Origin of the sequence: Candidatus Merdisoma sp. JLR.KK011, from assembly GCF_036941125.1 — a bacterium.
GTDB lineage: Bacteria > Bacillota > Clostridia > Lachnospirales > Lachnospiraceae > Laedolimicola.
In genome coordinates this window covers 1,034,180-1,091,850 of record NZ_JAYWSZ010000004.1, presented here as the reverse complement: position 1 = coordinate 1,091,850, position 57,671 = coordinate 1,034,180, and the positions used below count along the sequence as shown (strand labels likewise).

Annotated in this window: 54 protein-coding genes, 1 tRNA gene, 1 other RNA gene and 1 riboswitch (1 of these 57 cut by a window edge); of the genes, 14 read left to right on the top strand and 42 right to left on the bottom strand. The window is 47.1% G+C overall.

The window, feature by feature from the left end; all coding sequences use genetic code 11:
• Positions 1-110 precede the first annotated feature (110 nt).
• The 26 genes from VV089_RS19125 to VV089_RS19000 form a co-directional block, all read right to left on the bottom strand.
• A complete protein-coding gene (locus VV089_RS19125; RefSeq protein ID WP_334337037.1) occupies positions 111-1,064 on the bottom strand; it encodes an alpha/beta fold hydrolase in 954 nt (317 codons plus the stop codon).
• 283 nt (positions 1,065-1,347) lie between these two features.
• Positions 1,348-1,983, bottom strand: a complete 636-nt coding sequence (locus VV089_RS19120) for a cytidylate kinase-like family protein (protein ID WP_172541503.1) — start codon at positions 1,981-1,983, stop codon at positions 1,348-1,350.
• A gap of 377 nt (positions 1,984-2,360) precedes the next feature.
• Entirely contained in the window at positions 2,361-4,430 is a 2,070-nt protein-coding gene (locus tag VV089_RS19115; RefSeq protein ID WP_334337036.1) for a hypothetical protein, read from the bottom strand.
• A 105-nt stretch (positions 4,431-4,535) separates the two neighbouring features.
• Positions 4,536-4,609 (bottom strand) — tRNA-Pro (locus VV089_RS19110).
• A gap of 97 nt (positions 4,610-4,706) precedes the next feature.
• Positions 4,707-6,206 carry a cell wall hydrolase gene (locus tag VV089_RS19105; protein ID WP_334337035.1) on the bottom strand — a complete coding sequence of 500 codons (1,500 nt, stop codon included), beginning with the start codon at positions 6,204-6,206 and terminating at the stop codon, positions 4,707-4,709.
• Between the two features lie 28 nt (positions 6,207-6,234).
• Positions 6,235-6,762, bottom strand: coding sequence for a tRNA (uridine(34)/cytosine(34)/5-carboxymethylaminomethyluridine(34)-2'-O)-methyltransferase TrmL (gene trmL / locus VV089_RS19100; protein ID WP_334337034.1), 528 nt, complete (start codon positions 6,760-6,762; stop codon positions 6,235-6,237).
• A gap of 6 nt (positions 6,763-6,768) precedes the next feature.
• The gene (locus VV089_RS19095; protein ID WP_334337033.1) at positions 6,769-7,947 is read right to left on the bottom strand and encodes an aminotransferase class I/II-fold pyridoxal phosphate-dependent enzyme; all 1,179 of its coding nucleotides are present in this window, start codon (positions 7,945-7,947) and stop codon (positions 6,769-6,771) included.
• Positions 7,944-8,426 carry an Lrp/AsnC family transcriptional regulator gene (locus VV089_RS19090; RefSeq protein WP_172541498.1) on the bottom strand — a complete coding sequence of 161 codons (483 nt, stop codon included), beginning with the start codon at positions 8,424-8,426 and terminating at the stop codon, positions 7,944-7,946. Before VV089_RS19090 ends, VV089_RS19095 begins: the two co-directional genes overlap by 4 nt.
• Positions 8,427-8,555: 129 nt before the next feature.
• Positions 8,556-9,542 carry an AIR synthase family protein gene (locus VV089_RS19085; protein ID WP_334337032.1) on the bottom strand — a complete coding sequence of 329 codons (987 nt, stop codon included), beginning with the start codon at positions 9,540-9,542 and terminating at the stop codon, positions 8,556-8,558.
• Between the two features lie 35 nt (positions 9,543-9,577).
• Complete coding sequence (locus tag VV089_RS19080; RefSeq protein WP_334337031.1) at positions 9,578-11,020, bottom strand: VanW family protein; 1,443 nt, start codon at positions 11,018-11,020, stop codon at positions 9,578-9,580.
• Between the two features lie 177 nt (positions 11,021-11,197).
• Entirely contained in the window at positions 11,198-11,911 is a 714-nt protein-coding gene (locus tag VV089_RS19075; RefSeq protein WP_334337030.1) for a 3'-5' exonuclease, read from the bottom strand.
• 1 nt (position 11,912) lies between these two features.
• Positions 11,913-13,634, bottom strand: coding sequence for a B12-binding domain-containing radical SAM protein (locus VV089_RS19070; RefSeq protein ID WP_334337029.1), 1,722 nt, complete (start codon positions 13,632-13,634; stop codon positions 11,913-11,915).
• A gap of 140 nt (positions 13,635-13,774) precedes the next feature.
• Positions 13,775-14,038: signal recognition particle sRNA large type (gene ffs, locus VV089_RS19065), an RNA gene on the bottom strand.
• A gap of 71 nt (positions 14,039-14,109) precedes the next feature.
• A complete protein-coding gene (locus VV089_RS19060; protein ID WP_334337028.1) occupies positions 14,110-14,790 on the bottom strand; it encodes a D-lyxose/D-mannose family sugar isomerase in 681 nt (226 codons plus the stop codon).
• Between the two features lie 66 nt (positions 14,791-14,856).
• The gene (locus tag VV089_RS19055; protein WP_334337027.1) at positions 14,857-15,915 is read right to left on the bottom strand and encodes an aldose 1-epimerase family protein; all 1,059 of its coding nucleotides are present in this window, start codon (positions 15,913-15,915) and stop codon (positions 14,857-14,859) included.
• Positions 15,916-15,945: 30 nt separating this feature from the next.
• Entirely contained in the window at positions 15,946-16,518 is a 573-nt protein-coding gene (hxlB, locus tag VV089_RS19050) for a 6-phospho-3-hexuloisomerase (RefSeq protein ID WP_334337026.1), read from the bottom strand.
• Positions 16,519-16,691: 173 nt separating this feature from the next.
• On the bottom strand, positions 16,692-17,387 hold the full coding sequence (locus VV089_RS19045; protein ID WP_334337025.1) for a ribulose-phosphate 3-epimerase: 696 nt from the start codon (positions 17,385-17,387) through the stop codon (positions 16,692-16,694).
• A 22-nt stretch (positions 17,388-17,409) separates the two neighbouring features.
• Positions 17,410-18,342 (bottom strand): carbohydrate kinase family protein, encoded by a 933-nt coding sequence (locus tag VV089_RS19040; protein WP_334337024.1) that lies wholly within the window; start codon positions 18,340-18,342, stop codon positions 17,410-17,412.
• 37 nt (positions 18,343-18,379) lie between these two features.
• Positions 18,380-19,018 (bottom strand): zeta toxin family protein, encoded by a 639-nt coding sequence (locus VV089_RS19035; protein ID WP_334337023.1) that lies wholly within the window; start codon positions 19,016-19,018, stop codon positions 18,380-18,382.
• A gap of 152 nt (positions 19,019-19,170) precedes the next feature.
• Positions 19,171-20,109: a carbohydrate kinase family protein gene (locus VV089_RS19030; RefSeq protein WP_334337022.1), complete on the bottom strand. Its 939-nt coding sequence runs from the start codon at positions 20,107-20,109 to the stop codon at positions 19,171-19,173.
• A 9-nt stretch (positions 20,110-20,118) separates the two neighbouring features.
• The gene (locus VV089_RS19025; RefSeq protein WP_334337021.1) at positions 20,119-20,517 is read right to left on the bottom strand and encodes a VOC family protein; all 399 of its coding nucleotides are present in this window, start codon (positions 20,515-20,517) and stop codon (positions 20,119-20,121) included.
• 55 nt (positions 20,518-20,572) lie between these two features.
• Positions 20,573-21,445: a class II fructose-bisphosphate aldolase gene (locus tag VV089_RS19020; RefSeq protein ID WP_334337020.1), complete on the bottom strand. Its 873-nt coding sequence runs from the start codon at positions 21,443-21,445 to the stop codon at positions 20,573-20,575.
• Positions 21,446-21,582: 137 nt separating this feature from the next.
• Entirely contained in the window at positions 21,583-22,566 is a 984-nt protein-coding gene (locus tag VV089_RS19015) for an ROK family protein (RefSeq protein WP_334337019.1), read from the bottom strand.
• Positions 22,567-22,591: 25 nt separating this feature from the next.
• Positions 22,592-23,578 carry an ABC transporter permease gene (locus tag VV089_RS19010; protein ID WP_334337018.1) on the bottom strand — a complete coding sequence of 329 codons (987 nt, stop codon included), beginning with the start codon at positions 23,576-23,578 and terminating at the stop codon, positions 22,592-22,594.
• 32 nt (positions 23,579-23,610) lie between these two features.
• On the bottom strand, positions 23,611-25,113 hold the full coding sequence (locus VV089_RS19005; protein ID WP_334337017.1) for a sugar ABC transporter ATP-binding protein: 1,503 nt from the start codon (positions 25,111-25,113) through the stop codon (positions 23,611-23,613).
• A 180-nt stretch (positions 25,114-25,293) separates the two neighbouring features.
• Positions 25,294-26,328, bottom strand: coding sequence for a substrate-binding domain-containing protein (locus VV089_RS19000; protein WP_334337016.1), 1,035 nt, complete (start codon positions 26,326-26,328; stop codon positions 25,294-25,296).
• A 378-nt stretch (positions 26,329-26,706) separates the two neighbouring features.
• Here VV089_RS19000 and VV089_RS18995 point away from each other — a divergent pair, with 378 nt between their 5' ends.
• The gene (locus VV089_RS18995; protein ID WP_334337015.1) at positions 26,707-27,957 is read left to right on the top strand and encodes an ROK family transcriptional regulator; all 1,251 of its coding nucleotides are present in this window, start codon (positions 26,707-26,709) and stop codon (positions 27,955-27,957) included.
• A gap of 66 nt (positions 27,958-28,023) precedes the next feature.
• Here the strand turns inward: VV089_RS18995 and VV089_RS18990 are convergent, their stop codons facing one another.
• The 16 genes from VV089_RS18990 to dnaA form a co-directional block, all read right to left on the bottom strand.
• Positions 28,024-29,202 (bottom strand): phosphoribosylaminoimidazolecarboxamide formyltransferase, encoded by a 1,179-nt coding sequence (locus tag VV089_RS18990; protein ID WP_334337014.1) that lies wholly within the window; start codon positions 29,200-29,202, stop codon positions 28,024-28,026.
• A gap of 116 nt (positions 29,203-29,318) precedes the next feature.
• Entirely contained in the window at positions 29,319-30,032 is a 714-nt protein-coding gene (locus tag VV089_RS18985) for an IMP cyclohydrolase (RefSeq protein ID WP_334337013.1), read from the bottom strand.
• A gap of 65 nt (positions 30,033-30,097) precedes the next feature.
• A riboswitch (ZMP/ZTP riboswitch) is annotated at positions 30,098-30,177 on the bottom strand.
• A gap of 43 nt (positions 30,178-30,220) precedes the next feature.
• Positions 30,221-30,934 (bottom strand): lysophospholipid acyltransferase family protein, encoded by a 714-nt coding sequence (locus VV089_RS18980; RefSeq protein ID WP_334337012.1) that lies wholly within the window; start codon positions 30,932-30,934, stop codon positions 30,221-30,223.
• Entirely contained in the window at positions 30,931-32,487 is a 1,557-nt protein-coding gene (locus VV089_RS18975; RefSeq protein WP_334337011.1) for a hypothetical protein, read from the bottom strand. The genes VV089_RS18980 and VV089_RS18975 overlap by 4 nt, the downstream gene beginning before the upstream one ends.
• On the bottom strand, positions 32,484-33,209 hold the full coding sequence (locus tag VV089_RS18970) for a glycosyltransferase family 2 protein (protein ID WP_334337010.1): 726 nt from the start codon (positions 33,207-33,209) through the stop codon (positions 32,484-32,486). The genes VV089_RS18975 and VV089_RS18970 overlap by 4 nt, the downstream gene beginning before the upstream one ends.
• The gene (locus VV089_RS18965) at positions 33,206-33,610 is read right to left on the bottom strand and encodes a capsular biosynthesis protein (RefSeq protein ID WP_334337009.1); all 405 of its coding nucleotides are present in this window, start codon (positions 33,608-33,610) and stop codon (positions 33,206-33,208) included. The genes VV089_RS18970 and VV089_RS18965 overlap by 4 nt, the downstream gene beginning before the upstream one ends.
• On the bottom strand, positions 33,595-35,046 hold the full coding sequence (locus VV089_RS18960) for a hypothetical protein (RefSeq protein ID WP_334337008.1): 1,452 nt from the start codon (positions 35,044-35,046) through the stop codon (positions 33,595-33,597). Before VV089_RS18960 ends, VV089_RS18965 begins: the two co-directional genes overlap by 16 nt.
• Positions 35,043-35,798 carry a lysylphosphatidylglycerol synthase domain-containing protein gene (locus VV089_RS18955; RefSeq protein ID WP_334337007.1) on the bottom strand — a complete coding sequence of 252 codons (756 nt, stop codon included), beginning with the start codon at positions 35,796-35,798 and terminating at the stop codon, positions 35,043-35,045. Before VV089_RS18955 ends, VV089_RS18960 begins: the two co-directional genes overlap by 4 nt.
• A gap of 10 nt (positions 35,799-35,808) precedes the next feature.
• Entirely contained in the window at positions 35,809-36,606 is a 798-nt protein-coding gene (locus VV089_RS18950) for a glycosyltransferase family 2 protein (protein ID WP_334337006.1), read from the bottom strand.
• A 279-nt stretch (positions 36,607-36,885) separates the two neighbouring features.
• On the bottom strand, positions 36,886-37,125 hold the full coding sequence (locus tag VV089_RS18945; RefSeq protein WP_334337005.1) for a helix-turn-helix domain-containing protein: 240 nt from the start codon (positions 37,123-37,125) through the stop codon (positions 36,886-36,888).
• A 115-nt stretch (positions 37,126-37,240) separates the two neighbouring features.
• Positions 37,241-39,760, bottom strand: coding sequence for a DNA gyrase subunit A (gyrA, locus tag VV089_RS18940; protein WP_334337004.1), 2,520 nt, complete (start codon positions 39,758-39,760; stop codon positions 37,241-37,243).
• A gap of 87 nt (positions 39,761-39,847) precedes the next feature.
• On the bottom strand, positions 39,848-41,764 hold the full coding sequence (gyrB, locus tag VV089_RS18935; RefSeq protein WP_334337003.1) for a DNA topoisomerase (ATP-hydrolyzing) subunit B: 1,917 nt from the start codon (positions 41,762-41,764) through the stop codon (positions 39,848-39,850).
• Between the two features lie 20 nt (positions 41,765-41,784).
• Entirely contained in the window at positions 41,785-42,870 is a 1,086-nt protein-coding gene (recF, locus tag VV089_RS18930) for a DNA replication/repair protein RecF (RefSeq protein ID WP_334337002.1), read from the bottom strand.
• Entirely contained in the window at positions 42,867-43,073 is a 207-nt protein-coding gene (locus VV089_RS18925) for an RNA-binding S4 domain-containing protein (RefSeq protein ID WP_334337001.1), read from the bottom strand. Before VV089_RS18925 ends, recF begins: the two co-directional genes overlap by 4 nt.
• 15 nt (positions 43,074-43,088) lie before the next feature.
• Complete coding sequence (dnaN, locus tag VV089_RS18920) at positions 43,089-44,201, bottom strand: DNA polymerase III subunit beta (protein WP_334337000.1); 1,113 nt, start codon at positions 44,199-44,201, stop codon at positions 43,089-43,091.
• Between the two features lie 243 nt (positions 44,202-44,444).
• Positions 44,445-45,815, bottom strand: a complete 1,371-nt coding sequence (dnaA, locus tag VV089_RS18915) for a chromosomal replication initiator protein DnaA (RefSeq protein WP_334336999.1) — start codon at positions 45,813-45,815, stop codon at positions 44,445-44,447.
• 273 nt (positions 45,816-46,088) lie between these two features.
• On the opposite strand from dnaA, the gene rpmH reads away from it, so the two are divergent.
• The 13 genes from rpmH to serS all read left to right on the top strand — a co-directional run.
• On the top strand, positions 46,089-46,223 hold the full coding sequence (gene rpmH / locus VV089_RS18910) for a 50S ribosomal protein L34 (protein ID WP_334336998.1): 135 nt from the start codon (positions 46,089-46,091) through the stop codon (positions 46,221-46,223).
• A gap of 101 nt (positions 46,224-46,324) precedes the next feature.
• On the top strand, positions 46,325-46,672 hold the full coding sequence (rnpA, locus tag VV089_RS18905; protein ID WP_334336997.1) for a ribonuclease P protein component: 348 nt from the start codon (positions 46,325-46,327) through the stop codon (positions 46,670-46,672).
• Positions 46,669-46,878: a membrane protein insertion efficiency factor YidD gene (gene yidD / locus VV089_RS18900; protein WP_334336996.1), complete on the top strand. Its 210-nt coding sequence runs from the start codon at positions 46,669-46,671 to the stop codon at positions 46,876-46,878. The genes rnpA and yidD overlap by 4 nt, the downstream gene beginning before the upstream one ends.
• Before the next feature lie 64 nt (positions 46,879-46,942).
• Complete coding sequence (locus VV089_RS18895) at positions 46,943-48,214, top strand: YidC/Oxa1 family membrane protein insertase (protein WP_334336995.1); 1,272 nt, start codon at positions 46,943-46,945, stop codon at positions 48,212-48,214.
• 17 nt (positions 48,215-48,231) lie between these two features.
• The gene (gene jag, locus VV089_RS18890; protein ID WP_334336994.1) at positions 48,232-49,170 is read left to right on the top strand and encodes an RNA-binding cell elongation regulator Jag/EloR; all 939 of its coding nucleotides are present in this window, start codon (positions 48,232-48,234) and stop codon (positions 49,168-49,170) included.
• Positions 49,171-49,290: 120 nt separating this feature from the next.
• The gene (gene mnmE, locus VV089_RS18885) at positions 49,291-50,667 is read left to right on the top strand and encodes a tRNA uridine-5-carboxymethylaminomethyl(34) synthesis GTPase MnmE (protein WP_334336993.1); all 1,377 of its coding nucleotides are present in this window, start codon (positions 49,291-49,293) and stop codon (positions 50,665-50,667) included.
• Between the two features lie 12 nt (positions 50,668-50,679).
• Positions 50,680-52,590 carry a tRNA uridine-5-carboxymethylaminomethyl(34) synthesis enzyme MnmG gene (gene mnmG, locus VV089_RS18880; protein ID WP_334336992.1) on the top strand — a complete coding sequence of 637 codons (1,911 nt, stop codon included), beginning with the start codon at positions 50,680-50,682 and terminating at the stop codon, positions 52,588-52,590.
• 17 nt (positions 52,591-52,607) lie between these two features.
• Entirely contained in the window at positions 52,608-53,324 is a 717-nt protein-coding gene (rsmG, locus tag VV089_RS18875) for a 16S rRNA (guanine(527)-N(7))-methyltransferase RsmG (protein WP_334336991.1), read from the top strand.
• A gap of 468 nt (positions 53,325-53,792) precedes the next feature.
• Positions 53,793-53,963, top strand: coding sequence for a hypothetical protein (locus VV089_RS18870; RefSeq protein WP_334336990.1), 171 nt, complete (start codon positions 53,793-53,795; stop codon positions 53,961-53,963).
• 515 nt (positions 53,964-54,478) lie between these two features.
• The gene (locus tag VV089_RS18865; protein WP_172540545.1) at positions 54,479-55,246 is read left to right on the top strand and encodes a ParA family protein; all 768 of its coding nucleotides are present in this window, start codon (positions 54,479-54,481) and stop codon (positions 55,244-55,246) included.
• A 1-nt stretch (position 55,247) separates the two neighbouring features.
• A complete protein-coding gene (locus VV089_RS18860) occupies positions 55,248-56,159 on the top strand; it encodes a ParB/RepB/Spo0J family partition protein (protein ID WP_172540544.1) in 912 nt (303 codons plus the stop codon).
• A 191-nt stretch (positions 56,160-56,350) separates the two neighbouring features.
• A complete protein-coding gene (locus tag VV089_RS18855; RefSeq protein WP_172540543.1) occupies positions 56,351-56,872 on the top strand; it encodes a DUF4446 family protein in 522 nt (173 codons plus the stop codon).
• Positions 56,873-56,931: 59 nt separating this feature from the next.
• A protein-coding gene (serS, locus tag VV089_RS18850; RefSeq protein WP_334336989.1) for a serine--tRNA ligase crosses the window boundary here: on the top strand, positions 56,932-57,671 show its 5' portion. The gene runs 538 nt beyond the window's last position; only the first 740 of its 1,278 coding nucleotides appear in the window; the start codon lies at positions 56,932-56,934; its stop codon lies beyond the right edge, outside the window.

Below are 57,671 nucleotides of genomic sequence, written 5' to 3'. Positions count from 1 at the left end.
TCTCATAAAAGTTCCTCTCGTGCGCCTTTGCGGCTTTACTGTCCAGCAAAATTTATTTTTCAAAACACCTGACATTTCTTAGCTGGACTATTACAGTCCCGTAATATCTTCTATTCCTTCCTGCGTGGGTGTTCTGCTTCTTTGCTCAGCCAGTTATACAGATCTTCATATACGGTGCTTCGATCCGTTTCATTCAGAATCTCATGCCGGTCTGTTTCGTAAAGCTTTGTTGTAACCTTTACCATCCCCGCTTCCCGGAACCGCTTCTCAACCAGCTCCACTCCTGCTCCAAAATCACCTACCGGATCCTCTTTTCCTGCTACAAACAGCACGGGCAGATCTACCGGCATTCTCTTCAGACTGCTCTTGTTCCATGCCGTCTCCATGCTGTAAAACAGATTATAGTATCCGTTCAAGGTAAACCGGAAGGTGCAGCGCTCGTCTGCCAGATATCGGTCTACAACCGCCTCGTCCTTGGTGAGCCAGTCTGCCGTTGTCCTTCCCGGTTTGAAATGTTTATTATAGCCTCCGAAGGCCATTCTGTCAACAAGAAGGCTCCGGTGGCGCCATCCAAATATTGCCGCCAGCCCGCGGCAGATCCCTCTGCCGGCCTTCAAAAGAGGCACAGGCTTTGTTCCGGTTCCCATGATGATTGCGCCGTCAAGCTCCCCGCCGCGCAGGCAGAGATACTGGCGCACAAGAAAGGAACCCATACTGTGGCCCAGCATATAGTAAGGCAGATCCCCATAGGTCTTTTCCGTCAGCTTTTTCAGATGATGAATGTCCTTAAGCACGGCGGCATTCCCGTTCTTTTCACGGAAAAAGCCGTAATCCTCCTTGGTGCCAATGGACGCTCCATGTCCAAGGTGATCATGTCCCACTACTGCAAAGCCTCGCTTTGTCAAGTACTGCGCAAACTCCTCATAGCGGCCGATAAATTCCACCATTCCGTGGACAATCTGAAGAACCGCCGATACCTCTCCCTGCTCAGGCTTCCACTCCACTGCATGGATATTCGTTTTTCCGTCAGCGGACAGATAAGTAAATTCTCGTTTTTCTGCCATGGCTGTCATCCTTTCCGCATTGTTCTATCCTGTTTTCATGTCCATTTAGGACGGACTTCCTCCATCAAAATATACCTGTTGAGTATAACATATAGTATAACATGAAACCCCAGGAATGTATGAAGTTTTTATTAAAATTTCATTACCTTGTAATAAAGTCCCGCAAAAAACCGGAAGGCCCCTGTCTGGAAAAGCCTTCCGGTCGTTCTTTCTTCTTATTCGCTTATATTTCTTTTATCCCCGTCTTGGCGTGCTCTCAGATACAGCTCTCCATAAACCGGTTTTATTTGTTTTTCTTACTCTCCAACAGGGTAAACGCAAAATCCTTGATGGCCTTCGCCGCCTGCTCATACGTCATATCCGTGGTGTTGATACACAAATCATAATTGCGCATGCTCTCCCACTCCTGCCCGGTAAAATAACGGTAATAATCCCGGCGGTAGCGGTCGGTCTTGGTGATGAATTTGTCTGCCTTCTTCCAGTCAATCTTCTGACGGTTCATCTCCTTCTGGATACACTTCTCCCTGGAAGCATAGATGAAGACCCTCACTAAATTGGTCCGGTCATTCAGTACATAGTCTGCGGCCCTTCCGATGACCACATAGGAGGACATCTCCGCCAGCTCCCGAAGCACCTTGGCCTGGTAGTTGAAAAGATTGTTGTTGGAGGTAAAGTCTTCCTTCTCCGGAGGAATCAGCCCCCCGGTATACACCTTCTGGGATGCCCGGAACAAAAGACTCTTCTTCTGATCCTCGTCGGCCCTGGCGAACAGCTCCTGGCTGATTCCGCTTTCATCGGAAGCAAGCCGGAGAAGATTGCGGTCGTAAAGCTCCACTCCCAGATCCTTCGCCAGAATTCTTCCGATGGAGGTTGCACCGCTTCCACAGGTTCTTGTGATAGAAATTACGAAATTATCCATATTCCACACCCCTTACCCGGCGCTGCAATGAGCAGCCCGAAATTCACTTTTCTTTCCACTTTAAAAACAACATCTGCACCTGTTTTTGTATGTTTATTATAACAATCCGCAAGCAGGGTGTAAAGCCCTTATTCCATATTATAACCTTAACAGCCTGTACGTGGTTACTGTTCACTCCGTGCCCAGTAACACGCTTCGCGATGCACAGAAATCGCAAAAAGATGCGATTTCGCGCTGAAAAACTCGGGATTTCCGCACAAAATGTGCGGAAACACCTCGCGGAACAGTTGCGTGTGAACAGTAACTGTACGTGAACCGTACAAACACAGATATGGAAAAGCCTGTCTGTCCGATTTGCTGCACGGCTGAACAACTGCTTATAACCGAAACATTTTTGCTACGCTCAAATAAAAATCAGGATTGGCCTGCCGGATGGCGTTGGTCTCGTTGGAAAAGATTGTCAGCCACCCCCGGCTCACAGTGAGCAGCAAAAGCCCCAGAGTAATCACATACAGGATACGGGAAGAACGAGTACCCTCAAAATGAATATGCCCCAGAATCAGCAGGAACGCCATAAGGCTGACGGCCAGGCTCAGATCGCAGACATAGCGTATGTGAATCCCTCCCAGAAGGAAATCCAGATATCCCAGCCCCAGAATGCTCACGAGGAGCAGCCAGCAGATCCGCCTCTTTAGGGAGTCCTTTTTTTCCCTCCCGCCAAGCGTCAGTCCTGCCAGAAAAACCCCCAGGTTCAGAGGCATCTGAAAAAGTCCGGCGCTGTACTCCTGGTAAAGATAATTCCCAAAATCTACGCATTTCTCCGTTGTAAACCGCAGAAACGGGAAAAACTCCGTATAGACAAAGGATTCTCCAAAATAGTGATACAGCATAGACAAAAAGTGGTGCAGGCTTAAGACAAGCCCGTTATACCGAATATCACTCTCTGTAAGCTGGAAGGCCGTTCCAAACTCAAACACAGATCCAAACCGAATCTGATTATAGTACATCACGCCAATCCCTCCCAGCAGAACGGGAGCCAGGAAGGGCAGCGCACACCGAAGCTTATCTCCCGGCCGCATCGCCTTGTCAAAAAGAACGCCCAGGAACAGCGGCGCCCCAAAAGCCGCTGCCAGAATCACCATATTCGGGCGTGAAAGCACAAGCATCACTACAGAAATCCCTGCCAGGAAAAAAAGCAGCATACGCTTCATTCCGTTTTCTCTTAGACAGGCAAAGGAGGAAAATCCAGCAAAGGCCGCAAGCCATCCCACGCCGCTGATCAGAGGAAGATAGTAAAAGCTCAGCGATGCCTGCATCAGATACAGAAAGCTTCCAAACACCACGGCTGCCTCCCCCAGCAAAAACAGGACAAGATTTGCCCTGGGCCGGAAGATTTGGTAAAGTCCCTGAATGGCCCCAAAGACAGCCAGAATCGCAAAAACGGACAAAAGCGTCCCTGCCAGAAGCTCTGTAGGAAGCATTCCCGTCAGCCAGTAGACCGGATAATACACCATAAACAAAGGCGCAAGACCAAAATAGGAATAGTACTGCCCATTATAATAAGCCCGATCCCAGTGATAGGCGATCTCCTTTTTATCCCTCTCCCCCTTATCATAGGGATTCTCCAGCTCCAGAAGCGCCGGATTTACATCGAGATCCAGGGCTGCCTGCCCCTTTTCAAAAGCATCCAGCTGCTGCATATAAGCATCCACCACCATCTTTGGGGAACGAAGCTCTTCCAGAGAAGGATAAGGGCGAAGGTATTGATGGGAAGGCGATCCGCCGTAGAGAATCCAGCAGGAAACCAGCAGGCAGAAAGCCAGAACCAGCAGGTTCATCCTGCCATGGCTCTTTTTCTCCGGACAGTATTCCGCCTCATAGAGCCGGAAACGCAGTACACAGAATGCCGCAAAGAACAGTCCCGCCATCAGAACCAGCCGAAGCCCGTGAATCTGCAGAGGAATCCGTTCATTCAGCACCACAGAAAGAAGGAATACCGGTTCTTCCAGCTCCTCCGTAAAGTTGATGCGAAGCCGCGTCAGCGCCCCGTGGCTGTGCAGACGAACCGTAAAGGCAGACTCATGCCCTCCCGGATTCACCTGAAAGCTTCCTGCGCCCATAGTACGGTATGCGTTGGCTTCGTCGCAGATGCCGATATTTCCGGACAGAACCTGGATCGGGCCGGCTGTGCGTACCGTGACGCTGCGCACCTGCTGGGACAGGCCGTCAAAAGAAACCGTCGGGTTGTCGGGAAGCAGCGGAAGAGCCTCGCCGTTATAGCCCGCCATCTGGGACAAGTCAAGCTCTATTCGGTTGTAATCTCCAAAATTCTGGGAAAAGTAAGAAAACTGAAATACACACAGCTCCAGAAGCGCTGCCAGAAGAAACGCTGCTGTCAGAAGAATCCATACATTTGCCGTTTTTATAACTTCCATATATTTTTTCACGGCTTCATTCCTTTGTCATTGTATTCAGTCTCTTGACAAGAAGATCGTTATTATGAAATTAAAAAAGGAAACCCATTCTGGGTTCCCCATGCCCCTGCCAAGGAGTCGGCGTGACAGGATTTGAACCTGCGGCCTCTACGTCCCGAACGTAGCGCTCTACCAAGCTGAGCCACACGCCGTTATCTAATTGTTTTGCTGTCAGCACTAATTATCCTATCATAGAATCCGATATTTGTCTAGTAGAAAATATCGGATTCTATGATTTTTTCATTTGCTTTATTGCGGCGTTGTTATACTCCCCTCCGGCTGGCCGCCCTCAGACGTTCCTCCTTCCTCCGGGGAAGTCTCTTCCGGAGGATTCTCTGTTGGAGGGGTCTCCTCCGGGGGATTTTCTTCCGGGGGATTTTCTTCCGGAGGATTCTCCTCTGGCGGTGTTTCTTCCGGTGGGTTTTCCGGAGGGGTCTCTTCCGGCTTCTTATCCGGCACACCGCTCTCCGGCGCAAAGTTCCAGGTATAGGAGAAAATATGATCCCCGATAATCAGTCCGCTCAGCGCAGGATTATTCCGGTGGGTACGGAAGAATACCCTGTTTCCCACATTGGATTCTCCCGCAATAGCCCGCCTGGCCGCCGTAAAGCATGCCTGGCTTACGCTTCCCAGATCCTGCTGCAGCACCAAATCAAAACGCCCCGAAGTAACGGGAGAAAACTGTCCCGGCGCCCGTATCACACTCATAATGGTATTCTGCGGAAAACGTGGATCCCGAATCCGGTTCATTACCACGGCTCCCACCGCTAGGCGCCCTGCGTCTCCCTGGTTCGCCGCCTCACAGTGAATCAGCACCGCAAGGGCCGTGACCTCCTCCTCGCTGGCTCCATAAGCTCCATAATTTGCATGATCGGTTCCGGTTGTCTGTACACCGGACACATTTCCCAAAGATGCGTTGATCTCCGCCAGCTTGGCAGCCTCCAAAGATGCCTCCAGCCGCTTCTTCTCCGCAATCAGCTCTGCCAGCACTTCCTTCTGAACCGTCAGAGCGTCATTCTTTCCGTTCAGATCCGCCTGGGCCGCCGCAATGTCGCTTATATGCTGTCCAATCTTGCCAGAGGTTCTTTTTGCCAAAGCCGAAACCTCATCCTGCTTTTCCACAACGGATGCGTGAAGCTCATCCAGGGCTTCCATCTCTCCCTGAAGCTCTGCCTCCTTATCCGCAATGGCTTTCTTCTGAGCCATATAGCTTTCCATCATCTGACGATCATACGCAGTTATGCTGGCTGCATAATTGGCCTTGTTCAGCGCATTGGCAAAGCTGCCCTCCTCCAGAAGAACCTCAAAGAAAGAAGGCTGGGAATTCTCGTACATATATTGAATACGGATTTTCATATCCTCATACTGTTTTTCTTCTACTCGCTTTGCTTCCTCCAGATCCGCCTGGGTCTGCTCAATCTCTTTTTCCTTATCCGCAATCTGCCGGTTCAGATCCTCGATCTGCTCGCTGATAGAAGCGTACTGGTTGTTCAGATCCTTTAAATAGGCCTCCATGTTTGCCTTGGCGTCTTCCAGCTTTTTCTGTTTATTCTTTGTATCGTTGATCTCCTGCTGGGTTTTGTCAATCTTATCCTGCTGCTCGTCAATCTCGTCCTGGGTTTTATCAAGCTCGTCCTGGGTCTGGTCGATGTCATTGGTCTTCGTCGCATAAGAAATAAAGCTGAAACTGCACAGCAGGGCCAGTCCGATGATTCCATATATGATTTTCGGGAGCTTCCTGTTTTTCATCTTATCACCATTTTGTCCTTACCAGTAATCAGGAAAACGCCTGGTCTTTGCAGGCCTCCTGCTTCCAGTCGTATTTTGTAAGCGTTCCGTTAAGCTTCATCTGGGCAAAACCGTTCTGCCTCAAGGCCTCATACAATACAATTGCCGCTGCATTGGACAAATTGAGAGAACGTGTCTCGCCAATCATGGGAATCCGTATGGATCTCTTCTGATTCTCAAGAAGCAGCTCCTCGGGAATCCCGGCGCTCTCCTTGCCGAACATCAGATAGCAGTCCGGCTCATACTGTACCTCTGTGTACGCCTGGGGCCCTTTGGTCGTCGCCATGTAAATGACTGCCTGGGGATTCTTAAGAAGAAAATCCTCATAATTGCTGTAGGTAGTCACATCAATTTGAGACCAGTAATCCATTCCGGCCCGTTTCAGCTCCTTTTCCCCCAGGCGGAAGCCCAGAGGCTCTATCAAGTGAAGACGTGTTCCCGTAGCCGCACAGGTTCGCCCGATATTCCCGGTATTTGCCGGAATCTCCGGCTCCAGAAGTACGATATTCAATGCCATCCTGTTCTAATTCCCCTCTTTTTCCTTCCTAAGGCGGCTTGTAAAATCAGCCAGACGGCCAAAGGCCACTTTCAGATCCTCCAGAGAATAGGCATAGGAGAGCCGCAGAAATCCCTCTCCGCAGGCTCCGAAAGCAGTTCCCGGAACTACCGCCACCTTTTCCTCCTTTAGAAACCGGGTGGCAAACTCATCTGAAGTAATGCCGAATTCCTGGATGCTGGGAAATACGTAAAAGGCCCCAAAAGGTTCAAAGCACTTCAATCCCATTTCCCGAAGGCTGTGCATCACATACCGCCTTCTCTGATCATAAGATTCCCGCATCATAGCCACGTCCTCATCCCCGTTTTTCAGAGCCTCCACGGCTGCAAACTGGCTGTTGGTGGGAGCGCACATAATGGCGAACTGATGGATCTTCGTCATCTGCTCAATGACAGGCCCAGGGCCGCAGGCATATCCCAGGCGCCAGCCGGTCATGGCATAAGCCTTGGAAAAGCCGTTGATGAGAATGGTCCGTTCCTTCATTCCCGGCAGAGAGGCAATGGACACATGCTCCTCCTTGTAGCTGAGCTCCGAATAAATCTCGTCTGACAGAACCAGAAGATCCTTCTCAATCACTACCTGGGCAATGTCCTCCAGATCCTTCTGCTCCATAATCGCCCCAGTGGGATTGTTGGGGAATGGCAGCACTAGAATCTTTGTCTTCTCTGTAACGGCCTCCAAAAGCTCTTCCTTCGTAAGCCGGAACTCATTTTCCTCTTTCAGATTGATTATCACAGGCACGCCCCCGGCCAGCACGGCGCAAGGCTCATAGGAAACATAGCAGGGCTGGGGAATCAGAACCTCATCTCCCGGATTCAGTACCGCCCGGAAGGCCATGTCGATGCCTTCGCTTCCGCCTACGGTCACTACGGTTTCCTTTATGGAATCGTAGCTTACGCCGATTCTTCTTTTAAGATAATTGGATATCTCATCACGAAGCTCCTTTAAGCCTGCATTTGAAGTATAAAAGGTGCGTCCTCTCTCCAGGGAATAGATTCCCTCATCCCGGATATGCCATGGCGTATCAAAATCAGGCTCACCCACTCCCAGGGAGATGGCATCCGGCATCTCGCTTACAATGTCAAAAAACTTCCGAATGCCCGATGGGGGAATATTCACAACCTTATCAGCTAAAAAATTTCTCACGGTGTCACCAGCATCCTTTCATCTTTTGATTTATGTACCATAATAGAGCCATGATCCTTATACTTTTTCAGCACAAAATGGGTAGCTGTACTCAGCACGGTATCCAGCGGAGACAGCTTATCCGACACGAACTGGGCTACGTCGCGCATAGTCTTGCCCTCGATCATCACCATAAAGTCAAAACCGCCGGAAATAAGGTAAACGCTGTCCACCTCCGCATAATTGTAAATGCGCTCGGCTACCTTATCAAAGCCCAGGCCCCTCTGAGGCGTAACCTTTACCTCAATCAGCGCCGTCAGCTTCTCCTCGCCCGTCTTATCCCAGTCAATCAGCGTGTGATAGCCGCAGATGATGCCTTCCTTTTCCATGTCGGCAATCTCATTCGCCACCGTAACCTCATCCACGCCCAGCATCACTGCCAGATCCTTTAAGTCAACCCGGCTGTTCTTCTCCATAAAAGTCAAAATTTTTTCACGCATACGCTCCTCCATTCCAGTTCCGTAATATCCCTCTCAGCACACCTTTGTGAAATCAATTTCCAGTCACAAACCCATGTGCCTGGAAATTGATTTGTGCGCTATGAAGGATATTACTGTTTTCCAGTTCCATCATTTATATATTTTATATAACTCATCCGTCTTGGGCCGCTCCAGAAAGCTTTCTTCTTCTCCGTTGAGAATCCGCCTGGCCTTCCCCTCCACGGCTTTTCCAATCACAGCCGCCGAAATGCCGGCCTTCTGAAGCTCCCGGGCCAGATCGTGTCCCCTATCACTGGCCATTAGCATACAGCCGCTGGAAATGAGATAATAGGGATTTAATCCAAAGTACTCGCAGACCTCAACCGTCTCCTGGCGGATGGGAACCGCCTTTAGATCAATCTCCAGCCCGACGCCTGATGCCTCCGCCAGCTCCCACAGGGCCCCGTAGATTCCGCCCTCCGTCACATCATGCATGGCGCTGACTCCAAAATCCGCTGCGAGCCTTGCCTCGGGCAGCACCGAAAGGTACTGGTCAAACCCCTTGGCCGTATCTACAAAGTCGGCGGAAAACCGGGTACGAAGCTCCTTTTCTTTTTCCTTTGCAATGATGGAGGTTCCCTCTATCCCGATCCATTTTGTGACCAGGATATCCTGCCCGGCCTTGGCTCCGGCCGTAGAGATCAGACGGCCCTCCCTGGCCTTTCCCACGCCGGCCACACTGATCACCGGCTGGTTTACGGCCTTCGTCACCTCTGTGTGGCCGCCCATCACCTGGATATTTGCTCCTGCACAGGCTTCCTCCACCTGGCACATCATTTCCTTGATATCTTCTTCTGTAATCTCCTCCGGAAGAAGCACTGTCAGCATCACGCCCACCGGCTCCGCGCCGCTGCTTGCCAGATCATTCACGGTCACCTGGACAGCCAGTGTTCCCACATCCTTCACGGTTCCTGTAATGGGGTCTGTAGATATCACAAAGACCTCCCCCGGTTCAAGCTTCAGAGCCGCGCAGTCCTCTCCAACGCCCGCTCCTAAGAGAACCTCGCCCCGTTTTGTCCGGATCTGCTTAAAAATGCTTCTCTTTAAAATCGTCTCGGAAATTTTTCCTACCTTCATTCCTGTCTGCTCCTGCTTTCCTTTTTCCGTCTCTCTTACATCATTCTCTCCAGACAGGATCCTAGAACAGCGTTGACCAGGCCCTCGTCCTGGGTCGCCACTGCTTCCACCAGCTCTGCGGAAAGATCCGGATCGCCGGCTACTCCGATTACCACGGTACGGGGAGATGCATTATAGGAGCTCTTATTCACCTTGGTTACGCTTTCCTCCACACCGTCCACATAGACATGCTTGTAAAGCTCTGCCACAACACCCCTGTGGGCTCCGGAAACTACCCGGTAGCCGATGGGCTGTCCGGGATCCGCCACAATCACCGCTCCCGGATCCGTAGTGCTCAAGGTCTGGCTTACATACTTGATGGTGCGGTTGGCCGGCCTGGTCTCCTCGCCGTAAATGGTAAAGGTAATCTGCTTTCCTGCCGTAGCGCCTTCAATGTAGATAGGCGCATCTGTATTGTTCTTAAACTTAAAGTCTTTATAAGTTCCCGCGATGGCCGCATCTGCAGAAGGATCCACATAGGTCACAATCATAGAGTGATTGGAACGCTCCACAACCTCCAGTTCGGAGAGCAATACCGCATTGTACAAAGTTGTAGATACCTGGCAGATTCCTCCTCCTAAGCTGTCTACCACCTGGCCGTTCAGGTAGGAGCCTGCCATTTCATAGCCGTTGTCTCTGGTAAAGGGGCTGACTACCTCATAGGTGGAAAAGCTGTCTCCCGGATACAGCACCGTGCCGTTGATGAGACTGGCTCCGTTGGAGATATTCTGACTGCGGTTGCCGTTGGAGGTAGCATAGCTTGTGGTAAAGGTTCCAAGCACGTCTTTCACACGGCTTAATTCTTCCTCGCTTCCCCTGGGATAGTCCGTCTCCACCGGAAGGGTGATCCGCCCGTTTTCCTTGTTCCACTCATTTGCAATATAATTCTCGATGGCCTGCACGGAGCCTTCTACGTCCAGCTTTGTGCCCGTATTGCCGTCCACAATCTGAAATACGCCGTTTTCCCGCTTTAAGGAAGCGTCCTCGGCCTCGGAGTCGAACTTTACGCACTCGGTTGAGACGAACTCCCGTACCTTGGAAGAGTCAAGAGCCCATTCCAGCTGATAGACCTTGTTCTCATGCTCCAGATCCTTCCGATCCTTATAGCGCTTGATGGCATTGCCCGTCTTCCCAAGCTGTGCGGCCTCGTCAATCACATCCGGATTGGAGCACCTTAATCCCAGCTCTCCTAAGGTAACCTCCATCTGCTCGTCAAAAATCTCCAGCGTCAGGATATCCTCCTTAAGTCTGGTTATGTAAGCGTCTACCTCCGCCTTTGCCTCCGCCGTTGTCATGCCGGACAGATCGATCTCATCCGCATAGACTCCTGTGTGGATAGTGGAATCTTCCTTTTCCTTTGCAAGGGCTTCTCCTTCCGCCATGCCTGCAAAAACCCACACAAGTGCAAAAAGAAGCCCGAATCCAGCAAACCTTTTCATACTCTTTTCCCCTTTTCCGGCTACTGTTCACTCTGTAACCAGCAGCGTGTGAACAATCGCCTTTTCTGAATCCTTACCCCTAAAGCGCGTAGCTCAAAAGAGGCACGATCATTGCCGCAACTACAATTACGATGATCACAGTAGAAATGATCTTTCTCGTCTTCTTACTGTACCAGTTCATCTTTGAATCCTCCCATGCTCCGAAATAATTCCGTCAATTATCCTTGATGCTTCATTCTTTGTAAGGCTGTCCACAGACAGCTCCAATGTTATTTTATGATATTTTAACAGATCATTCAAGTACCCTTTTTGCGCCGGCGTAATCGGCCCCTGTTTTTTTGCCTTATAGCTCAGCGGCCTGGGGGCAAAAAGCTCCTCCGGACTCTCGGGAAACTGCTCCCGCATCCGCCGGTAAAGCTCCATGGAAGCCAGGGCATCAAATGCCGCCCGGTGAGCCATCTTTGGCCGAATCTCATAGTAGGCGCAAAGAGCCTGGAGGCTTCGGCTCTCCATCTCCGGAAACAGGGCCCTTGCAATTTTTAAGGTATCTATCCCCTGCTTTTCAAAGGGCAGATTCAGATTCACGGCATTCTGCTTTACAAAGCTGTAGTCAAAGATAATATTGTGCCCAAGGAGGGGCAGATCCCCGCAGAACTCCACGAGCCCCGTTACCGCCGCCCGGGTGTCCATGCCGCCAGCCGCCATCTCATCCGTGATACCTGTAAGCTCCTCAATCCGTCTTTCGATTTTCCTGCCCGGATTTACCAATGTCTCATAAGTCTCTGCCTGCTTTCCGCAAATCACCTTAACGGCCCCAATCTCCAGAATCCGGTCTGTTGAAGGGTTCAGCCCTGTCGTCTCCAGATCCAGGGCAATGTATGTATCTGTCATCTTATTCTTCCTCTTTCGCATCTATCCACTGCCAGGTATCGGCATCCTTTGTCAGCGGATTCCTCTTTTCATAATCAAAAATCAGATAAACAGGCTTCTTTTTCTGCTCCAGCAGCACCTCCACATGATGCTGTTTTCCCACCTGCTTTCGAATCTGCCGGATACGGTCCTCAAAGGGCCGCTGATCAGAGGCAAATGCCGGACGGCCTTTTACCTTCTCCCGAAGATACAGGTCTATGGTCAGAAGCTCCCGGTATACCGCTTCCTCCCCAGGATGCCTCTCCCGGATGTAATCCAGCAGAATCTCGTACCGCTGCAGCCGGGAATGGCTTATGGCATTCAGATCCTTCTTCTCATAAAAGTCCGCCAATTCCTCAAAAAACCGGAAGGGAGAAGAACAGGTCTTTAAAAGCCTCTCCAAAGTATACCGGAATTGATGACTATTATAATAGATTTCGACCATTTCTTCAATTGCCTTTAACTGTAAAATATCGGAAAAGGAAAGCCAGTCTGTGTACAGCACCTCGTACGGCGGCTGTTCCCGGCAGACAATGCCGTACTGCTTCGCCTCCCGATACATCGGGGAACCCTGCAGAAGCTTTAGAAAGCCCAGCTGCAGCTGTTCCGGCCTCATGGCAAATACGGTGTCAAAGGAATGAGCAAAGCTTGTATAGTCCTCATAGGGCAGGCCTGCTATCAGATCCAGGTGCTGATGGATATTGCCTGCCCTGCGGATCCGCTCCACATTGGCCCGCAGCTTCTCCAGATCCGTTTTCCTGTGAATCGCCTTAAGGGTCTTTTGATTTACAGACTGTACGCCGATCTCCAGCTGAACCAGCCCCGGACGCATCCCTTCCAGCAGCGCCAGCTCTTCCTCATTCAGCAAATCCGCCCCAATCTCAAAGTGAAAGTTCGTCACCCCATTGTCATGCTCTGAAAGATACTTCCATATGGCAAGAGCATGTGAATGGCTGCAGTTAAAAGTCCTGTCCACGAACTTTACTTGGGGCGCCTTCGCATCCAGAAAGTACTGCAGCTGTGCAAAAACCTGCTCCAAATCCCGAAAGCGGACCTGCTTTTCCACGGAAGAGAGACAGTAGCTGCAGGAAAAGGGACATCCCCGGCTGGATTCATAGTAGATAATCCGGTGCTCAAAATCCGTAAGTCCTTTGTAGGCAAATGGAATCCTGTTTAGCGCAAGAGGCTCTCCCGGCCGGTTGACGCATAATTCCTCTTGCTGCTTCTCTTGATTTGGGCCGCTTTTTTCCGCCCCTTCCCGGATGACCTTTGATCTTCGGTAAACGGCCCCTGGGATCTCATCCCACTTCTCTGCTTTTGTCACATAGCATTCCGTCAGAAGCCGGAAGCTTTCCTCTCCCTCGCCGGTAAGGATCCCCGTAAGCTCTGGATATTCCTCCAAAAGCTCACAGGCACAGAAGGATACCTCCGGCCCTCCCAGCCAGACAGGCACCTGGGGCAGAAGCTTTTTGCATTCCCTCACCAGCTCTTTCACCTGCCGGATGTTCCAGATATAGCAGGAAAAAAGTAAAACCTTAGGATCTTTTTTATAGATCTCTCTTAAGATCTCCTCTGTCCGGTGATTGATGGTGAATTCTGCCAGCTCCACATACGGGGACAGCTCTCCTGCGGATGCCTTCAGGCTATAGACGGCAAGATTGGAATGGATATATTTTGCATTGATGGCCGTTAATAAAATTCTCATGGGATCCCCGCCTCCCTTCCGATCTTTCTATACGATAAGTAAAAAAGGAATTACTGCATAAGCAATAACTCCCTCCTTCGTCTGCATATCCTTATGCACAGAAGCCTGCGCCCCCGGCATATCCTAAGCTTTATTTAAATCCGCACATCCTGCTTTGAACCAGAAACAGCATCGGTTACCCCTGCAGCCGGCTCGGCCCAGGTGACCTTACGGCACACAGAAGGTTCTGCTTAGAGCTGCTCCATTCCTGACCTGACTCGGTTCACAGATTCCTGTTGCGCAAGACCCAGACGTCAGTGCTGCTTACAGAGGGCCGTATACCGTTTCAAAAGCCCGAGGCAGGATATCACCCCCACTATAGCGGATTGTGGGTACAGGGCACCGCTAACTCCCCGGCTGTGCGGAAATCTTAAACAATTTCAGAATTTTAGTATACCGGGTATCCGGCTGTTTGTCAACGGATTTTCCCGGCTTTTTATTTTACCTCGGGATACTCCGTGCACAGCAGACGGTAAGCAGGCTCATCCTCCTCGATGGAGGGGAATCTTCCAATAGGTTCATAGAAACGATTGTCTGTGTTGTCGTCGTTCGTCATGGAAACCTCTCCAATAAGAGCCACGCCGTTGCGCACAGTAAATTCATGGTAGTAGTAGGGATACAGGGTTAAGGACTGGCCGGGCTTTAACACGATCTCGGATCCCGCCTCAACCGTGTAGCATCTGCCGTCGCTGAAGATCTCTACCGGAGTGTCCAGAAGCTTTCCTTCGTCCTCGCGATCCGCATTCCAGAGACGGAATACAACGTCTGCTCCGCCCCGGTTGATGATGTCCTCCATCTTATTCCAGTGGAAATGATTGGGGGAAATCTGTCCTTCCTTCACCATCATAATCTTCTCTGCATATACCTTCGTATACTTGGGATCCTTTGCATTGCCGTTGCGGATGGTGATCAGCGCAAGGCCCAGAGTGTCAAAATGGCCCTCGCCGTAATCCGTCACGTCCCAGCCCAGGGCATTGTCCCGGATCTCGTCAAACTCATGGCCTTTCTCTGCCCACTCCTCGGGAGTAAAATGGCAGAATGGCGGAAGCGCAAACTTATACTCGTTTAACAGCCCCTCAAATTCCTTAATAACCTTATTGATTTCCGAACGTTTCATTTCTTTCATCCTTTCTTTCTTTTATATTTTTACAGTTCCTCAGTTTTCCGCCGTGATAGGTAAACGTTACTGAATCCCTGCAAATTTTTCTTTAAATTCCCTCTCCCACCTGTCCAGCTCTTCCTTTGTGTCGGCAATGGTGAATTTCAGCACATTTGTTTCCGAAGCAAAGGGCTCAAGGTAATGCACGCAGTCATGCTCCACGTGCCAGGCTTTTCCGTATACGCTGGAATTGGAAGGCTCAAGGCCGATGACGTAATCTCCTGCGGCAATGGATTTCCATTCCATAAAATAGGGCAGGTATTTCATATTGAACTCAATCTTCAGGCCGATCTCTTTCTCCCGGTTCATAACACAGACATAGGTATTCTGATTCTCGTCTGTCTTAAGATCGTGGATAAACACATACTCCGGTTCCTCCGGCTTCGGCGCTTCCATCCGGTCGTACCGATCCTCATGGCCTTCTGCTTCCGGATCCCTCGGCGTTACCTTTCTGGCGGGAATCAGAAGCCGGGTATTCTCATCCAAGAAGGGATAACCCATATTAATGTGATACAAGAGCATCAGGGGCTCTCTCCGGTAAGCCTCGTTGGTAATCTCGTCTGTCACCGTAAAGGACTTCTCCCCGTAACGGGACTCTATGGTTCTGCGAAGAACCATATTTTCTCCGAAAAGCTCCGCCTCGCGCATCTCTCCCTGTATCCGCAGAACGTACTCCCCGTCCTCCCAGAAAGCATCTCCGCACAAATGCTCTCCAGGGGTGGTGCGGATGCGGCCATGCATCGGGTAGTCCTTCCCCTCAAGGCTTAAGGGCGCACAGATATTCTCAAGGCCCGCCGTAAAGAAGAATCCTCCCATAATGCTTCTTAAGGCTTCCTCCCCATGGGTGTCGTAGTGACCCCTCCCCTGGAGTCCCGGCTTAGAGAGAAAATTAAGGTTCATTCCCTTGTAGGAAAGCTCCGACACATCCAGGCACTTGTCTGCCAGTGCACGAAAGCACAGCCCGCCGTTTTTTACCTCGTATGCCTTTAAGCCGCTGCTGCGCCCTTCCTCGTAGGCAATGGGGCGCACATAGGCCACCTGCTGCATACTTCCTACATACTGATACAATTCTTTCTTATCCATAGGCACCTCCTATCTCCCAAAGCCTGCGTGTTATTCCAGATTGGCATGGTACTGCCACAGGCCCTTCATATCAAGCTGCCTTCTCTCAATGATCATCTTTGCCAGCACGTCCCCAAGGAGAAGCACGGACTGCTCAAACAGAGAGGTCATAGGCTGGCAGGAATCAATCTCATCCTCCAGGTAAAACTTTGTCCGCACGGGAATCCGCACCATAAATTCACAGAGATCCTTCATCTCACTGTTGGGATTGGATCCGATATGTACGATCTTTGCGCCTATGGTATGGGCTTTCTTTGCAATGCCCAGAGGAAACAGGGACATTCCGCTTCCGCTTCCCACAATCAGCAGATCCTTTTTGGTAATAGCCGGCTCTGTAATCTCGCCTACATAGTGGGTGCGGATTCCTAAATGGGCCAGACGCTTGCACACGCACTGGAGGGCTAAAAGCACCCTTCCCACTCCCACGAAAAACACCTGATCCGCTTTGAAGATCTCATCACAGAGCTTTTCCAGAGAAGCCGGATCCACACTGGAGAGCGTGCGTCCCAGTTCATCCAGAACCTCCTCACATGCCTTCTTATAATCTTCGTCAAAATTACTCACTTTCTTGCCTCCTATTCCAGTTTCGTAATATCCCTCCCAGTACACTGGTCTGAAATCAATTTCCAGCCACAAACCCATGTTTCTGGAAATCGATTTGTGCACTGTGAGGGATATTACTGTTTTAAAGTCGCTGCGCGACAGCACTAAAGAGTAAAATCACTCTGACTTTTCTGTCAGCCGGCAATCTCGGCCTGGAGGGCCATAAGTTTTGCCAGGCTGTTCTCCATATCATCCGCCTTAATGCAGGTACTTCCGGTGACGAAGATATCCACGTCCTTCTCCCCATACATTCTGATATTATCCGGGGATATCCTTCCGTCAATCTCGATCTTCGTATTCAGCCCCCGTTCCTCAATCATGCTGCGAAGCTCCCGGATCTTCCTGGTTCCGTAAGGAACCTGGCTTTCGGCCTTTACAAAGGCATAGCCCGGGTTAATCAGCATCAGAAGGACAGTATCGCATTTTTCCAGTACGTAGTCAAGTACAGACAGGGGGGTTCCAGGCTTCAAGGCCACTCCGGCCCGGACTCCCTTTGCATGAATCCGGTTCAGCATACCATCCAGGTGATCTGCAGTCTCTGCATGAAATACCAGCTGCTGCACGCCGATATCCAGAAGCTCATCCACAAAATAATCCGGCTCTTTCACCATCACATGACAGTCAAATTCCAGATCCGTTTTCTTCCGAAGCTGCCGCACAGTATCCAGCCCCAAAGGCATACTGGGGCTGAAATGCCCGTCCAAAATGTCCACATGAAGAGCCTTCACCCCATGGTTTTCCAGAATGCGCACCTGGCTTTCCAGATTACACATATCCAGACAGATAAGGGAGGGGGAAATAATGCATTTTTCTTCCCATAAATGACTCATGGCTTCTATATCCTTTCCGTTTTTAAAGATTTTTTTCAATTTCTTCTCTTGTAGGCAGGGAGGAAATCGCTCCCTTATGCTGAACGCAGATCCAGCCTGCGGTATTGCCGTAGCGAAGGGCCTTCTCTATAATTTCCGCAGTCAGATCCTTGGTCTTTTCCACTCCCTGGATGCGCAGGCTGGATAAAAATCCGCCCCAGAAGGCATCTCCGGCTCCTGTGGCATCTACTGCTTTGGCTTTTCGTCCCTCAATAGTCAATATCTGGCCGTCAAAATAGCATTTTGCCCCTGCAGAGCCCAAGGTTTCCACAATCAGGGACAGGGAACAGCGCTCCATCAGTTCAAAAAGCCCCTCTTCTCCCCCTACCATGTCCACCTCTTCCTCGGAAATCTTTAAGATATCCACAAGGGGCAGCAGATCCAGCACGGCTTTTCCACATGCCGCCTGGTCATCTTTCCACATAAGGTTCCGGTAATTCACATCAAAGCTCACCAGCTTTTCCATCTCATGCCCCAGCTTCATGGCCCGCACGGTTGCCTCCGAGGCCGGAGACGCGGACAGGGAGCAGGAGCCTGCATGAATGATGCAGGATTCCTTTATATCTTCTTCCTTCACATCCTCCTCCAGCAAAAACATATCTGCTCCCGGCTTTCGGGCAAAGGTGAAGGTTCTTTCTCCGTTTTCCGCCAGGCTTACAAAAGCCATGGTTGTAATTGCCTCTTCGCAAAGCTTAGGCTTTATGCAGCGCACCTGATTTTCCTCCAGGGTCTTTATCAGAAAACGCCCGAAGTCGTCCTCGCCTACGCTGCAGCACATGCCTGCCTTAAGGCCGTTTCTTGCCATGGCAATGGCCACGTTGGCCGGAGCGCCGCCGGCATTGCGCACATAGCTTCCCGGCTCCGTGCCGGGAATAAAGTCAATCACCATCTCGCCTATACTATATAAATCAAGCATATCAATCTCCTAATTCCAGTTCCGTAATATCCCTTCTCTATAAAAAACAATCCTCCGGCCCCGTATGGGCGGCAATCTCGTCCATGATCCTGCCATAATTGATTTTACTGAAATCCGTCACATTTACAGCAATGGTATAGCCCAGCCGAATATCATAATTACGTTCCTTCAGCCATTTTAAAAATGCCTCGTAGTCTGGTATGGCATCCTCCGCTGCAGGTTCGTCCTCCCTTACCTCTTCCTTGTGGTAGCGCTCTGTCAGATGGCCCGGGTGCCTTTTTCCTCCCTTGTCCCGGCAGACGCTGCGTTCGTAGACCACTTTGGAATCCCCGTACATGTAGACGGTGATTACATTGTAGCCATACTCCTTCGCCAGTTCAAAAAGACGCGGCCTGTGGTACTGATAAAATGGGTATTCCAGGAGAATAGACTCTGTATTCCGCATGGATTTTTGCACATACAGATAGAATTCTTCCAGGCCGAACTTGTTGAGGGCCTCTTTCTGCTCCTTATTATCAAATCCAAAAATATCCCAGTTCTTTTCCTTAATCTCATCATAGGACAGCTTCTTAAGTCCTTCAAATTCCTCCTCAATCTTGGCGGCCCCATAGCTTTTCCCGGTTCCGGGCCCACCTGTTACGATGATCATGGTCTTCGGATTCCCAAAAGCTCTCACCGTTTCTCACCACGCTTTCCTATATTCAAAAGAAAAGGCTGCTGCAAAACAAACCGGCTGGGTTTTCCATCTCACGCTTTCGAAAATCCTCCTGGTTTATTTTACGGCAGCCTTCGTTTTACCGGCTGTCTCTTCCTTTACAAGATGCCGGTTTAAGAATTCTTTGCAATCATATCCGCCACGGTCTGCGGAGTAATATCTCCTTCCATGGGGCCGAATGCCGCCGCATTCAGCGCGCCTGCCGCAGCGCCTGCCTTTGCCGCATCTTCTAAGGAGCGTCCCAGGGCAAGGGATGCAATAAATGCTCCGTCAAAGCTGTCTCCGGCTCCTGTGGCATCCAGAGCTTCCACAGGATATGCTCCCATCTCAAAATGGCCGTCACGGGTATATACGGTAGAGCCCTTGGAACCGTTCTTAAGCACCACGATCTCCATATCCGGATATTCAAAGCATTTCTTCACTGCCTTTTCGATGTCTTCCTCTCCTGTGAGCAGACGCAGCTCGGATTTGCCCGGCAGAAATACGTTGGTGGCCTTCACAACCTCCTGAATAATATCGTAGTCCTCCGCTTCCTTCATATGCTCCATACGGATATTGGGATCAAAAGAAATCTTTGCGCCCTTTTCCTTCATGGCATGCATGGTCTTTACGATCTCTTTTGCATAATCCTTGCTGGAGGTCAGCGCGCAGCCCATCATATGGAAGAAGCTTATATCTCCCATCTTTGACACATCGGGCATCTTAGCCTCCACTGCGGGAGTGTGATCCCAGTGGAAGATAAATTTGCGTTCTCCGTCGGAATAATACATTACAAAGGCAACGCCTGTAGAACCGTGCTCGCTTTCCAGCACATAGCTTACATCAACGCCGTCAGCCTTCAGATGATCCAGTACGCATTTTCCGAAGCCGTCCTTGCCTACGCCGGAGATAATGCCTGCCTCCGCACCCATTCTGGCTGCTGTCCGGATAAAGATTCCGGAGGAGCCGCTTGCATAAGGCCCCTTAAAGGTCAGAGGCTCGTGAAATTCCATGTTTTCTTCCGGGCGCATCACTTCCACCAGAAGCTCGCCCATTGTCCATACTTTTCCCATTCTATCCTCCTACAGCTTCTGTAAAAACTCGATGGGCTCTTTGTTTGGTCCCTCGATCAGGAAGTAACGCACGCCGTTCTCCCAGAAGGGCAGGAATACGATCTCATCACTCTCCAGGAACTGATATCCTTTTTCTTTTGCCAGGGCATACACCGGCTCAATATCCGGTACATTCAGGGCAAGATGATCGATGGCTCCCCTTTTCATGGCGGCTGTTTTGTTCTCGTAAGTCTCAATCAGAATATCGCCTGCCTGCAGGAAGGCTACCGGGGTGTTGCCTCCGCTCTCATTGATCGTCTCATATACCAGTTCAAAGCCAAGGCCGATGTAGAATTCCTTTGTTGCAGCCAGATCGTTGGTGGGAATTCCGATGTGCTGGATTCCGTTTACATAGTCCATTAATTTCATGCTGTCGTCCTCCTATTCCAGTTCCGTAATATTCCAGTTCCGCATTCGCGCGAAACTAGCGTGCTGCCTTACCGGTACTTCCATAGATGTCGATTTTCTCGCCCACATGCTCGGCAACAGCCTTCTTGGCCGGCTTTAACAGGTTTCTGGGATCCTGCTTGCCCGGCTCCTTGGCTGCTTCCGCCGCAGTCACGGCCGCTACGGCCCCTACGAATACAGACTTGATGGCGGTGCCGTAATTGATTTTGCTCATTCCCATCTGCACGCATTTGCGGAAGTCTGCTTCCGGCACGCCTGTGCCTCCGTGAAGAACCAGGGGGCAGTCCGTAAGTTTTACAATCTTCTCCAGCCGCTCAAAGTCAAGCTTGGGATCCGCTTTGTAAAAGCCGTGGGCTGTTCCGATGGCTACGGCCAGCGCATCGATTCCTGTCTCCTCTACAAAGCGCGGCACATCGTCCGGATTGGTCATGGCAGCGGCGGAATCCTCCACCACTACATTTTCCTCTCTTCCGCCCAGCATACCAAGCTCCGCTTCTACAGAACAGCCGTACTCCTTCGCATATTCTACGATCATCTTTGTATCTGCGATGTTTTCCTCATAGGGCTTCTTGGAAGCATCAATCATAACGGAAGTGAAGCCTTCCCGGATGCACTCTTTGATGAGATCATAGTCCGTAGCGTGATCCAGATGCAGACATACAGGGATATCTACTGACTCGGCCATTCCCTTTACCATTCCGACAGTTGCTTTTAAGCCGTTGTACTTCAGCGCATTTATGGATACCTGAAGGATCACCGGCGCATTCTTCTCTACGCCCGCCATAACGATTCCTTCCGCATCCTCGGGGCAGCTGAAATTAAACGCTCCTACGGCATAGTGGTTTTCTCTTGTTCCGGCAAGAATTTCTTTTAATGTTACTAAACTCATTTTATATCTCCTATTCCAGTTTTGCAATACCTGGGGCTGTCATATTTTCGACAGCCCCGGATGATTTGTTACGGTTCACTTGGTGAACCATAACAATGATTTTTCTGTTACCAGCCCCAAAGGGGCCCAATGCGTGTTTAGTTCTGTGACGCATCCCTGGCCACATAGTCGTGAATCATACAATAAGCGCCGTACAGCACCACCCGGTCATTCAGTATGGAATACCGGATCTGGCTCTCATCCACGGGCTGCAGGCATCTCTCCTTAAGCACGCGCACCATCTCCCTGTGAAAAAAGGTTCTGGCCTTGGTCACCCCGCCTCCCAATACAATTACATCGGGATCGTAAAGGTTAAAATAATTGGCAAGAGCCGTGCCCAGGTAATATCCTTCCTTCTGATAAAGATCCAGGGCATAAGTATCCCCAGCTTCCGCCGCCTGTGTCAGAATCCGGCCGTTCAGATTCTCCTCTTCATAACCGGCCAGTTCAAAGACCTGGTTTTTCATACCTTCCTTCATGTCAGCCTTCATCTGGCGGACAATGGCTGTACCGGAAGCGTACATCTCCACGCAGCCGGTGGAACCGCAGGGACATTCCCTTCCCGTCAGATCGATAGATACGTGTCCCACCTCTCCGGCGCCTCCGTGCCTTCCCCGGTAGAGCTGGTTGTTAATCACGATTCCGCCGCCGCAGCCGGTGCTGACAGTCATGTACATCACATTGGCAAAACCTCTGCCCTCGCCGAAGCGGTGCTCCGCCAGGGCTCCTAAGTTACCGTCGTTGTCAATCCGGGTAGGTTTTCCGTAATCCCTGGAAAGCCGTTCCGCCAGGGGGAAGTTCCTCCACCCCATCATCGGCGCCTCAAGAATCACGCCTCTTTCCTGGTCTAAGGGTCCCGGCGCACCTACGCCGATTCCTATAACATCATCCACAGAGATACCAAAGTGTGCAATGACGTCATCCAATACCTTCCTGGTATTCTGGTACACGGCTTCTTCACCGTGATAGGTCTGAGACTGGACAACATGGGCATACCCGTCTACCAGCTCACCTTCCTCTGTAAAGAGCGCTCCCGTAGACTTGGTTCCGCCTACATCCATAATTAAGTAAAATCGACTCATTCCTCTTAAGCTCCTTGTAACTATATTAATTTCTGCCCCTCTTCTGAGCCATGTCTAATACAACTGCAAGGATAATTATACAACCAATAACCACGTTCTGCCAATAGGAATAAATCTGCAGAAGATCCATACCTGTTTTGATAACAGCGATTACCGCACAGCCGAACATGGCCCGTGCTACGGAACCGGAGCCGCCTGCCAGGGAAGTTCCGCCCAGTACGGTGGACGCGATGGCGAACATCTCATAGCCCTCGCCGGATCCAGGCTGTCCGTTCTGAAGCTTGGAGGCAATCACAACGCCGCACAAGCCTGCCATTACGGAAGAAAGCACATGGCAGTAGAAAGTGATTTTTCTTACATTGATACCGCTTAAGTGGGCAACGTTCTTGTTGCTTCCCACTGCGAATACATGGCGTCCGAATACCGTCTGGGACAGCAGAATATGCATAATGGCAACTACGATAATGGTGAAAATAACAACTACCGGAACTGCTCCGTTGGGCATCCCAGCGGTGGGGATGATACGGCTTGCGCCTAAGAATGCAAAGGAAGTGGGAAGTCCGTATACGGGCTGTCCGCCTGTGATAACGTATGCCACGCCGCGAAGAGCGGTCATGGTAGACAGGGTACAGATCATGGGGATTACATCAAAGTAAGCAATCAGAACGCCGTTGATAAATCCGCAGACAAGGCCTACTGCAATACCGCAGACAATCAGAAGTACCATAGCAAAAGGAATTCCCATGTTGGGAAACTGCAGTCCCGCGTAGGAAGCGATGATTCCGGCTACCGCAACTACGGAACCTACGGAAATATCAATACCGCCAAGAATAATAACATAGGTAAGCCCGGAAGCCAGAAGGGCATTGGTACACATCTGAGACAGAATATTGCTGACATTTCTTACGCTGAAAAATGTATCACTGGCAATACCAAATCCGATGCAAAGTAAAATCAAAACAATGACTACAATATTTTCACTTAATAACTTTTTTACTCTCGTCTTATCCATTTTTACCTTCATCCTCTCTATATCTTAATTCCTTATTCGGCATCACTGGTGATGCTTGCAAGACTGATGATGCTCTGCTCATTGATATCCTCGCCTGTGAGCTCTCCGCTGATACGGCCCTCTCGCATAACGATAACCCGGTTGGCAATACCGATTACCTCCGGCATTTCGGAAGAAATCATAATGATTGCTCCGCCTGCCTCCACAAAGTCATTCATCAGCGCGTAAAACTCCGAACGGGCATTTACATCGATACCTCTGGTAGGCTCATCCAGAATAAGAATCTCCGAATCCGCGGCAAGCCATTTGCCCAGAATAACCTTCTGCTGGTTGCCGCCGGACAACGTTCTTAAGATGGTCTGCAGATCCGGTGCCTTTACCCTTAAGCTTTCCTTGTACTTCTGTGCCTGCTCCTTCTCCCACTCCTTGTTGACAAAGCCAAGCTTCTTTGCATGGAAGGGAAGGCTCGGAAGAGAGGTGTTCTCCACGATGTTTTTCTCCAGAAGAAGGCCTGTTCTTCTTCTGTCCTCTGTTACAAGGCCGATTTTTTTCGCAATGGCCTCCTTGGGATTCTTAAAGTGTACCTCTTCTCCCTTTACGAATACCTTACCGGAATCAATGGGAGTTGCTCCGAAGATAGCTTCCATAACCTCCGTCCGTCCTGCGCCTACCAGGCCGGAAAAGCCCAGGATCTCTCCTGCATAAGCAGTAAAGCTGATATCCTTGAAAACACCTTCTCTTGTAAGGCCTTCTACCCGGAGCATCTCCTTACCCTGCTCATGGTCGTGCTTGTCGTAGTAGTCTCCCATCTCACGTCCAACCATGCTGGCGACAATCTGCTTCTCCGTTACATCTGCTACCATCATGGTATCTACCTTGCAGCCGTCCCGAAGAACGGTTACACGCTCGCAGATCTGCGTCAGCTCCTTCAGACGGTGGGTAATATATATAATTGAAACATTATTCTTTTTCAAAATATGTACCTGCTCGAACAGAGCGTCAATCTCGTGTTCGGACAGGGATGAGGTCGGCTCATCCATTACAACAACCTTGGCGTTCTGGGAAATTACCTTTGCAATCTCTACCATCTGCTGCTGGGCCGCATTCAGCTCCCCGGCAATGGTTGTCGCCTTCAAATCAACCTTCATAAAATCCAGAATATCCTGGGTATCCTTGTTCATCCTGGCCTTATCCAGAAGGCCGTTTTTCTTCTTTTTTTCCCTGCCCAGCCATACATTCTGGGCTACAGTCAGATCCTTGGCAATACTAAGTTCCTGGTGAATAACTGCGATTCCGGCCTCAATTGCCTGGCCGGGCTCGGTAAAGTTCATCTCTTTTCCCTCGAAAACAACCTTTCCGCCTGGATCCGGTGTATAAACGCCGGAAATAATCTTAATCAGTGTGGATTTTCCGGCACCATTCTCACCAACCAGGGTATGTACTTCACCCGGATAGAAGTCAGCCGTTACGTCTGAAAGGGCTTTTACGCCGGGGAAGGTTTTGCTGATATTTTTTACCTGTAAAATCGGTTCCATAGCTTCATTCCTTCTCAATATTTTTTTGTTTTCCCATGAGCGGAAATCCGGTCACGGGCGCCTGCTGCATGTACTTCGCTCCCCCAAAAACAAAAGGAGGTTATTCCAATCGGACTTAAGTCTTCAAGAATAACCTCCCTTCTTTTTAAATCAATCCTATGTATTCTTCAATCTGCCGGATTATTCTGCTGCGTTCTCAGCTGTAATAATGTAAGGAGCGATGAAGATCTGCTTGTCAGTAACGGTTCCGTCAGTCATAAAGGAAATCATCTCGCGAACGATGGTTGCACCGATTTCCTTCGGATTCTGGGAAACTTCAGATACCCAGTACTTTCCGTTCTCAGCATCCAGGATAGCTTCCTTTGCTTCGGGGTTTCCGTCAAATCCGATGATTACGCAGTCAGAGCCTGCTGCCTTGATGGAAGCAAGAGCGCCGGTTGCTGCCGGGTCGCCTACACAGAATACAGCCTTAACTTCCGGATTGGTGGTAAGGATGTTCTCCATGATCTTCTGAGCCTCGTTTGCATCTCCCTTGTAGTCATAGCCGCTCAGCAGATTTCTCTGATCGCCTACGGTATCAACAGCACCCTTCTCTCTGTCAAGGCAGGAAGAAGCGGTCGGATATCCGATGATTGCTACGGTATCGCCTTCCTCAGACAGACGAAGAAGCTCCTGGCCGCCAAGCACACCGCCCTGGTAGTTGTCTGTTCCAACGAAGCAGTTGATAGCTTCAGACTCGGATGTACAGTCAAATGTGAACATTGCTACGCCGTCTTTGTCAGCGTTCTCGATGGCCGGCTTAACGCCTGCTGCATCGTTACATGCAAGAGCGATTGCGTTGCATCCGTCAGCGGTAAGGGTCTCAACCTTCTGGGTTGCGATTACCGGGTCAAGGCTTGCATCCAGTACGGAGAACTGGCTGTCAGAAAGGCCCTGTGCCTTACACTCTGTCTCAATACCCTCGCCGATAAGCTGGTAGAAGGTATGCTCAAAGGATCCAACTACAAAACCAAATTTCATTGCAGATAAATCTGCTCCGCCTTCTGTGGGCGCTTCTGCCTCGGGAGCTTCTGCTTCCGGTGCCTCTGCCTCTGTCTCTGCGGGTGCCTCTGTCTCTGCAGGTGCTTCTGCCGGCGTCTCTGCCTTAGAGCCGCATGCAGCAAGTGCTGCTGTCATTGCCAGTGTCAGCATTACAGCTACTAACTTCTGTTTCATAACTAATATCCTCCTTTAAATTTTTCGGCATTATATGCTCGATAGGGTTATTTTAACACTGTTAAGTATATATGTCAATACATTTTTGCCTGTACACCATAAAATTCACGTCCCTTCTTCCGTCATTTTTACCTATGTTCTATATTTTTCGACAGTTTTTTTGTGGTTTAAGCCTGTCTTTCCTTATTTTTTGACAATTCCTTTTTATGGGAATGCTTTTTGTTTTTAAACAATTTAACCATGTTAAGCTGCAGATTTTGGGACAGGCTCCGCCTATTCAAGGACAAGCAGTTGTAACATCTGGTTCATTCATATATATTTGACAACCGTTCATTTCTTTCTTATAATTGATTCAATAAGTCTTATGGAGAATTCATTGTGAAAAAAGGAAAAAATTTAGCGGATCTATTGGATTCCAACCGTTCGGAAGTGTTGTATTATCTGATGGATCATTCCGGCTGTTCCAGAACGGATCTGGGAGCGGCCACCGGACTGACTCTGGCATCCATTACCAAGATTATCCACTCGCTTCTGGATGCCGGCATTATCTACGAAACAGATTTTATAGAAGGGAAAAAGGGGCGGCGTTCCATCGGCCTTTCTTTTTGTTACGACAAGTTTAAGGTTCTGGCTGTCAACCTTTTCTGGAACCGCCTGGAGATGCAGGCTTGTGATTTTCACGGCAATTTTTACGGGGAGCTGGTATCGATTCCCTTCCTCTACATTTCCAACCGGAACATTGAAGAAGTGGTGGAGACGGCCGGAAGATATATCCAGGATTTCTGCCGGATATACCCGGATATTGTGTCCATCGGCGTGTCTGTGCCCGGCCCTTACTTCCGCAATACCGGATGCATTATGGTGCCGCCCTTTGAGAAGGATCCGGCAAAGCGTTCCTACTATCCCCTTAAGGAAAAGCTGTCCCAGTTTACGCATCTGCCTATCTTTTTGGAGCATGACGCAGATACCGGCGCTCTGGCCTATTGGTGGTTCCGTACAGACAGAAGCCCGGATCTTGTGATTATGAATTTTCTTACGGATACGGGTGTCGGCGTAGGGCTTACGGACGGGCGCAATATCTATGCGGGAAGCAGCAGCTGTTCTTCTGAGTCGGGCCACATTACCGTGGACTATCACGGACGTCCCTGCCCCTACTGCGGCAGCAACGGCTGTCTCAATGCTTACTGCAGCGGCCGGGCTCTGGAAGAGATTGCGGCGGAACAGCTTTCCCTTCATTCGGAAAGTATATTAAACAATATTCCTACCATTACCTACCAGGCTATTATTCAGGCCTCCAAGGAAGGTGATTCCTTTGCCACGGAGCTGCTTACGGAATGCGGACGGACTCTGGGCCATGGGATTCTTTCGCTGCTTCATGTCTTCCATCCGGATCTGATTCTTATCAGCGGCGCCATCAGCAAGGCCGGTACTACGCTCCTTCATAGTATGCAGAAAAGCCTGAGGGAAAGGCAGTCCAGTTACACGACGATTCCGGAGATCCGCCTGCTTTCAGATGAGCGGAACCTGTCCCTGCTTGGGGCGGCTGCCTTTGCCATGGAGCAGATGCTGCAGTTTCCTACCCGGTATTTTTCCCTTCCTGTAAATAATCAGACGCTGCCTGCTTCTTAAAATTTAAGGGACTGATGTAAAATAAGCCACCAAGCTTTTCTGCATCAGTCCCTTTTCTAACTCCGATTAATGATGAAACAGCCGTATCCCCGTAAAGGCCATCACCATTCCATACTTATCGCAAGTCTCGATCACCAGGTCGTCGCGTACCGATCCGCCGGGCTGGGCGATGTATTTTACGCCGCTTTTCTTTGCCCGTTCAATGTTGTCGCTGAAGGGGAAGAAGGCGTCGGATCCTACGGTTACATCCGCCATCTGATCCAGCCAGGCCCGCTTTTCCTCCTCTGTGAACACCTCCGGCTTTACCTTGAAGATTCTCTGCCATGCTCCTTCTGCCAGAACATCCATGTACTCGTTCCCGATATACACATCAATGGCGTTGTCCCGATCCGCACGGCCGATGCCGTCTACAAACTGCAGATCCAGTACCTTGGGACTCTGGCGCAGAAACCAGTTGTCTGCCTTCTGTCCGGCCAGCCTGGTACAGTGGACACGGGACTGCTGTCCCGCGCCGATTCCGATGGCCTGTCCGTCCTTTACAAAGCACACGGAATTGGACTGGGTGTACTTTAAAGTGATAAGCGATATTTTCAAATCCATCTTCGCCGCCTCTGTCAGCTCCTGGTTCTTTGTGACAACCTTGGAAAGAAGCTCATCATTAATGGGAAGCTCCTGGCGTCCCTGCTCAAAGGTAATGCCGTAGACTTCCTTATGCTCCAGAGGCGCCGGACGGTATTCGGGATCCATCTGAATCACATTGTAGTTTCCGTTTTTCTTGGCCCTTAAAATCTCCAGGGCTTCCTCCGTATATCCCGGAGCAATCACTCCGTCGGACACCTCTCTCTTGATGATGGAAGCCGTATCCTTATCACACACATCGGACAGGGCAATGAAATCTCCGAAGGAGGACATCCTGTCTGCCCCTCTTGCCCTGGCATAGGCGCAGGCCAGAGGGGAAAGCTCTCCCATATCCTCCACCCAGTAAATCTTTTTCAGCGTATCGTTAAGAGGAAGTCCCACTGCCGCCCCTGCCGGGGATACATGCTTAAAGGAGGCTGCCGCCGGAAGTCCCGTAGCCTCTTTTAACTCCTTTACCAGCTGCCATCCGTTGAAAGCATCCAGAAAATTGATGTAGCCCGGTTTTCCGCAAAGGACGGTAATCGGGAGATCTTCTCCCTTTGCTACGTATATCCTGGAAGGCTTCTGATTTGGGTTGCATCCGTATTTTAACTCTAATTCTTTCATTCTCATTCTCCTTATTCCATGCCGTAATATTCCTCACAGTCCCTACCGGAAATATATACAAGAATTTCCCATACAGACTGCTGGCTCTGTCCGTGCGCATTTCTTTAGGTCAATTGTTATTCATTCTTATTTACAATCCGTGTCTCATACTTTCCGGTCTCAATATCAATATACCGCACAAAGAGAGATACCTTATTGTCCTCATTGAGATTCAGCCACAGCATATTGGTGAACTTCTCTATATCATCGGGAATCGCTATAAGCTTTGGCTCTCCCTCAAAGCTTGGCAGAGGGCTGCCGTCCCGCTGATACGTATGGATGAAATGCCCCTCCCCTGCCGGGCAGTTCTCATAAGAAAATGTATAACGGCTGCAGGAAGAAGGATCTCCGTTATTACTCTTTAAAATCGACATGGAGTAATTAAACTGTCCGTCCTCGATTTCCATAATTCCGGAAATCCGCGGCGTATAGTTGGGCCCGTCCGGTTCAAATTCCCGGGTGCGCAGAGCCTGCTCAAAGGTCATCCCCTTTTCCATGCATTCATAGATCGTATCCGTCTGATCCCCGTTGGTTACAATCGTCCTATTGCCCAGAACACGAACCGGCGCATAGATAATCAGGCTGGGATCCGTAAGCTTGGAAGGATCAAACGCCTGAGTCCGGATTCCCTCGCCCTCCTCTGCAAATATCCGGTTTCTGCTGTTCTCGCTTCTTCCCATAATAAAATAAGCGGCTGCTGCCTTTCTGCCGTTCTCAGATCTGCCAATCACGATGCCGCGTCCCGGATAGGAATTCTCCCGGAGCGTCTGTGCCAGTGAAATCATTTCCATGTCTGTTCTCCTTTCCCAAAATAACAGCTTCTGCAAATTCAAAGAAAAAAAGCCGCAGTCCAAGCGTTCATTGCCCAGACGGTCGGCTTCCAAGTTCTTATACTCCCCGTGGTTTCTTCCACTTCCGTCAGTCGTATAAGTAATTAAAACATAGCATTTCTTCCCATGCCTGTCAATCTTTTTTTAAACTATTTTCTATGGTTTTCTATGGTCTCTACAATCTGCCCCCGGACAAGCTCCGCGATTTCCTTGGATCGCATTCCCTGGTATTCCTCATAAGGAATGGGCTTTAAGAAATGAACCTCTACCGTCACAGGATGGATACTGTTGGTATCAAAGGCCTGGTAAGCATTCAGCATAGCCACCGGCACAATGGGGCACTTGGCATTCATGGCGCTTTTAAAGCTTCCTCCCTTGAAATCCCCCACCTCATTTCCATTTTTTGAGCGTGTTCCCTCCGGGAAAATAAGATAATTCTTTCCGCCCTTTACCTCCTCCGTCACCTCCTGGATGATGTTCAGAGACTGGCGCACATTATCCCGATCCATCATTTTTGCCTTCAATATGGCAAAAACCTGCTTTAAAAAAGGAATATCCTTTACCTCGATTTTAGCCACCACGGAAAATGGCACATCACATGCCTCAATAATTGACAGCACGTCAAAAAGTCCCTGGTGATTAGGGAAGAACACAAAGCCCTTCTCGGAAGGAATATGCTCCTTCCCATACACATCAATCTTCACTCTCCCGCCTTTGTTGGCATGAAGGGTGATCTTTTTCAAAAGCGCATACTTCTTTTCTTCCGGAATCTCATCCGTATGCCTGGCATAGGAGCAGAGCTGATACCACCACCAGGGCACAAAGGGAAAATTATAAAGAACCATCAAAAGAATCCGTTTCATCTGGCAGCCTCCCTTTCCTTTCGCTTCCTGTACCATAAAATTCCCACAAAGAATAAAAATATCCATCCGCACAAATAGGGAGAATAGTAATACATAAACAGGCATCCGGGAGCCGTCAAAAATATAAGGGGAACCTTAATGGCCGCCATCATAACGCTTCCCGCATAGACCCATCTCTTTTTCAGTAAAAACCAGAGGGAGCCCAGAATCAGAACAAAAGAGGGAAAAAAGCCGGAGTATACTATTTTGGTGGCTTTTCCCGAAACCAGATACTGATCCGAATTCCGATAGCGCAGCTCAAGTAAAGCATAAGTCCCATTTCTCACGGTCTCGCTGATTACAGGAGCGGGAGGATCCGTATTCGGAAGATCCCCAAGAATTCCTGTGGATTTTAGATATGTATTCAGGCGCTCCCTCAAAAATGTCTTCGGGTGGCGCAGAATCAGCTCATAGTACGCCATTTTCATATTATGGAAATCTTCCTGTGTATAGCTGTCCGTTACCAGTCCCTCTCCGCCGTATTTCCAGAAGATATCAAGCCCGTTATCTCCTTCAGAAGCTCCCTGGAAGATGAACGCACAGTTAATCACCTTATCAACGGCGGCAATCAGATCCTTTTCCTCCGCATAGGCCGCATCTACCACAAGAACTGTCAGCGGCCGTATGATTGCCGTAATCTCATAGCCGTCCCCACGGCCTCCGGTGCCGTTCCATCCGTCCCCAATCTTCTGAATTCCCACCAGTACAACAGAAAAGCTCAAATAAACTGCGATTGCCCGCAGGATTGCCTTTCCAGATACCCTTTTCCACAGAAAAACAGCCAGAAGCACCGGAAACAGCAGCAGATAATAAATAGATTCACTCCGCCAGGCCGTAACGATCCCCGCCAGCAGCGACATCCACAGGAATTCTCCCTTTCCCGGAAGACGCTTCTCGTACACCCAGAAACAGATCTTCGCCAGCAGAAGCAGTTCCAGAAACGCATAGATGCTCATGCGCATGGGATACAGGTTGGAGTCGATAACCGGGAAAAAGAAAAAGGGCACATACAACAGATACGCATATTTCTTTTCACCTGTATAAGTCCACAGCTTATAAACCAGATATCCCGCTACTGCGGAATTGATGGCGCACATAAACAAAACCACAGATGCCGGGTGGGGAATCATCATCAGACACAGAATATAGTAAACCGAAGTCAGATATCCCTGCCAGAAATGAAGATGCAGATCCTTCGCTGTCCGCAAAATACTAAATTCATCCACCCTCCAGATTCCAGGCCAGGTCAGAAGCAGAAAAACCAGCATCACCAGAAAATAAATCCCGGCAAGCTTCAGAATCTTACGGACTGCCTGATTACCCGAGCAGTATTCCCGGACTGCATACCCTGCCGCCTGGTAAAATATAAAAAGGAATAGAAGAAACAAAACCTTCCAGATTCCATACGTGACAGAGCTTTCACAGGTAATCACCAGTTTATCTGTCAGAAGGCTGATAAGCCAGTGGACAAGAGCTATCGTTACCCACAATTTTTGGATTGGCAGTTTCTTCATTTTTTATAATTCTCCTTAAAATAATCCAGTTCCTCCGGTGTCCCAAGCACATGAATCCGTTCCTTCTCAATGACAGAGATCCGGACTTCGTTCCCTTTTTGTATCAAATAATTGTAAAGGGGCGCAATATACTTCTCCCCCTTTTCCATATGATCTTCTTCATGGTAGTATTCTTCGTACAAAGCTTCATAAAGGCCGCAGGTTTTGAAATAGTACGCACCTATGGTACAGTAATCCGAGATATGCACCTTTTCCCGAACCTCCGCCGCTCTTCCATCCTCTGAAAGACGCACAAAACTCCAATGATCGCCTTCCCCGCAGAAGCAGGGTATAAACCCGTCCCCGCAGAACTGCTCCGGGCGCATCTGTCCGGCTTCTACATAGGTGTCAATATTGTAGACGAGAAGAGGGCTTTCCTTATCCCAATAGGCGGCTCCCAGCATAGCTGTGGTGGCCTGCCCGTCTGTCATCTCATCCAGCTCTATGATCTGAATTCTGCCGATGCCCATAGCAAGACATTTTTCCCGGATAAAGTCAGCGGCTCTGTCCTCTCTTCTTAAGATAAACAGATACGTATCCTCCGGACGGCGGAAATCCGCAAGGCTTTCCATAGACCACTCAAATAAGGTCTTTCCATGGGCCGTAATCTGATATTTCGGCATGGGATAGCCTGCTTTTTTGAATCTCGTTCCAAAGCCTGCCATGGTAATTACGATTGTCATAAGCACTCCTCCTCCGGACGGCTTTTTTTGCAGATGGCATCCAGCTCTTCCTCCGAATATTTCAAAAGCTCATCCGGCCTTATGCAGCGGTCATCCACATAAAATCCCCGATGGCCGGGCCAGGGCTTCCCGTACAGTATTTCATCGTAAGGAATCTCCCATTTTTCCAGCCATTTCATCAGAACCTTAGCCGTATTTGCATTGATAAGTCCCAGATTACCCTTGTAGGTATTCATATTCCGGGAGGTGTACAGCACGATTTTTGCACCGCCAGCCTTATATTCCTTCATCTTTTCCACAATTTCCTTGTAAGGAACCAGCTCTATGTACTCTTGATCCTTCCTCTTAATGGGGCAGATGGTTCCGTCAATATCCATTACCAGCGTCATCCCTTCAAACATTGCTCCACCTCCTGTAAAATCTCAATCCCGTTTAACAAAAATCCAAATACCTTCTGAGGGTTATCCATGTGCAGAGGCAGCATGGATAAAAACAGCGACGCCTCATACAGCCGGACAACCGGATATGAAAACTGATTTTTCTCAAGATATTTCTGAAACAGTTCTACATAAGCCTGATTTTCAAACTCAATGTGAAGCCCAAGCTTCAGATCCTCCCCAATCTCCACCCGATACAGGCCGCTGTTAAAGAAATCGTACCTTCCGCAGATGGAATGGGAAAGCTTCGCCAGATCATACCAGGGATCTGTCCAGATATCCTCTTCCTCCTTTGCTCCCTTCGGATCAATCATGCGCAGAATGTTGGCATGCCTCTGATAAAGAATATTGGAGAAGCACAGATCCCCGTGGCTCACTGCGGCAAGGGCTTCAAAGCTGTACCTCTTATGTATCTGCTGATACAAAGCCTCGTAGTGGGAAAAAACAGCCGCCGCATTGTCATAAGCAGTTCCAACCCCTATCATCTGATTCATTTTCTCAAAGTAAGGATTCTTCTTAAGCTCCTCCAGCCGCCTTAACACCTTATCCAGATACAGATGCCTGGACTGCTGTTCGTACTCCTCCTTTGAGATCTTTTTTATGCACCTTGTCTTTAAAAAATAAAAAAGCTGGCGCAGGATCTCATCCAGATCCTCCAGGGACAGGGCCCCATGGACGTATTGGATGGCCAGGTCGGTCATATGCATCCGTTCCATGGTGTAGCTTGCCGCCTCCTCCGATTCCTCGTAGGAATAGGGCTGCACAAACCAGTGCTGCATTTCCCTGGGAAGAAAATAATAAAACTGGTATTCGCTTTTGATCTTTTCCTTATTGGCGGAACGCTTTGTAACCGTATACTGATCTCCCTGAAGAGTATTAAAAAACCTGGCTTCGAATCCGCTGGTAATATATTTTATGAATTCGTCAAAGGAGCTTAAATCTATGAACATGTCCCCAGAAAGGGCTTCCATTTCCTCGCTTCCCTCTGGATTGCTGCCCTTTTTCACCCACTCCCGGAAGGCTTCCATCTCCGAAAACAAGAGGGCGGCTGTATGGCGGTTCTTGACAACCTTCTTGGATTGGTTTAAAAATTGTGCTTTGTCCAGAAGAAGGCCGAACATATTTGAATCTGCAATTCCATAGGAAGAATACAGATATACAATCGCCGCCGGGTGAACGGCAGACAGTACCTGCCGGATGCTTTCCGATCTTTTTTCCTCCCCGGAAAAGGGATAAAATTTCAAAATATAATCCTTTTCCTCCAGAATCTCCTCCAGCCGTTTCTGAATAGTCTTCTGTTTAAAGATAATGTTTCCGTAGCTTTTATTTCCAGCTACCTGGGCGATCTTTTCATTGGGCCGGATCCTGTCATCGTACAGAACAAATAGTTTTTTCTTCATTGCTTTTTTCTCCTTAAAAGTCTGATGCACAGAAACAACAGAATCAAAGCAAATAATATGTACATGCTGATACGGTTATAGGCCGTAAATATCAAGCTTTTTTCCGCCGAAAAAATAGACTGGATATAAGCTGCAGACTCTTCCACGCCAAACCCGATCTGATAGTAACCGGAAATCATAAAGAGCAGGCCGGCCTCCCCGATCCACCCAAGGGCGGAACAAAAGATAATCAGATATTGTCTGCCTTTGATCAGATCCTTCGTATAATCGTACCATTCCCGGAGCATTTCCATAAAGGACAGGATCCAGATTCCCCTTTTGCTTCTGGAGCTTCGGATCAGATATTCGTTCAGATAGAGATAGGTGGGCTCAAACATCCGGTACGCCAGCATCACAAGCAGAAGAAATATAAGCAGAGTCCCCGTTATCCAGGTAAGGCCCCGAAGAACCAGCAGATCGTATGGAAGTAAAAACAACAGCAAGATAAAGGTGTCGAAAAAACGATCCAGTACCACGCTTAAGATTCCTACCTGCGTGCAGTCTGTCAGCTTTATCACGCAGTATATCCGGTAGATCTCCCCAAGCTTAAAAGGAATCAGCAAATTAAGAAAGGTTGTTTTTAGGTATAAAAACGTAAACTTCTTCAGTTCTATCTTCTGCTCCAGAAGAACCAGGTAGAAGCGCAGCATTTTCAATACATGTACCACAAAAAGGCCTGCCAGAAAAAGTGGTACAAGATATAACATTTTCATAGACAAGTCCTCACTTGTTTTCCTGTATCACATCTGCCAGATAAGCTTCTCTTGGAATCTCCCGAAGCTCTGATTTTATGAATTCATGATTCCGCCAGTAGTCCGCAAGCATCTTTAATACAGATACGGCCTGGCTTGCCATCTTTACATTGGACACCTGATCTTCCTCCCTCCAGGTAATCGGAAAAAACATGATACGGTGTCTATAGTAATGGGAGGCCAGAATCATACAGTAATTGAAGGTCAGCTTATCCGGAAACTTTTTATAAAAAGGATCCTTGAGCATAGCGGTGGAATACATATTTAATCCGGATCCCAGATCGAATATCCGGTTTCTTACCACGGCGGAAAAGAGAAAATTATATACGATATTGCCGAAGGTACGGAAAAGGGAATACCCTTTCAGCCGGGAGCCTCTCATAAACCGTCCGCCCAGACAGCAGTCATATTTTTTATAAAGCTGTTTTTTCAGCACCCGGTCCATGTCGTGAATATCCCCCTGATCGTCTCCGTGGAGAACAATCACATAATCGTAATTGTGATTGATTGCATAGGAAAAAGCAGTCTTGTGAGAACCGCCAAGACCGTAATTATCTTGATTTCTTAATAATGTGATTGGAACCTGGGGATGTTCCTCCATATAACTTTTGACAGCTTCCTCTGTCCCGTCTGTACTTTGGTTATTTACCACAATAATCCGGGTTAAAAAAGACAGGATTCCCTCATCCAGCTGTCCCAGAACCCTTACAATCTGTTTTTCGCAGTTATATCCGGGTATAAAAAGAAGAATTTTATCTTTTGTACTCACAAGTGTTTCCCCCTTATCTTTCTCGTTTGTTTTGTATTATCGTTTTAATGTTTCAAACTCTAAATGAGAAGATTCAAGAAAATGAATAAAATTACATAAATAAAAAACTGAATATTTTCTTGGAAAAAATAGAGAACAAAAGAAGGGTCCGTATCATTTCCAATCTGTATACATAAAAATTACCTTGGATTCTTTTTCCATAGGAACTCGAAATAATTATAGTATAGTTTTTCCAGTTTGTCACCTATTCATTTGACATGGAATTTATTTCCACTTGATCTACATCTGCTCTTTGCCGGCCTGAACCTCTTTTTCTTCCGGAACATATTCCAGAAGATCCCCGGGCTGGCAGTCTAATGCTTTGCATATGGCATTGAGCGTAGTAAAACGTACTGCTTTTGCTTTGTTATTTTTTAATATCGATAAGTTGGCCATGGTAATGTCAACTTCTCTGGCCAGCTCGGTCAGTCCGATTTTCCGTTTTGCCATCATAACGTCCAGATTTATTACAATTGACATATTATATCCTTTCTTTCCGCATATAGAAAAGATGCAGTTATCTTTTTGACTGATAACTGCATCTTATCATATACGATTTTGTAAATCAATATTTATTTATTGATTTTCGATAAGTCTATTCTGTTTCCTTGGGATTATCCGCTTCTGTCTCCAGGGATTCCTCCTGATCCGCATCTTCTTCCCCGGAATCTTCCTGGTTACGTACCTTTGCAATGCTCGCCACTACCACATTCTCGGAATCCACGTTCATCAGCTTCACGCCGGAAGCAATTCTTCCTACAATGGAGATTCCGCTGCAGGGAATCCGGATAATGATTCCCTCATTGGTAATCAGCATAACCTCATTCTCCTCGTTGACTGCCTTAGCGCCGATGACATTGCCTGTCTTTTCCGTTATCTTATAACACTTGATACCCTTGCCGCCCCGGTTCTGAGCATTGAATTCCTCTATACTCGTCCGTTTTCCAAGACCGTTTTCCGAAACCACCAGAAGATACTCGCCCTGGTTGTGTACCTGCATGGCTACGACTTCATCCTGATCTGTCAGATTCATACCGATGACGCCCATGGAAGTACGGCCCGTGGGCCTTACGTCTGTCTCGTGGAAGCGGATGCACATGCCGAATTTTGTAATGAGAAGGACATCCTGCTCATTGTCGGTGTATTTAACTTCGATTAGCTCATCCCCGTCCCGAAGATTAATGGCCAAAAGTCCTGTTTTGCGCACATTTGCATAATCCAGAATGGAAGTCTTCTTTACAAGGCCGTTCCGGGTAGCCATAAAGAGGTATTTTCCTTCCTGGTAATCCTTCATGGGAATAATTGCCGTTATCTTTTCCTCTGGCTGAAGCTGCAGGAGATTGATGATTGCAGTTCCTCTGGAGGTTCTGCCTGCCTCTGGTATCTCGTAAGCCTTCAGGCGGTATACCTTTCCCGTATTGGTAAAGAACATCAGGTAATGATGGGTGGTTGTCATCATCAGATCCTCAATGTAATCCTCATTGATGGTCTGCATTCCCTTGATTCCCTTGCCGCCCCGGTTCTGGCTCTTGAAGTTATCGGTGGTCATGCGCTTGATGTAACCCAGATTTGTCATGGTTATGACCACATCCTCCTCAGGAATGAGATCCTCCATGGACAAATCAAACTCATCATAGCCTATGCTGGTTCTTCTCTCATCCCCGAATTTCTCAGAGATAATGAGGATCTCTTCCTTGATAACGCCGAGAAGCTTCTTCTCGTCCGCCAGAATTGCTTTTAAGTACTCGATCTGCTCCATCAGGCTTTGATACTCTGCTTCAAGCTTCTCCCGTTCCAATCCAGTGAGAGCTCGCAGACGCATATCTACAATTGCCTGGGCCTGTACATCATCCAGTTCAAAGCGATCCATCAGCCCCTGCTTTGCAATCTGCGTGGATCGGGAGCTGCGGATGATCCGGATAACCTCGTCAATGTGATCCAGGGCAATCAGCAGACCCTTTAAGATATGGGCGCGTTCCTCTGCCTTGTTCAGCTCATACCTGGTTCTTCTGGTTACCACATCCTCCTGATGAAGAAGATAATATTTCAGCATATCCAAAAGATTCAAGGTCTTTGGCTGGTTGTTCACCAGAGAAAGCATGTTGACGCCGAAGGTATCCTGAAGCTGGGTATGCTTGTATAGCTGATTGAGGATTACATTTGCATTGGCATCCTTTCTAAGCTCTATGTTAATCCGCATTCCCTCCCGGCTGGACTCGTCGCCGATATAAGTAATGCCGTCAATGCGTTTTTCCTTTACCAGATCTGCGATCTTTTCGATCAGCCGGGCTTTATTTACCATATAGGGAAGCTCTGTGACGATAATCCGATTCTTCCCATTGGGCATAGATTCAATATTTGTCACGGCACGGACACGGATCTTACCCCGTCCTGTCCGGTAAGCCTCCTCAATTCCTCTTGTTCCCAGAATCTCTGCGCCTGTAGGGAAGTCAGGTCCTTTGATAATCTTCAGAACCTCCTCTATCTCCGTATCCCGATCCTCCAGAACCCGGTTATCAATAAGCTTTACAACAGCTGCTATAACCTCCTTCAGATTATGGGGGGGGATATTGGTAGCCATTCCAACAGCAATACCGGTAGTTCCGTTTACCAGAAGATTGGGATATCTGGAGGGCAGTACGGAAGGCTCTTTTTCTGTCTCGTCAAAGTTGGGGACAAAGTCTACGGTATCCTTATTGATATCCGCCAGCATTTCCATGGAAATCTTGCTTAAACGAGCCTCTGTATAACGCATAGCGGCTGCACCGTCGCCGTCTACAGATCCGAAGTTTCCGTGACCGTCTACCAATGGATAACGGGTAGACCATTCCTGAGCCATATTTACCAGAGCGCCGTAGATGGAGCTGTCTCCATGGGGGTGATATTTACCCATGGTATCGCCGACGATACGGGCACACTTACGATGAGGCTTATCCGGACCGTTGTTCAGCTCGATCATGGAATACAGTACCCGGCGCTGTACCGGCTTTAAGCCGTCCCGCACATCCGGCAGCGCCCGGGCCGCGATTACGCTCATGGCATAATCAATGTAGGAATCTTCCATGGTCTTTTTTAAATCTACCTCATGGACTTTATCAAAGATATTATCTTCCATTCTATTCTCCTTTTATTCCAGTTCCGTAAAACTCAAACCTTTTCGGACGAAGTCCGCCAGCCCCGATGGAGTATGGCAGGCTCCCCATTATATATCAAGATTCTTCACGTACTTGGCGTTCGTCTCAATAAATTCCCGTCTCGGCTCTACCTTATCGCCCATAAGGGTAGTAAAGGTCAAATCAATCTCCGCAGAATACGTATCATCAATCATCACACGCTTTAAAACTCTGTGAGCCGGATCCATAGTTGTCTCCCAGAGCTGATCCGCATCCATCTCACCCAGACCCTTATAGCGCTGAATCTTATTGTTCTGATCCCGCCCTACCTCTGTGAGAATCTGATTTAGCTCTTCATCGCTGTAAGCATACCAGACCTTTTTGTTCTTTTCCAGCTTATAGAGAGGCGGCTGCGCCAGATATACATACCCCTCCTTAATCAGATCCGGCATAAAGCGGTAGATAAAGGTCAAAAGCAAAGTACTGATATGTGCGCCGTCTACGTCCGCATCCGTCATCAGAATAATCTTATGATAGCGGAGCTTCGAGATATCAAAGTCTTCATGGATTCCCGTTCCGAATGCAGTGATCATGGCTTTGATCTCTGCATTGGCATAAATCTTATCAAGCCTTGCCTTCTCTACATTCAGAATCTTTCCGCGCAGAGGAAGAATCGCCTGTGTCGCACGGGAACGGGCCGTCTTTGCAGAACCTCCCGCAGAATCTCCCTCCACAATGTAGATCTCACAATTTTCCGGATTCTTGTCGGAGCAGTCTGCAAGCTTGCCGGGCAGAGCCATTCCGTCAAGAGCCGTTTTTCTTCTGGTCAGATCACGGGCCTTCCGGGCCGCGTCCCTGGCCCTCTGGGCTAAAATGGATTTTTCCAGAATCACCTTGGCAATGGCCGGATTCTGTTCCAGGAAAATCATCAGCTGCTCTGAAACTATGTTGTCAACAGCGCCTCTTGCCTCGCTGTTGCCCAGCTTCTGCTTTGTCTGGCCTTCAAACTGAGGCTCTGCAACCTTGATACTGATGATGGCCGTTAAGCCCTCCCGGATATCCTCGCCGCTTAGAGAGGGTTCATTGTCCTTCAAGAGCTTATTCTTTCTTGCATAATCATTAAATGTCTTTGTGAGTGCATTCTTAAAGCCTGTCAAATGAGTTCCGCCCTCAGGCGTATTGATATTATTGACAAAGCTGTAACAATTCTCTGTATAGGAATCGTTGTGCTGCATGGAAACTTCTACATATACCTCATTGAACATACCCTCACAATAAATGATGGGATCGTAAAGACTTGTTTTGGAACGGTTCAGATACTCCACAAACTGACGGATTCCGCCCTCATAGCAGAATTCCTTTACGATTTCCTTTTCTTCCCGCTTATCCCTGAGAATGATATTCAGCCCCTTTGTCAGGAATGCCATCTCCCGGAGACGTACCTTAAGGGTATCGTAATCAAATATGGTTTCCTCAAAGATCTCTTTGTCCGGATAAAAGCTTACGGTTGTTCCTGTCTTTTTTGGATCACAGGTTCCCGCCTCTTTTAATTTATAGATAGCGCGGCCGCGCTCGTAACGCTGACGGTAGATCTTTCCCTCACTGTAGATGGTAACCTCCAGCCATTCAGAGAGAGCGTTGACTACAGAAGCTCCTACACCGTGAAGGCCGCCGGATACCTTATATCCTCCGCCGCCGAATTTTCCACCCGCATGAAGAATGGTAAATACGACCTCTACCGCGGGGATTCCGGCTTTATGATTGATTCCCACGGGAATTCCCCGGCCGTCGTCTATAACGGTAATGGAATTGTCCTCATTGATAGACACATCGATATTTTTACAAAAGCCCGCCAGGGCTTCGTCTACGGAATTGTCCACAATCTCGTATACCAGATGATGAAGCCCTCTTGAAGAGGTGCTTCCGATATACATGCCAGGTCTTTTGCGGACTGCTTCAAGCCCTTCAAGAATCTGTATTTGATCCGCACCGTATTCTGTATTCATACATACCTCCTAATTTAAAGTCAATTTTCATTCCATACCGTACCTTCGATCACCCGAAACACCTTATTGATGGAAAATCTATGATTTACAAACTCATCCAGCCCTGTACAGGTAATCATGGTCTGGATATCATGGATACTGTTCAATAAATAGTTTTGCCTATTATGATCCAGTTCAGACAATACATCATCCAATAATAATACTGGTGTATCATGAATCATCCTTTTTACCAGTTCAATTTCCGATAATTTAAGGGAAAGGGCGGCTGTCCTCTGCTGACCCTGGGAACCGAATTTCCGAATGTCAATGGAATCTATTGCAAACCGCATGTCGTCCCTGTGGGGGCCTACGGTGGAAGTTTTCATTTTCCTGTCCCGATCCCGGTTTCTTCGTATGGCATCGTAAAGATCCGCTTCCTCTGCATTCTTCTCATAGGCAATCTGAAGCTCTTCCTTTCCGCCCGACAGATTCTTATGAATTCCTAAGATAATCTCTCCAAGCTGCCGGATAAAAAGCTCTCTTCCTGCAATAATCTTTTTTCCATACTCTGCAAGCTGCATATCCCATATATCCAGGGTTTCTTCCAGATCGCTACGATAAGCCAGATCCTTTAAAAGCTTATTTCTCTGAGCCACTATCCGGTTATAATTGGTCAGATTATAAAGATATACCCGATCAAGCTGGCACAGCTCCATATCAAGAAATCTTCTTCTCTCCCCAGGCCCCTGTTTGATAATGCCAAGATCCTCCGGAGAAAAAAATACAAAGTTCGCAATTCCAAAAAGCTCGCCGGCCTTTTTGATGGGAATACCGTTGACTGCAATTCCCTTGGTCCGGTTCTTTTTCAGATGAATATCAATCCGATAATCCATCTCCCCTTTTTTCACAAAGGTACGCAGATGCCCTTCCTCTTCTCCGAAAAAGAGCATATCCCGATCCCGGCTTCCCTTATGAGACTTTGTCGTACCGCTTAAGTAGACAGCCTCCAGAATATTCGTCTTTCCCTGGGCATTGTCTCCGTAAAAAATATTCGTATTCTCATCAAATTCCAGCTTTAATTCCCGGTAATTCCGAAAATTTTTAAGCTCTATGGATTGTATAATCATGTCACTTTGACATCCTGTCCATGGTAAGAGAACACATCACCGGGATGAAGCTTCTTCCCCCTTTGCGTTTCCGTCTCACCATTTACTTTCACATATCCTTCCTGTATTACATACTTGGCATCTACGCCGGAATCTACCAGTCCGGCCAGCTTAAGAGCCTGGCCGAGCTTGATAAACTCATCCCGAATCCGTATCTCTTCCATACCTTCACCTGTCCCTTAATTCACTGCACTGTTGAAATTCACCGGCAGAATGAGATAAATATAAGACTGCTCTTCATTGCGGATAAAACACGGCGCCTTGGGATTTACCATATAAAGCGTAATGTTCTCATCGTCAATAACGCGGAGGGCATCAATCAAAAACTTGGGATTGAATCCAATCAAAATATCTTTTCCCTCTTTTTCAATGACTATCTCCTCATTCATAGAGCCTACCCCGGAGGTAATCTTCAGATTCATTTCCCCGTCATTTACCTGAATAATAATCGGCTTTTTATCACCCTCCTTAATCAGGAGCGTAGCCCTGTCAATACAATTTAAGAATTCCTTTTTATTGACTGTAACCTTTGTCTCATAATCATTGGAGAGCATCTGTTCAATGCGGAAATACTCTCCTTCAATCAGACGGGATACAACCGTCGTCTCGTCAAATTCAAATACAATATGATTCTTTGTAAAAAAAATGTTCACAAATGAATCCATTTCTCCGGAAAGGATCTTGCTGATCTCTATAAGAGTTTTTCCCGGTACAATCACTTTCTTCTCATCGCAGCTTTCCTTTAATTCCAGATTGCGGATGGAAACCCTGTGTCCGTCCAGAGAAACGACCTTGAGATTGCTGTCTTTCAGTTCAAAGAGTTCTCCGGTCATCATCTTATTATTTTCATTGTCAGAAATAGAAAAAATAGTCTGCTTAATCAATTCCTTTAAGCTGAACTGAGAAATACTGACCGAATCTTCTTTTTCAATATAAGGAAGATAGGAAAAATCCTCTCCCGACTTTCCGGAAATATGAAACTTTGCCTTTTCACAGGTGATCTTTGTCTGGAAATTGCTGTCTGTCTCAATGGCAACAAAATTATCCGGAAGCTTCCTTACAATCTCTGAAAAGATCTTAGCGTCAATCGCCACAATTCCTTTTTCCAGGATATCTCCTTCGATGATGGTTTCAATTCCAAGCTCCATGTCATTGGCCGTGAGTTTGATCTTCTGGGCGGAAGCGTCAATTAGAATACATTCCAGAATAGACATGGTTGTTTTTGAGGGAACGGCTTTGAGAACAATGTTAACACCCTTTAATAAATCTGTTTTACTGCAGACAATTTTCATGCTGTGGAAAACTCCTTTCATATATATATAAATAAATAAATCCGTAGTATTCTTCGTAGAGAGTGTGAATATGTTGAAAACAGGTCTTAGGCCTTGAAATAAAAGCATTCTTCAAAAGGACAAGTATGTGAAAAGCCTTCAAAAAGCATGTGGAAAAATGGGTGGGTTATACACAGGCCTTAAGTTATGAAAAGTTATCCACTGCTTATCCAAGGGTTATCCATATGGGGAATGGTATAACTTTTAATTGGGGTAAATTTTTTTCCGTATGGTTTCTATGAGGCGTTCGGTTGCGTCGTTTACCTTCAATTCATTGGAAATTTTTTCGACCCCGTGCATGACAGTGGTATGATCCCTTCCTCCTAAGAGCTCTCCAATCCGCTTGAAGGAGGTTCCGTGATCCTGGCAGAGATACATAGCAATCTGTCTGGGGTAGACAATATCCGCAGTCCGCTTCTTTCCCTTGATATCTTCCGGTTTTACATGAAAATGTTCGGCAACAATATCAATGATAAGCTCCGGCGTAACCTTGCGGCTTTCCCCGGGAGAAATAATATCCTTGATGGCTTCCTCTGCAAGAGGCATATCGATGGGACGCTTTTCCAGTGTGGAAAGGGCGATGAGCCGATTGAAGGCGCCCTCCAGCTCACGGATATTTGATTTTACATTGGTTGCTATGTAGGTGATGATGGCATCGTCAATCTGATATCCCTCTAATTCTTCTTTCTTTCGAAGAATTGCCATACGTGTCTCAAATTCAGGAGAAGAAATATCGGCAATCAGGCCGCATTCAAAACGTGTTCTAAGACGTTCTTCCAAGGTTTCAATATCCTTGGGAGGACGGTCGCTGGAGATGATAATCTGTTTATTTACATTGTGAAGGGAATTGAAGGTATGGAAGAATTCTTCCTGGGTACTTTCTTTTCCAATGATAAATTGTACGTCGTCAATCAGCAGAACATCGATATTCCGGTATTTTTCACGAAATTTTGTCATACCGGTGGGATCGCCGGCACGAAGGGTCTCGATAAGCTCGTTGGTAAAGTATTCACTTGTGACATAGAGAACCTTCATATCCGGGTTGCTGCTTAATATATGGTTCGCAATGGCATGCATCAGATGAGTTTTTCCAAGTCCCACGCCTCCGTGGAGAAAGAGGGGATTGTAGACAATCCCGGGCGTCTCGGCTACTGCCAGGGATGCAGCGTGGGCAAACTTGTTATTGTTGCCTACCACAAAGGTGTCGAAAGTGTACTTTGCATTGATATTGGAATGCTCGGAAATCACATTCATGGGGGCGGATTTTCGGACAGAGTGGGAGACGGGAGCTTCCTTCTTCTTCTGATTCAGAGCATCCGCTTCCTCTTTTGTGATAAATTCTATTTCAAACTTTTCCCCTGTAAATTCTGCAATGGCTACATAAATGGGAATTTTAAATTTGGAATTCAGATAGGTAACCATCTGATCGACCGGTACAATGATCCGTACTGTGTGATCTTCAATGCTGTGTATCTTTAATGGAAGAAGCCAGGTTTCAAAGGATACGTCCGAAAGCTCATGTTCCTTTCGGATATGCTCCAAAATGTCGTTCCATTTATCTAAAATTAAGTTCATTTTATTGTTCTCCTCAATATAACTGTGAAAAAAGCATGATATCCTATATTCAATAATATAACAAATCATTTTTTTAATCAAGAAAAAATAAAAAAATACCGTTTTCCACATATTATCCACAATTTATCCACATATTGTGGATAAGTCAAATTTTTATAACAAGATGAGGTTTAAAATCCGGAAAATGAAAAAAGCCTGTAAATTGCTTGACTTTAAAGGCTTTTCCGCATATAATTAAAACAATGCTTTTTAGAAGAGGAGGTGTTTCGAGAGATGAAAATGACATTTCAGCCAAAAAAGAGGTCCAGAGCAAGAGTTCATGGATTCAGAGCCAGAATGAGTACTGCCGGCGGCAGAAAAGTGTTAGCGGCAAGAAGATTAAAAGGAAGAAAGAAGTTATCAGCCTAGGCCGCATTATGTGGCCTTTTTCCTTAGTCTGCGAATTTTTTGCGTATGATTTTTTGCGTATAGGGGATGTCAAAAAGGCGTTTCCTTAATTTGGAGGACTTATGAAGTATCCTCATTCAGAATCGTTGAAAAAGAACCGGGATTTTCAGCTTATATATAAGGAAGGAAAATCCTGCGCAAACCGTTATCTGGTTCTCTATGTGAGAGAAAACGGTCTTGCAAAGAACCGTCTTGGAGTTTCTGTCAGCAAGAAGGTGGGCAACAGTGTTGTACGTCACAGAATTACGAGACTGGTTCGGGAAAGTTACCGGCTACAGGAAGACATGTTCAATAGTGGTTTGGACATGGTAGTCATCGCAAGGGTAAATGCGAAGGGAAGAAGTTTTGAAGAGATCCGCAGCGCATTGATCCACTTGGGAAAGCTTCAGGGAGTTATCAAAAAAGAATGAAAACCATATTGATCAGATTGATTCAATTTTATCAGAAATATCTATCGCCGATGAAAAGTACCAGATGTCCATATATTCCAAGCTGTTCCCAATATGGATTAGAGGCCGTTAAAAAATATGGGGCTTTGAAAGGAAGTATTCTGGCTGCATGGAGGATTTTGCGATGCAATCCGTTTTCTAAGGGAGGATATGATCCGGTGCCGTAAGATTTCCTTTTGTTTATGAGGTCAGAAGGAGATTTGAGGCAGAAGTTAAAGGAGGATTTTTCTATTGACAAGTTTGTTTTTAACGCAAGATTCCAGATTTATTTTAGGAGATATTGCTAAAATATTAGGCTGGATTATTAATGTGATTTTTGATTTTCTGGATTCTGTGGGGATTGCCAATGTAGGCTTTGCCATTATTTTGTTTACGATTATTGTATATATGCTGATGATTCCCCTGACATATAAGCAGCAGAAGTTTTCCAGAATGTCTATGCGGATGAATCCGGAGATCCAGGCGATTCAGAAGAAGTATAAGGGAAAACAGGATCAGGCGTCTATGCTGAAGATGCAGGATGAGACAAAGGCTGTCTATGCAAAGTACGGCACTTCCCCTACGGGAACCTGTCTGCCTATGCTGGTGCAGCTTCCGGTTCTTCTTGCGGTATATGCGGTAGTGTATGCGATTCCCGCTTATATTGATAAGATTAAGATGGCTTATTATCCTTTGGTAACGGATTTGCTGAATACGGCAGGCGGAAGCGCCTTTATTCAGGGCCTGAAAAGCGCCGCATCTTTTCAAAAGCGTGATTTTGCTTTGGAGAATACCATCATTGATGTTCTGAATAAGGCGACGACTGCTGAGTGGGAGAGTATAGCGGCGGAATTTCCAAGCTTAAGCGGCGTTGTAGAGAGTACACAGCATACGTTAAGCGGTTTTAATAATTTCCTTGGATTAAATATTGTAAATTCACCTTGGTATACCATTAAGGAAAGCTTTTCCGAGGGGAATTATCTGTGGATTATTGTTGCCCTTCTCATTCCGGTATTGGCGGGCTTAAGCCAGTGGTTCAGTTTAAAGCTGATGCCCCAGGCGGGTGCTTCCGGAGACGGCGAGAACAATGAGATGATGCAGTCCATGAAGATGATGAATAATTTCATGCCTCTCATGTCTGTATATTTCTGTGCCATCCTTCCCGTCGGCGTTGGCATTTACTGGATTATGAGCGCAGTAGTCCGTACCATTCAGCAGCTGGTCATCAATAAGCAGCTGAGTAAGATGGATATTGACGAAGAGATTAAAAAGAATATTGAAGCATATAATCGAAAGAGAGAAAAGAACGGACTTCCTCCGGAGCGTCTTAACAGCGTAGCCAGGACAAGCACCCGGAATGTGGAACCGGTAAAACGTGAGATTACCTCCGAGGAACGTCAGAGGGCAATTCAGGACTCTACCGCATATTACAATAAGGGAGCGGCAAAGCCGGGAAGCCTGGCTGCCAAGGCAAGAATGGTAGAGCAGTATAATGAGAAGAACAGCAAGGGCAAGAATAAATAAGAAATGGGGGGTTCACCATGGAATATATTGAAGTTTCTGCAAAAACAGTAGATGACGCTATATTGGAAGCTGCAATTAAATTTGGAACTACAAGGGAAAAGATAGCATATGAAGTCCTTTCCCAGGGAAGCGCCGGATTTCTTGGTATCGGAAGCAAAAAAGCTGTGATCAAGGCTCATGTCCAGACAGAAGAGGAGCTGGAGGCTTCTAAGAAGGCAGAAAAAGAAGTTGAAAAGATTATGGAAAAGGTGAATGAAAAGGCAGCGGAAAAGCAGGCAGTTTCAGAGCCTAAAAAAGAGCCCGAAAAGGAAGTAAAGCCAGAACCGAAAAAGGAGACGGCAAAGGAAGAAAAGCCAGAGGATCCGGTAAATACGGAAAAGGAAGAGAAACCGGAAAAGAAGACGGAGAAAAAGCTGATTGAGATTGATACTGCTCCTGTAGAGGAATTTTTGAATCAGGTATTTGCAGCTATGGAAATGAAGGTTCAGATAACTGTAGACGCCCATCCCCAGGATCGGGAGATTATCGTAGATCTGCAGGGCGAGGATATGGGAGTTCTTATCGGAAAACGAGGACAGACGTTAGATTCCCTTCAGTATCTGACAAGCCTTGTTGCAAATAAGAAGAGTGAGGAATATATCCGGGTAAAGGTAGATACGGAGAATTACAGGGAAAGAAGAAGAGCTACCCTGGAAAATCTAGCAAAGAATATTTCTCATAAAGTTAAGAGAACGAGAAAGCCTGTTTCCTTGGAGCCTATGAATCCCTATGAGCGCCGTGTGATTCATTCTGCCCTTCAGAATGATAAATTCGTATGTACCCACAGCGAAGGGGAAGAACCTTACCGCCGGGTTGTTGTAACTTTGAGGGAAGGGGTGCGCCTGGAGAATTATAACAACGGAGGAAAGAACCGGAATCGATATAACCGCAATTCCCGGGGGCCAAGATCTAAGTAAAAGATATGAAATTATAAAGAAAAGGGGCTGTTGAAAAATAAGTCACCAGGCATTTCCATATCCTGTTGTTTATTTTTCAGCAGTCCTTTTGTTAAAATGGAAAAAGAAGGGAGCCTTTTTATGGATCATGATACGATTGCAGCTATATCCACTGGTATGTCCGGCGGCGGAATCGGAATTATACGCATCAGCGGAAAAGAGGCTTTTTCAATTATAGAACAGATATTCCGATCAAAGAATCCGGAAAAAAGGATTTCGGATCAGTCTTCTTATACCATTCATTACGGAAGTATCTACGATAAGGAAGAGCTGCTGGATGAAGTGATTCTTCTTCTGATGAAAGGGCCTCGCAGCTATACGACAGAGGATACGGTGGAAATAGATTGTCACGGCGGCCTATTTGTTCAGCGCAGAATTTTGGAAACGGTTTTAAAAAACGGCGCGCGTCTTGCAGAGCCTGGGGAATTTACAAAGCGTGCTTTTTTGGGCGGAAGGATCGATCTTGCCCAGGCAGAGGCAGTGATGGATCTGATACAGGCGAAAAATCAGTCGGCCCTGGAGAGCTCTCTTTCACAGCTGAAGGGATCGGTCAGCGAAAAGATAAAGGATTTCCGGAAGCAGATTTTATATGAGACGGCATTTCTGGAATCTGCCCTGGATGATCCGGAGCATATCAGTCTGGATGGGTATGGGGACAGGCTTTCTAAGGTTCTTAATAAGCTTATATTGGAAATTACATCTCTTTTAAATACCTTTGACAATGGAAGAATCCTAAGAGAAGGAATTCGAACGGTTATTTTGGGAAAACCAAACGCTGGAAAATCTTCTCTTTTAAATGTCTTGCTTGGAGAGGAGAGGGCCATTGTAACGGACATTGCGGGCACTACCCGGGATGTTTTGGAAGAACAGCTTTCTTTGAACGGACTGAATCTGAATCTTTTCGATACGGCCGGAATCCGCAAGACGGAAGATCTGGTGGAACAGATTGGAGTTGGAAGGGCGAAGGAACAGGCGGAGGCTTCGGACTTGATCCTCTATGTAGTGGACGGCTCCTGCAGCCTGGATGAAAGCGACGAAGAAATCCTGGAGCTTTTGGAGCATAAAAAGGCAATTGTCCTCTTGAATAAATCGGATTTGAAGATGGCTGTGACAGAGGAGATGATCCGGGAGAAAACAGAATATCCGGTAATTGTCTTATCTGTAAAGGAAGGACAGGGATTGAAGGAGCTGGAAGAAAAAATTCAGGATTTGTTTTTCCAGGGAGATATCTCTTTTCAGGAAGATCTTGTTATAACGAATATCCGCCATAAGAATGGACTGGAGGAAGCAGAGAAAAGTCTTCGGATGGTTCAGAATAGTATTGAGATGGGAATGCCGGAGGATCTCTATACCATTGATCTCATGGATGCCTACACTTCCCTTGGTATGATTTTGGGAGAAGAGGCAGGGGAGGATTTGGTACAGGAGATATTTGGAAAATTTTGTATGGGAAAATAAGAGGTTGAAGAAATGAGTTTAGATGCTGTATATAGAGAGACGTGCCGTGTTGCTGTGGTCGGGGCCGGACATGCGGGATGTGAGGCGGCTTTGGCATGTGCCAGGCTGGGATTAAAGACTATCGTATTTACCGTAAGCATTGACAGTATTGCGCTTATGCCCTGCAATCCCAATATTGGGGGAACCTCCAAGGGACATCTTGTCCGGGAAATTGATGCTCTCGGAGGAGAGATGGGGAAAAATATTGACAGAACCTTTATTCAGTCCAAGATGCTCAATGCCTCTAAGGGACCCGCAGTACATTCCTTGCGGGCCCAGGCGGATAAGGCAGGGTATAGTCAGAGTATGCGGCAGGTTCTGGAAAATACTGGGAATCTTTCGATTATCCAGGCAGAGGTGACGGAGATTCTTACAGAGGAACAAAAGGTTGTAGGGCTTAAGACGTATTCCGGGGCCGTTTATGAGGCGGAGGCTGTGATTCTCTGTACGGGAACTTACTTAAAGGCCAGGTGTATCTATGGGAATGTAAGCAGTGCCACAGGGCCAAACGGATTGCAGGCGGCGAATTATCTCACGGATTCTTTGAAAAAGCTTGGAATTCAGATGTATCGTTTTAAAACGGGAACTCCTGCTCGCATTGATCGCAGATCGATTGATTTCAGCAAGATGGAAGAGCAGCTTGGAGATGAGAGAGTAATTCCTTTTTCTTTTACAACGGATCCGGAAGAGGTGCAGAAGGAACAGGTTTCCTGCTGGCTGACTTATACGAATGAGAGAACCCATGAAATTATAAGAGAGAATCTCGATCGTTCTCCCTTGTATTCGGGTATCATAGAGGGAACGGGCCCGCGCTATTGTCCTTCCATTGAGGATAAGGTGGTGAAGTTTGCAGATAAGAACCGCCATCAGGTTTTTATCGAACCGGAAGGCCTTTCTACCAATGAAATGTATGTGGGGGGAATGTCCAGTTCTCTTCCGGAGGATGTCCAGCATGCCATGTATTCTTCTGTGGCGGGACTGGAACATGTGCGGATAGTAAGAAATGCTTATGCAATCGAATATGACTGTATTGATCCCAGGCAGCTGCTTCCAACACTGGAGTTTCGGGATATTTCCGGATTGTTTAGCGGAGGACAGTTTAACGGGAGCTCCGGATATGAGGAGGCAGCTGCTCAGGGTCTCTTGGCAGGAATGAATGCAGCTATGAAGATTCTTGGAAGAGAGCAGATTATTTTGGATCGCTCCCAGGCTTATCTTGGTGTATTGATCGATGATTTGGTTACAAAGGAAAACCGCGAACCTTATCGAATGATGACATCCCGTGCAGAATATCGTCTTTTGCTGCGGCAGGATAATGCGGATCTGCGGCTTACGGAAATCGGATATAGGGCGGGGCTTATTTCGGAGGAGCGATATCAGTCTGTGTTGGAGAAGGAGAGACAGATTCAAGATGAGATTGTACGGGTAGAGCATGTGAATATCGGCACGGGGAAAAAGGTACAGGAATTACTGGAGCAGGCCAAGAGTACTCCTCTTAACTCCGGTTCTACTCTGGCGGAATTGATTCGGCGTCCGGAATTGAATTATGATCTTTTAGCTCCTTTGGATCCGGAACGTCCTATGCTTGCCAGAGGCGTTGCAGAACAGGTAAATATCAATATTAAGTATGAGGGATATATTAAGCGGCAGCTGAAGCAGGTGGAGCAGTTTAAGAAGATGGAGAAGAAACGGATTCCGGAAGATTTTTCTTATGAGGAAGTACCAAGTCTTCGGATTGAGGCAAGACAGAAGCTGGAACAATACCGGCCTGTTTCGATTGGCCAGGCTTCCCGTATTTCCGGGGTTTCGCCGGCAGATATTTCGGTACTTTTGGTTTTTATGGAGCAGCAGAAAAGACGGCATGGTACGGAACATGCTGAGTAAGAAAATAGGTGGGGCAGATGGAAGATAAGTTTCGGATGATTGAGGATTCTTTTCGAAAGCTGGATATGTGCTTGACGGATAAGCAGGTGGAACAGTTCTTGCTTTATTATGAGCTTTTGGTGAAAAAGAATAAGGTTATGAATTTGACGGCTATTACGGAATTTCCGGATGTGGTTTGCAAGCATTTTCTTGATAGCGGGATGATTTGTAAGGTAATGGAACTTGAGGGAAAGTTGATTGATGTGGGGACTGGGGCAGGATTCCCTGGAATTCCCCTTAAGATTTTGTATCCGGATTTGCAGGTTGTTTTGCTGGATTCTTTGAATAAGCGTGTGAAGTTTTTGGATGATGTAATTCGGGAGCTTGGGCTGCAGGGGATTGAAGCTGTTCATGGACGGGCGGAAGATCTGGGTAAGCGGAAAGATTATCGGGAGCAGTTTAATGTTTGTGTTTCCAGAGCAGTGGCTCATTTGTCTTCGCTGGCGGAGTATTGTATTCCTTTTGTTAAAGTTGGGGGATGTTTTGTGGCTTATAAGTCGGGAAAGGTGGAGGAGGAATTGGAGACGGCGGATAGGGCTGTTTGTGTGCTTGGAGGGGAGTTGGAACAGAAGGTTGATGTGGTGATTCCGGGGACGGATATTTTTCGGAGTGTTTTGAGAATTCGGAAGGTGAAGGAGACGCCGGGGAGGTATCCTAGGAAGGCGGGGGTGCCGGGGAAGGAGCCTATCTCTTGAAAAAGTTTCACGTGAAACATTTGTGAAGTGGGTTTTCTTTTTAAAAGGTGTTAAATGTTTTTGTGGAGGATGTGGTGTTGTGGGAGATTTAATTTGGGGTTTGATAGGGGGGTGGATGTTTTGGAAGGGGCGGCCCTCCTCCCCTCCGCCGGGACGGTTTTGAGTTTTGCATTTTGCGTTAAATATTGGGTTCGGTAGTTTTTAAAAGATACTGAATGTTTTCAAATGATGATTGGTGGGTGAATTGTTTATTTCCGCAGGCAATGAACAAGCGCCTGTGCCTGCACAAGTATTTGGCGAATACCGCAATGGTCAATATTAGATGCTGTTTTTGAAGGAAAGATTATTCCTTTGTATCATCAGGATATTATAACTGAGTATGATGAGATTCTTCATAGAGAAAAATTTTACCTGCAGAATGAAATAATACAGATTGTTCTTGATGCAGTCAGGCAGTAAGGAGTCGAGATGTTTCCACAGCCTACAGGTGCGGTTTTGATTGATATGGATGATCTTCTATTTTATGAAGCAGCTATGGAAAAGCGGAGTGATGATACCTGCTTAGTTACAGGGAATCAGAAACATTATCCTTTTAGAGATTTTATTGTTACTCCAGCAGAAATGGCAGCGGATTATTGAAGCAACGGAAAAATTGATTTGCGAAGCTTCTGAGTTCTTTAGTGAAAATTGCATTTTTTGATTTCTATGTGTTAGTTATTATAAAGGGGATTATGCTCTGATTGGTGGATTCCCTGTGTTCTAGTGAAGTATGTTACTGGACACATAGTTTAATAGTAATAGTTAAATGTCATTGTTTCACGTGAAACATTGTGGATTTGATATTTACATTGAAAAAATATGTGCTATAATAAATTAATACGGAATTTTGTAATTACTGCGAAAATTAAATTATTTTGCGGTTTGCTATATTGAAGGCTTTATGCTTGATGAATTATTTATTTCCGTGAGCAATGAGCCAAGTGCTATGTTTGCATGAGTATTTGGCGAATATCGCGAGGGTCAAATATTCCACAGCTTGCTGTACTGCAAGTTTGATGTCCTATCAGTTTGCTATAGGGTATTTGGCTTGTATTCATGGAGCTCTTTGAATGAAGATATAGATGTTTCACGTGAAACATGGAAAGGAATTACTTATGGGAAGAGTGATAGCGATTGCTAATCAAAAGGGTGGTGTTGGGAAGACTACTACAGCGATTAACTTGGCGGCGGCTTTGGCAGAGAAGAACAAGCAGGTTTTGCTGATTGATATTGATCCGCAGGGGAATGCGACGAGTGGCGTAGGAGTGGAAAAGGAGAAGCTGGAGTTTACAATTTATGATTTAATTCTGGGGGAAACTCCTATTCAGAGTTGTATTGAGTTTACGGAGTTTGAAAATTTGTCATTGATTCCTTCGAATGTGGATTTGGCTGCGGCTGAGATTGAGTTGATTGGAATACAGGAGAAGGAGTATATTATTAAGAAGGAAGTGGACAAGATTAAGGATAAATATGATTTTATTTTGATAGATTGTCCTCCTTCTTTGAATCTCTTAACAATCAATGCTATGACTACTGCGGACACGGTGCTTGTTCCGATTCAATGTGAGTATTATGCTTTGGAGGGTTTGAGTCAGCTGATACATACGATTAATTTGGTTAGGGAGCGGTTGAATCCTTATCTGGATATTGAGGGGATTGTGTTTACAATGTTTGATGCCAGGACGAATCTTTCTTTGCAGGTGGTTGAGAATGTTAGGGCTAATATTAAGCAGAGGGTATATAGCACGATTATTCCAAGAAATGTACGTCTGGCGGAGGCACCCAGTCATGGATATCCGATTACAATATATGATACGAAGTCAGCGGGGGCGGAGAGCTATCGGGCCTTGGCAGAGGAAGTTATGAACAGGGAGGAAGGTTGAAGTGGCAAGAAAAGGTGGATTGGGAAAGGGTCTGGATAGTCTGATTCCTGAGACAATTAAGACAAGCCAGCCGGAAAAGGAAAGGATTGTCGAAAAGGTTGTAGAGAAGATTGTTGAAAAGCCCGTTGAATTGAAGGTGAAAATCTCAAAGGTTGGACCGAACAAGGAGCAGCCGAGAAAGCAGTTTGATGAGGATGCTTTGGTGGAGCTGTCGGATTCGATTCGTCAGTTTGGTATTATACAGCCGCTGATTGTTCAGGAGAAGAATGGATTTTATGAGATTATAGCGGGAGAACGAAGATGGAGAGCCGCAAAGCTGGCCGGACTGAAGGAAGTTCCTGTTATTGTGAAGAAATATACGGATATTGAGGTTGTGGAGATTTCTCTGATTGAAAATATTCAAAGGGAAAGCCTCAATCCTATTGAGGAAGCGGTTGCATATAAGCGTCTTCTGGAGGAGTTCCATTTAAAGCAGGATGAGGTGGCGGAACGGGTATCCAAGAGCAGGACTACGGTTACGAACTCTATGCGTCTGCTGAAGCTGGATGAACGGGTACAGCAGATGGTGATTGACGATATGCTTACAACGGGACATGCAAGGGCTTTGCTGGGAATCGAGGATCCGGAGCTGCAGGCAACTACGGCGGCAAGAGTTTTTGATGAAAAACTGAGTGTCCGGGAAGTTGAAAAGATTGTTAAGGATATCCAGAAGGGAAAGACAGAGAAGAAAAAAGAAACGGTTGTACAGGATTTTATCTATACGGATCTGGAAGAAAAGATGAAGGCTGTGATCGGGAGTAAGGTATCTATCAATCAGAAGCCGAAAGGGAATGGGAAGATTGAGATAGAGTATTACTCTAAAGATGATTTGGAACGGATTATTGATTTGATATTGAATGTCTCTCATACATAATTGAAACTTTTACGATTCGTGCTGTGTCGAAGCGACTTTACCCTTTAGTGCTGTCGCGCAGCGACTACAAATAGTAACATCCCTCAAAGTGCACAAATCAATTTGCAGACACATGGGTTTTTGGCTGAAAATTGATTTCATATCCGTGTGCTTTGAGGGATATTACGGAACTACAATAGGAGGAAAAGTCTGTGAAAAGCCCGATTTTAGATTACATTTATCAATATACGGGAATTGATCCTGCATACTATTTGTTTGCCATGGCGGCTCTTATATTTATTCTTCTTATATTAATTATTGTGATATTATGTAAACAGAAAAAACTGCGGAAGCGGCTGGATGTCTTTTTACAGGGAAAGGACGGAGAAAACTTAGAGGAAATATTTCTTTCCTGTATGGAGAAGTCTGCAATTGCCAGTAAAGAGAATAAGGAGCTGCAGGAGGAAATAAACCTGCTTAAACGGATTCAATGCATGACTTATCAAAAAATGGGAATGGTAAAATATGACGCATTCCGTGAAATGAGCGGAGAATTGAGTTACGCCGTGGCTCTGCTGGATCAGGAGGAAAATGGATTTATTATTAATTCGGTCTATGCCAATGAGGGAAGTTATTCTTATATTAAGGAGATAAAGAAGGGCGGAAGTGAGATTCCACTGTCTGAGGAGGAAGGAAAGGCATTAAATAAGGCAAAAAACAAAAGCCAGGCTTGAAAAATAAAGAAGAGTGGTATATGATGAAAAGGCAGAACAGATAAAAGGAGATTACAAGTATGTTAGATATAAAGTTTGTGAGAGAAAACCCGGAGATTGTGAAGCAGAATATAAAGAATAAGTTTCAGGATCAGAAGCTTGCACTGGTAGATGAGGTCATTGCCCTGGATGTGGAAAAGCGCGGGGCCCAGCAGGAGGCAGATTCCCTGCGTGCAGCCAGAAATAAGCTTTCCAAGCAGATCGGCGCACTGATGGGACAGGGAAAGAAGGAAGAGGCAGAGGAAGTAAAGAAGCAGGTAGCCGCACAGGCAGATCGCCTTGCTGCTCTCTCTGAGAAGGAAAAAGAGTTAGACGAAAAAATCTTAAAGATTATGATGACCATACCGAACATCATTGATCCCAGTGTTCCCATTGGAAAGGACGACAGTGAGAACGTGGAAGTACAGCGGTACGGCGAGCCGGCGGTGCCTGATTTTGAGATTCCTTACCATACGGATATTATGGAGAGATTTAACGGCATTGATCTGGACAGTGCCAGAAAGGTGGCCGGCAACGGATTTTATTATCTTATGGGAGATATTGCACGGCTTCACTCTGCAGTGATCTCTTATGCCCGGGATTTTATGATTGGCAGAGGCTTTACTTACTGTGTGCCTCCTTTTATGATTCGCAGTAATGTAGTGACAGGCGTTATGAGCTTTGCAGAGATGGATGCCATGATGTACAAGATTGAAGGTGAGGATCTTTATCTCATCGGTACCAGTGAGCATTCTATGATTGGAAAATTTATTGACACCAT

What these genes read in the sequence shown, in the direction of transcription:
- VV089_RS19125 (WP_334337037.1), bottom strand. Translation starts at nt 1,064, where the DNA reads ATGGCAGAAAAACGAGAATTTACTTATCTGTCCGCTGACGGAAAAACG.
- VV089_RS19120 (WP_172541503.1), bottom strand. Translation starts at nt 1,983, where the DNA reads ATGGATAATTTCGTAATTTCTATCACAAGAACCTGTGGAAGCGGTGCA.
- VV089_RS19105 (WP_334337035.1), bottom strand. Translation starts at nt 6,206, where the DNA reads ATGAAAAACAGGAAGCTCCCGAAAATCATATATGGAATCATCGGACTG.
- trmL (WP_334337034.1), bottom strand. Translation starts at nt 6,762, where the DNA reads ATGGCATTGAATATCGTACTTCTGGAGCCGGAGATTCCGGCAAATACC.
- VV089_RS19090 (WP_172541498.1), bottom strand. Translation starts at nt 8,426, where the DNA reads ATGCGTGAAAAAATTTTGACTTTTATGGAGAAGAACAGCCGGGTTGAC.
- VV089_RS19085 (WP_334337032.1), bottom strand. Translation starts at nt 9,542, where the DNA reads ATGAAGGTAGGAAAAATTTCCGAGACGATTTTAAAGAGAAGCATTTTT.
- VV089_RS19080 (WP_334337031.1), bottom strand. Translation starts at nt 11,020, where the DNA reads ATGAAAAGGTTTGCTGGATTCGGGCTTCTTTTTGCACTTGTGTGGGTT.
- VV089_RS19075 (WP_334337030.1), bottom strand. Translation starts at nt 11,911, where the DNA reads ATGACAGATACATACATTGCCCTGGATCTGGAGACGACAGGGCTGAAC.
- VV089_RS19070 (WP_334337029.1), bottom strand. Translation starts at nt 13,634, where the DNA reads ATGAGAATTTTATTAACGGCCATCAATGCAAAATATATCCATTCCAAT.
- VV089_RS19060 (WP_334337028.1), bottom strand. Translation starts at nt 14,790, where the DNA reads ATGAAACGTTCGGAAATCAATAAGGTTATTAAGGAATTTGAGGGGCTG.
- VV089_RS19055 (WP_334337027.1), bottom strand. Translation starts at nt 15,915, where the DNA reads ATGGATAAGAAAGAATTGTATCAGTATGTAGGAAGTATGCAGCAGGTG.
- VV089_RS19045 (WP_334337025.1), bottom strand. Translation starts at nt 17,387, where the DNA reads ATGAGTCATTTATGGGAAGAAAAATGCATTATTTCCCCCTCCCTTATC.
- VV089_RS19040 (WP_334337024.1), bottom strand. Translation starts at nt 18,342, where the DNA reads ATGCTTGATTTATATAGTATAGGCGAGATGGTGATTGACTTTATTCCC.
- VV089_RS19030 (WP_334337022.1), bottom strand. Translation starts at nt 20,109, where the DNA reads ATGGGAAAAGTATGGACAATGGGCGAGCTTCTGGTGGAAGTGATGCGC.
- VV089_RS19025 (WP_334337021.1), bottom strand. Translation starts at nt 20,517, where the DNA reads ATGAAATTAATGGACTATGTAAACGGAATCCAGCACATCGGAATTCCC.
- VV089_RS19020 (WP_334337020.1), bottom strand. Translation starts at nt 21,445, where the DNA reads ATGAGTTTAGTAACATTAAAAGAAATTCTTGCCGGAACAAGAGAAAAC.
- VV089_RS19015 (WP_334337019.1), bottom strand. Translation starts at nt 22,566, where the DNA reads ATGAGTCGATTTTACTTAATTATGGATGTAGGCGGAACCAAGTCTACG.
- VV089_RS19010 (WP_334337018.1), bottom strand. Translation starts at nt 23,578, where the DNA reads ATGGATAAGACGAGAGTAAAAAAGTTATTAAGTGAAAATATTGTAGTC.
- VV089_RS19005 (WP_334337017.1), bottom strand. Translation starts at nt 25,113, where the DNA reads ATGGAACCGATTTTACAGGTAAAAAATATCAGCAAAACCTTCCCCGGC.
- VV089_RS19000 (WP_334337016.1), bottom strand. Translation starts at nt 26,328, where the DNA reads ATGAAACAGAAGTTAGTAGCTGTAATGCTGACACTGGCAATGACAGCA.
- VV089_RS18990 (WP_334337014.1), bottom strand. Translation starts at nt 29,202, where the DNA reads ATGAAAGAATTAGAGTTAAAATACGGATGCAACCCAAATCAGAAGCCT.
- VV089_RS18985 (WP_334337013.1), bottom strand. Translation starts at nt 30,032, where the DNA reads ATGGAAATGATTTCACTGGCACAGACGCTCCGGGAGAATTCCTATCCG.
- VV089_RS18980 (WP_334337012.1), bottom strand. Translation starts at nt 30,934, where the DNA reads ATGAAACGGATTCTTTTGATGGTTCTTTATAATTTTCCCTTTGTGCCC.
- VV089_RS18975 (WP_334337011.1), bottom strand. Translation starts at nt 32,487, where the DNA reads ATGAAGAAACTGCCAATCCAAAAATTGTGGGTAACGATAGCTCTTGTC.
- VV089_RS18970 (WP_334337010.1), bottom strand. Translation starts at nt 33,209, where the DNA reads ATGACAATCGTAATTACCATGGCAGGCTTTGGAACGAGATTCAAAAAA.
- VV089_RS18965 (WP_334337009.1), bottom strand. Translation starts at nt 33,610, where the DNA reads ATGTTTGAAGGGATGACGCTGGTAATGGATATTGACGGAACCATCTGC.
- VV089_RS18960 (WP_334337008.1), bottom strand. Translation starts at nt 35,046, where the DNA reads ATGAAGAAAAAACTATTTGTTCTGTACGATGACAGGATCCGGCCCAAT.
- VV089_RS18955 (WP_334337007.1), bottom strand. Translation starts at nt 35,798, where the DNA reads ATGAAAATGTTATATCTTGTACCACTTTTTCTGGCAGGCCTTTTTGTG.
- VV089_RS18945 (WP_334337005.1), bottom strand. Translation starts at nt 37,125, where the DNA reads ATGTCAATTGTAATAAATCTGGACGTTATGATGGCAAAACGGAAAATC.
- gyrA (WP_334337004.1), bottom strand. Translation starts at nt 39,760, where the DNA reads ATGGAAGATAATATCTTTGATAAAGTCCATGAGGTAGATTTAAAAAAG.
- gyrB (WP_334337003.1), bottom strand. Translation starts at nt 41,764, where the DNA reads ATGAATACAGAATACGGTGCGGATCAAATACAGATTCTTGAAGGGCTT.
- recF (WP_334337002.1), bottom strand. Translation starts at nt 42,870, where the DNA reads ATGATTATACAATCCATAGAGCTTAAAAATTTTCGGAATTACCGGGAA.
- VV089_RS18925 (WP_334337001.1), bottom strand. Translation starts at nt 43,073, where the DNA reads ATGGAAGAGATACGGATTCGGGATGAGTTTATCAAGCTCGGCCAGGCT.
- dnaN (WP_334337000.1), bottom strand. Translation starts at nt 44,201, where the DNA reads ATGAAAATTGTCTGCAGTAAAACAGATTTATTAAAGGGTGTTAACATT.
- dnaA (WP_334336999.1), bottom strand. Translation starts at nt 45,815, where the DNA reads ATGAACTTAATTTTAGATAAATGGAACGACATTTTGGAGCATATCCGA.
- rpmH (WP_334336998.1), top strand. Translation starts at nt 46,089, where the DNA reads ATGAAAATGACATTTCAGCCAAAAAAGAGGTCCAGAGCAAGAGTTCAT.
- rnpA (WP_334336997.1), top strand. Translation starts at nt 46,325, where the DNA reads ATGAAGTATCCTCATTCAGAATCGTTGAAAAAGAACCGGGATTTTCAG.
- yidD (WP_334336996.1), top strand. Translation starts at nt 46,669, where the DNA reads ATGAAAACCATATTGATCAGATTGATTCAATTTTATCAGAAATATCTA.
- jag (WP_334336994.1), top strand. Translation starts at nt 48,232, where the DNA reads ATGGAATATATTGAAGTTTCTGCAAAAACAGTAGATGACGCTATATTG.
- mnmE (WP_334336993.1), top strand. Translation starts at nt 49,291, where the DNA reads ATGGATCATGATACGATTGCAGCTATATCCACTGGTATGTCCGGCGGC.
- mnmG (WP_334336992.1), top strand. Translation starts at nt 50,680, where the DNA reads ATGAGTTTAGATGCTGTATATAGAGAGACGTGCCGTGTTGCTGTGGTC.
- rsmG (WP_334336991.1), top strand. Translation starts at nt 52,608, where the DNA reads ATGGAAGATAAGTTTCGGATGATTGAGGATTCTTTTCGAAAGCTGGAT.
- VV089_RS18870 (WP_334336990.1), top strand. Translation starts at nt 53,793, where the DNA reads ATGTTTCCACAGCCTACAGGTGCGGTTTTGATTGATATGGATGATCTT.
- VV089_RS18865 (WP_172540545.1), top strand. Translation starts at nt 54,479, where the DNA reads ATGGGAAGAGTGATAGCGATTGCTAATCAAAAGGGTGGTGTTGGGAAG.